This is a genomic window from Brevibacterium sp. CS2, assembly GCF_005280295.1.
Lineage (GTDB): Bacteria > Actinomycetota > Actinomycetes > Actinomycetales > Brevibacteriaceae > Brevibacterium > Brevibacterium pityocampae.
In genome coordinates this window covers 460,347-515,797 of sequence record NZ_CP040020.1, presented here as the reverse complement: position 1 = coordinate 515,797, position 55,451 = coordinate 460,347, and the positions used below count along the sequence as shown (strand labels likewise).

Here is a 55,451-nt window from a genome sequence, read left to right as displayed (position 1 = left end):
AGGTATGGGTGTTCTTCCTCGCCCCGCTCGCCGGTGCCGCGATCGCCGGCCTGACCTACGGCTTCCTGTTCCCCAACACCTCCGAGGTGCTCGAGGAGCGGCCGGAGCCGGTCGACCGGGTTCAGCGCCGGGACATCTGAGGCGGATCGGGCAGGCCTGCGGGACCAGAACCGGTGTCACGATGACCGTTCGAAGGCGCACAGGCCTCCTGCGGGGCCAGAACCGGTGTCACGATGACCGTTCGAAGGCGCACAGGCCTCCTGCGGGCTGCAGGGGCCGCCGGTGCCGTAACCGTGATCGTGCTCGCCGCGGGGTGCGCCTCGGGTGATGGTCCCGGATCCGGTGATGATCCCGGTTCCGGCGCGGGCACCTCGGTGTCCTCCGCCCCCGTCACGTCCCCCACCGGGGAGGTGACGGGGGCGTCGTCGTCCCCCGGGGTGGAGGGCGCGCCGCCCGGAGCCACGGTTCCTCCCACGGGAGCGAGCTTCCACATCCAGTACGAGGGCGCGGTCGACTTCGGGCTCCCCGTCGACGTCTACGACCTCGACGGCGACGACACCGCGGAGACGGACGTGCGCGGTCTGCGCGACCGCGGCGTCTATCCGATCTGCTACCTGAGCATCGGGACCGTCGAGGACTGGCGCGCTGATGCATCCGACTTCCCCGCCGAGGTCATCGGGGAGCCCTATGAGGAGTGGCCCGGTGAGCGGTGGCTCGACATCCGCCGGCACGAGGTGCTGCTGCCGATCATGTCGCGGCGGATCGAGAACTGCGCGGACAAGGGATTCCTCGCGATCGACCCCGACAGCATCGACGTGTTCAGCAACGATTCCGGCTTCGGTCTCACGGAGGAGGACGCAGTCGCCTACATGCGGGCGATCGCGGACATCGCCCACGAGCACGGGCTCGCGATCGGACTCAAGAATGCCGGGGAGATCGTGCCCGAGGTCGTCGACCTCGTCGACTTCGCGGTGCTCGAGCAGTGCCTCGATCTGGGCGAGTGCGACTGGTACGCCCCCGTCGCCGAGGCCGGGAAGGCGGTCTTCGACATCGAGTACGTCGGGCGGCTCGCGGACGTGTGCGCGGCCGCACCGGCCGGCTTCACCGTCGTCCGCTCCGACCTCCCACTGTCGGGTGCCATCGAACGCTGTGCGTGAAGGGCTCCGGCGCGGAGCGAGCGTGGGGACCCTCTGCGGGGGACGGCGTGCGCGGGGCCTCGCAGGCAGGATTCCGCGCAGGCCCCTCCGTTAGGGTGGGAGGACGTCCTGCGGACTCACCCTCGGCATCGCGCCGTGGGCCGAGCGCGGGAATCCGCCCCGACTCCAGGAGGTCCGACCGTGGCCGGCACTCAAGAGCTCGTCGTCCTCCTCGCCGACGACGGCACCCCGACCGGCACGGCGCCCAAGGCGACGGTCCACGACATCGACACCCCGCTCCACCTCGCGTTCTCGTGCTTCCTCCACAACGACGCCGGCGAGGTCCTCATGACGCGCCGCGCGCTGAGCAAGCGCACCTGGCCCGGAGTGTGGACGAACTCGTTCTGCGGGCACCCCGGCCCCGAGGAGCCCTTCGCCGCGGCCATCGAACGGCGGGCCCGGCAGGAGCTCGGCTGCGCGGTCACCGACATCACCGAGGTGCTGCCGGACTTCCGGTACCGGGCCGTGGACGCCTCGGGCGTGGTGGAGAACGAGATCTGCCCGGTGTTCACCGCCCGCCTCGTCGGCGAGGTGCGGCCGAGCGCCGACGAGGTCGCGGAGTTCGCATGGATCGACCCGGACGACCTCGGCCGCGCGCTCGCCGCCGCTCCCTTCGCCTTCAGTCCCTGGCTCGCCGAGGAGTGGGCCCAGCTCAGCGGCGAGTGATACGCCGGCTGCGACCGCCGGCTGCGACCCGACCGGAATGTGATCCGCGCCATACGCCCCGGCCGCGGGATCGATACTCTGATGCCATGGATTCCGACACCGCCGCCGTGACCGCCGTCCGCCTCGACCGCCCCGAGCCTGGGATCGCCCGCCTCACCTTCTGCCGCCCCGAGCGGATGAACGCCGCCGACATCGGGTTCATCGCCGAGGCGAAGCAGGCCCTCGCCGAGGTCGACGCCGACCTCGACATCCGCGCTCTCGTCCTCACCGGGGAGGGGCGGGCCTTCTGCGCCGGTCTCGACCTCACCGGCTACGGCGATGATGACCTCGTCGAAGCGCAGGGCACGGTGCCGCGGGCGATGGCCCGCCAGAAGGAGATCGCCGACCTCGTCGCACGGATCCGGGGCCTGCGGGTGCCCGTCATCGCCGCGGTCAACGGCGCCACCGCCGGCGTCGGCCTGTCGATGCTGTGCGCCTCGGACATCCGCTACGCGGTGCCGGGGGCGAACTTCGCCGTCGGCTACATCCGCGCCGGATTCTCCGCCTGCGACATGGGCCTGTCCTGGCTGCTGCCCCGGATCGTCGGCGCCGGCCGCGCGCAGGAGCTCATGCTCACCGGCCGGCGCTTCACCCCGGCGGAGGCCCAGCAGTTCGGGCTGCTCGCCGATGTCGTCGAGCCCGGAGCGCTCATGGACCGGGCACTCGAGACAGCCCGGCAGATCATGCTCAACGCCCCGATCTCGGTCGAGTTCACCAAGGAAGGACTGTGGAAGAGCCTCGAGATCCCGTCCTTCGAGGCCGCCGTCGAATTCGAGAACCGCCAGCAGATCTACACCGCGATGACCGAGGACCGCTCCGAGGCCACCGAGTCGTTCCTCGCCAAGCGCGCCCCGCAGTACCGCCGCCGCTGAACCTGCGAGCGTCGGGCGACGGCCCGGCAGATCTGCGGGGCGGGCTCCGGATCAGTGCTCATTCGGATCAGTGCTCGTTCGGATCGTTCTCCTGGTCCTGCTTGGTCGCGTGCACGGTTCCGCGCACGTGGTCGGCCGGGCCGTAGATCGCGTAGACCTTCATGGGCTCGTCACCGATGTTGACGACGTTGTGCCAGGTCCCCGCCGGGACGAAGATCGCCCAGTCGTCGGCGACCTCCTCCTCGAAGGTGACCTCGGTCTCGGATGGGCCCATGGTCACCCGGCCGCGGCCCTGCTCGAGGCGCAGGAACTGGTCGTTGTCCGGATGGACCTCGAGTCCGATGTCGTCACCGACGTCGATCGACATGACGGTCAGCTGCAGGTGCTCTCCGGTCCACAGCGTGGAACGGAAGTTGCCATTGGCCCGCGTGGCCTCCTCGATGTCGAGGGTGTAGGGGCGGGGGCCGTGATCGGTGAGGTCGGTCATGATCGCTCCTTTCCGGGGACGGGACATCTGCCCGGTCGACCCTGCTCCTCCCCGCGCGGTCCGAAACCTGCGCAGTGGGGGAGGAATGATTCGATTCTACGGCGGCGACAGGCCTCTCACCAGTAAGAATAGGCTCATCTCAGTGAGGTGAGCCTGGCCTGAGCACACGGCACCGGTCGGGCCATCACCTGCTGCTCCGGGGGTCGGCCCAGTGCGTATCTCCGCGTCGAAACGCACTGGAGAGACCCCGGTGACGAGCAGCTCGGACTCTCAGGTCCCGTCGATCCCCATGAGCCGGGCGCCGTTGTCCCACAGCACCGCGCGCAGCCAGTCGTCGCCGAACCCCTCGTCCGCACTGCCGAGCCGACACAGCGCCTGGAGCTGGTGGGAATAGGGGTAGGGGATGTTGGGGAAGTCCGAGCCGAGCACGATCCGCTCTCGCAGCCCGGGCAGCCGCGCCCGGTAGGCCGCGTCGAACGGCGTGGTGGCGTTCGTGAAGCCGGTGTTGAACATCGTCGTGTCGAGGTGGACCCCGGGGTGCTGCTCGGCGAGGTCGGCGAAGGCGTGGTACTCCGGCATCCCCATGTGCGCGATGACGAGGCGCAGCTCCGGGTGGTCGGCGAGCACCCGGGCGACCGCCTCGGGACCGGTGTGCCTCCCGGGCCGAGGTGCCGAGCCGGCATGGATGACCACCGGCAGCCGGGCGGCGGCGAGCGCCTCCCACGCGGGGTCGAGGAGCGGGTCGGCCGGTGAGAACGCCCCGACCTGGATGTGGACCTTGAACAGCCGGGCCCCGGAGCCGATCGCCCGCGCCACGTACTCGTCGACCCCGGGTTCCGGGTAGAGGGTGGCGCAGTGGAGGATGTCCGGAGCGGAGGCCGCGAACTCCGCATTCCAGTCGTTGAGCCATGCCGCCATGCCCGGCTTGTGCGGGTAGGTGAGCGCGGGGATGCGGGCGAGACCGAGCTCGCGGGCGATCCGCAGGCGGGTCGGGGTGTCGAAGCGGTACGTGATGGGCCAGGCGCGGCCGTACCCGGCGGCGGCTTGATCGAAGTAGTCCCACACCTTCGCGAGCATCCGCTCGGGGAGGAAGTGCACGTGGATGTCGGCGAGGCCGGGGATTCCGAGCTCGGCGAGGAACCGGGGGACGTCCGCGTCGTCGCGGGGTTCGGTGGTCATGGGCACCACTGTAGGCGTGCGGCGAGGGGTGAGGCCGAGTGAGCACGGTGCGCGACAATGGCTGCATGCACGAGCACGAGTCCCCGAGGGAGCACAGCGCCGTCCGCGATCCGTTCCCCATCACCCTGCCTGCCGGCACCCGGCCGGTGGGTGAGGGTCCGTTCGCCGCACCGGGCGACCTCGTCCGCTGGCGCTTCCGGCGCCTCGACTTCGATGCGGTCGGCGGCGAGGTGGTGCAGCCGATGCGCGTGGTCCGCGATGACCCGCGCGGCATGGTGCTGTGGCTCGCCGGCGGCACCGCGACGGCCGACCTGCGGGTGCGCGGCTTCGAGGATCTCAACCCGCACGAGGTCGATCACGCGGTGCGCTTCGTGCCCGTCGACCGCGCGCCGGGCCGCGTGCCGATCCTCCGGCGCTGGCACGGGCGCGGGGTGCTGCGGATCGTCCCGGCGGGCATGCCGTTCTCCGTCTGGGTGTTCCGCACCGCCGAGGGCCGCTTCCGCGGCTGGTACGTCAACCTCGAGCACCGCCACCGGCGCCTCGGCATCGCGGACCTCTTCACCAGCGACCACATCCTCGACCTCGTCATCGACCCGGACGGCACGGTGCGCCGCAAGGATGACGACGAGCTCGCGAGCGCCGTCCGCTACGGCATGTGGACGCCGGAGATCGCGCAGGTCATCGAGGACCACGCGCAGCTCGCGCTCGCGGAGTTCGCCGCCGGTCACTGGGCCTTCTCCGAGGAGTGGACCCGCTGGGATCCGGACCCCGCCTGGCCCGTCCCCGGACCCGAGGCGGTCGCCGGCTGGGTGCCGGCGGGCGCCTCGGCGGCGGGCGAGTCCGCGTTCGGTGCCACGGCGATGGACGTCTGAGCGGTGGGATGGGCGCCTCGGCGGCGGGCGCGCCGGCTGAGTGCCGGTGGGCGCCTCTGGCGCGGGGAGGGGTGCGCCGGATGCACGCGAGCGATGAGTGGCGCTCACCGGGCATTCTGGTCGTCGACCCATGGCCGAGCCGGAACCGGTCAGCATAGACTGGTGCGCAGGCCTCTCCTGCGGACTCCATGGCCGCGGGCGCCGTACCGAACAGAACGTTGTGAACAGAACCGCACCGAACACCACCAGCGCTGACCGGCAGACCTGCCGATCAGCCGCCGAACAGCAGCCGAAGGAGTTTGCATGTCCGAGACGAACCGCCGAATCCGCCTCGCCTCCCGCCCCGTGGGCGTCCCGCAGCCGGAGGACTTCACCCACGACGACGCCCCGATCGGATCCCCCGGTGAGGGTGAGGTGCTCCTCCGCACCCGCTACCTCTCCCTCGATCCGTACATGCGCGGACGCCTGTCCGACGCCAAGTCGTACGCGAAGCCGGTCGAGATCGGCGACGTCATCGTCGGCGCCACCGTGTCCGAGGTCGTCGAGTCGAACTCCCCGAAGTTCTCCGCCGGCCAGACCGTGCTGTCCTACGGCGGCTGGCAGTCGTACTCCGTCGAGCCAGCCGCCCAGCTGCGCCTCCTCGACCCCGAGGCCGCACCGGTCACCACCGCGCTCGGTGTGCTCGGGATGCCGGGCTTCACCGCCTACTCCGGCCTCCTCGAGATCGGCCGCCCGCAGGCCGGCGAGACCGTCGCGGTCGCCGCGGCCACCGGCCCCGTGGGCTCTGCCGTGGGGCAGATCGCGAAGATCAAGGGGTGCACCGCCGTGGGCATCGCGGGTGGGCCGGAGAAGGTCGCCTTCCTCGAGGAGCTCGGCTTCGACGTCGCGCTCGACCACCGCGGCGATGACTTGCGCGGGGCTCTCAAGCAGGCCGTGCCGCAGGGCATCGACGTGTACTTCGAGAACGTCAGCGGACCGGTGTGGGACGCGGTGCTGCCGCGGCTCAACACCTTCGCCCGCGTCCCGGTGTGCGGGCTGGCCGCCGGCTACAACGCGACCGAGGCGCCTTCCGGGCCGGACCGGTCCGCCGCACTCATGCGCAACATCCTCACCAAGAGCCTGCTGCTGCGCGGCTTCATCCAGACCGAGTTCGTCGAGTCGATGTTCTCCGACTTCCTGCGTGACATGGGCCAGTGGGTGCGCGAGGGGAAGGTGAAGTACCGCGAGGACATCACCGAGGGCCTCGACAACGCGCCGCAGACTTTCGTCGGCATGCTTGAGGGGAAGAACTTTGGCAAGACGATCATCCAGGTCGGCGAGTGAGCATCCGGATCGGGTGCTGAGCCGAGCCCAGGTGCTGAGCTGAGTCGAACTGGGCCCGAGGCCAGGCACCTAGCCGAGCCTGCGTGTGAAGAACGCGCAGCGCGCGCCCGGCGGTCGAACCGCACACCCGACGACGGCGGCCCCACGGAGATCCGGGGGCCGCCGTCGTGGTGTCGGGCTCGGGAGAGCTGGGCGTCAGTCCTCGTCGTCGGCGTCGATGTGCGGGGTGCCCTTGTCGCGGCGGCCCTTGACGACGAGCGCGGTCACCGCTGCACCCACGAGTGTGCTCGCCAGCGCGATGAGGAGGCCCGCACCCTCGTAGGGCGAGCGGTTCGGATTGTCCTTGGTCATGACGGACCCTTTCTGGCGGGCGGGGCGGATGATCGGTTCGCGGACGGCACAGATCGCGCTGCGACGGTGGAACGCCCCGGTGGGTGCAACACGCCCGTCGGTGAGCGCGTCCGGCGACGGGTGTCTACTACGGCAACAGTACGGCCTGCCGATCTGTTCCCTCTGGACATCGGACGGCCTGGGTGAGACTACGGGAGGCAAGGTGCCGTGTGGTGAGGTGCGGCGCGGTGGAGTGTGGTGAGGGCCGCCAGCGGCGAGGGAGGACGAGGCCAGTGGCGACCCGCCGGATTCGGAGAGACCTGCTGGTCCGGTCCGAACGCCCCCACGACCCCATCTGCTGTCCGACCGATCAGCGGAACGCGGCGAGCACCTCGGCGGGGTCGACCCCGCAGGCGAGCGCGAGGGTGAGTGCGATCCTCGCCTTCCGCGCATCGAGCAGGCCGGCCGGCAGCAGACCGCGGCTCAGCAGGTCGATCTCCGCACCCGGGTAGCCGTAGGTGTCCTCGAGCGTCGCCCCTGCCCCGGTGCGTGAGGCGAGGACCACCGGCATCCGCACAGCCAGCGCCTCGACGGCCTCCACCGCGCGAGCGGCCACGTGACCGCCGCCCACTCCGGCGAGGACTGCGCCCCAGTACCCGGCCTCGGGAAGCGTCGCGAGGAACTCGAGCCCGTCGTCGAAACCGACGTCGATGTGCGCCACGCGAGGGAAGTCGAGGTTCGGGGCGTGCGCGGTATCTGGGGCGGCGTCGGCCCCGGAACCGCGGGGCACCGCGAGTCCGACCGGCAGGGTGCGCGGGGCAGGAAGGTGCGGCAGCCGGACGCGGTCCTCGGCGACCCAGCCGAGCGCTCCCACGACCGGGCCCGAGGTGAACGGCGAGACATGGCTCGTATGCGCCTTGCGGACGAACAGCGGGTCGTGCACCTCGTCGGCGAATACGAGCGCGGCGCGCAGCCCGGCGGCCTCCGGGACGAGCGCGGTGAGCGCGGCCGCGCGGACATTGGCCGGGCCGTCCGCCCCGGGGAGCGTGGGATTGCGCATGGCGCCGGTGAGGACGATTGGGATGCCGGAGTCGTTGAGGAGCGAGAGCGCGAACGCGGAGTCCTCGAGCGTATCCGTGCCCTGCGTGAGCACGATGCCGTCGACGCCGCGCGCGGCCGCACGTCGCGCGGCGAGCACAGTGCTGAACAGGATGCCGAAGTCGATGCTCCCCGACCCCACCTGCGCGAGCTGCTCCGCGCTGACCTGCGGGGCGCCGCCGGGCAAGGTGTCGAGGCGGGCGGCGGCCGTGATCTCCTCGGCCGTCACCGTCGGTGCGACCCCGCGGGCCGGGGCAGTGGGTCCGGTGCGGTCGGTGCGGTCGGTGTTGCTGGCAGGGCCGGTGCTACTGGTAGGGCCGGTGCTGTCGGTGCGATCGGTGCTGCTGGTAGGGCCGGTACGGCCCGTGCTGTCGGTGCTGTCGGTCGGAGCCGGCGATGTGCTCGAGGCGATGGTGCCGCCCAGGGCGATGACGTGGAGAGTGCGCATGGGAGTCCTCGCGGGAGTCGGGTCGGGGTGGAGGAAGCGGGCGGGGGTGCCGAGCATTCAGGCGGGGTCGTTCCCTGCCCGGTCGCCGCCCGCCCGGAGCTCGGCTGCCCGGAGGAGGTCGAGGGTGATCTCGAGGTGCCCGAGGTGCTGGCACAGTTCCTCGAACACATGGAGCAGGACTCCGAACGTCGACTGCGACCACGGTCCGTACCCGGTCGCCGGGGCGACCGGTGGGCTGTTCCAGTCGGTGGCGGTGAGGTCGGCGAGGAAGGCGGCCCGCACCTCGGCGGCGGATACGAGGAGATCGGCGACCCGGCCGATGGCGCTGAACTCCGCCTCCCGGTCGCGGGGGACCCGGATGCCGAGGTTGACCGTCGACGACCAGCGCCGCATCATCCCCAGGCAGTGGGTGAGCAGGACGAAGGGGGAGTTCGCGCCGGGCGCGGGCGGAACAGCGTTGGCGGTGGCGTCGTCGAGGGCACCTACCGCATCGATGATCTCGTCGAGCTTGACCAGGGTGAAGCCGACGAGCGTCCGCACGTGCGGCGGCAGATCGCCACGGGTGTGCTGCGGGGCGACAGGGGCGTGCGGGGGTTCGGGGGTCTGCGGGGAATCCGGGGTCTGCAGAGGATCCGGGGTCTGCGGTGTGGGGTCGGCCACGGCGGGTCCTTCCTGCGCGGGGCCGGTCCGGCCCGATGACGCCTCGCCGGCCCGATTGCCGACGAATCCTGCTGCGGCCGACGATACCTGTTGAGGAATCGAGGGCTGCTGCAGGACCGGCGGACATCTCGGTTCGGCAGCCGATCGCGATCGACGATTCCGTGTACCCGGTCAGCGGGTGAGCAGGTATTCGCGGGTGTAGGGCATGGTGAAGCGGACCCATCCGCGGCCGGCGGGCTCGATGACGCCGCGGGTGATGAGGCGGGCCCGGTAGACGCTGCCGTACTTCGCCGTCACGCCCATCCGGCGGGCGACCTCGGCGGTCCGGGAGCGGTCGTCGTCGGCGGCCATCGCGAGGACGTAGCTGCGCTCCTGGTCGGTGAGTCCTTCGACGGTCGGCTCGTGGATCTGCCGGTGCATGGCCGTGCGCGCCCGGGCCACCGACTCCTCGACGTGCTCGACGGAGATGACGTCCTCGTCGCCTGCGGCTCTCCACGCGTGGTCGCCGATGAGCTGGATGAGGAACGGATAGTGCCCGCTCGCCCCGATCGCCAGCTCGAGGGCTTCGCGCGTGATCGTCTTGCCGGCCTGCGTGATCGGCGCCTCGAGCGCGATCCGGGTGTTCTCCGGGCTGAGGTTGCCGAGCGTCACCCGCTCGGCCCGCCGGAGGTAGGTGGAGACCTCGTCGTCGACGAGGCTCGTGATCGTCTGCGGCAGTCCGGCGGCGACGAACGCCACCGGTGCCTCCTGGCTGAAGGCGTAGGCGATCGCATCGGTGACGCGGCGAAGCTCGTCGAGCTGCGAGCGGTGCACCTCGTCGAGGGTGAGGACGAGGCCGGTGCCGTGGGCGGCGAGGATCTCGAGCGCTCGCATGAGGTGGTGGCGGAAGTCCGGAGTCAGGGGGTTGGTGGACTCCGTGCGGGTGGTGAGCCCGCCGGCGCCGAACGGCAGGGTGAACCCGACGACGGAGGATTCGACGGTGTCCGCGGCATCGAGGCGGGCGAGGAGCTCGGGCAGCCGCGCCTCGGTCAGGCTCGTGGAGAACCCGGGCGAGGCCTGCGCATGGACGGTCATCCATTGGCGGCTCGCCGCGACCTCGTGGAAGACGTGGAGGAGGACGCTCTTGCCGACGCCGCGCTGGCCGGTGATGAGCGTGGCCCGGCCGGTGGCGCCGGGGCCGCTGTCGAGCGCGTAGGCGAAGTCGTTGACCTCGCCCTGCCGGCCCACGAGGGCCGGTGGGATGACGCCGAAGGTCGGGGGTGAAGGGCGAGGGGGAGGCACCGGGTACGGGCGGCGGGGGATGGTGACGCTCATCGTCCGTGGTCCTCCGATCGCAGTCCGGTCGCGGTGGTTTGGATTTGTTTAGATTCTTGAGAATACCGTGGCCAGGCGTCGAGCGGTAGGTGGAAGGGGTGGTTGCTTAGCAGGGTGGTTTCTCTCCGGGCGGGGGCCGGGGCCGCCCGGGGTGGGTTTGGAGGTGTTTAGTCGGTTTGGATTTGACTTGCTGAGCTCGGAATCGAACGGCCGACGAGCGGAGTGTGAGTGAGTGAAAAAGTATTCGAACATTCTCAGCGCAAGCTGTTCCAATCGTTGCTTCGATCGATTAGTATTAGAACACGGCGAGAGGAACCGAGCAATGTCGGCCAAGCGAGCACCCACGGTGGACGAGCAGATCTTCGCTGCCTGTGCGGCGGCAGGCGCAGGTGGAGGTGCAGGTCCAGCGGACCCCGAATACACCGTCTCCACGGACCCAGCGCGCTTCTCAGCGCCCTCGACTCTCCTCGGCGTCTACAACATGCTCTCGGCAGAGGATGCAGAACGCGGTGTCGGTGCGTCCCCCTCTGACCTGAGTCTCCCTGTCGCCGGGAGTACCCGTGCTTCCGGACGTCCCCGGGGCGAACCGGTCGATCGCGGCACTGCGATGCTCGCGGAGGAGGAGATCCGGTTCGAGCGGCTCCATGAGCGGGTGCGAGCCGCTGCGCGTCAGCGGGATGTCGTGGCGCTCGAAGAACTCGTCGCACTCGCCCAGGCCGCTACCGGTTATCTGGCCACGATGCACAGCGCGGACGAGATCCGTGCCCTGTTCGAGCTCGAGGACGATCTCGCTGCGGAGCGAGTGCCACCGGCCGTCCCGTTCAGATATGCGGCGCGGGAGTCGCTGAGGGCGGGATTCGACATCACTCTGGCGCACCGGCTGTCGATGACGACGGCGCGTGCGACGAGTGCGGCCGCCGACAGTCTGCTCGCGTACTACGGGCTGCCACGTCTGAGGCACGCAGTGCTCACCGGGGAGGCGTCATGGACGAAGCTGCGGACCGTGATGAAGAAGACCCGCGACCTGTCGCTCACGGATGTCAGGAGGATCGACGAGTTCGCGTGTGCCCAACCGCACGATCTGACCCCGCACCGACTGGGAGTGCTCGTCGATCGGCAGGCGGCGCTCATCGCCGGCCGCGAGAACCTGGAGCACGCCCGCAATCGGCATCGAACGGTGCAGATCGAGCGCTGGCGGGACGGCACCGCGCGCCTGACGCTGACCGGTCCGACGACCGCGCTCGACGCGCTCCATCAGCGCACTCGTGCGATGGCACGGGCGATCACCCTGAATCACGCCGATGCGTTCGGCCTCGATCGCTCCCGCCAGGCAATCGTCGATCCGCGCAAGGTCAACGAGCTCATGTTCGACATCATCACCCGCGCCACCGGCCGGATCGACGTCACCGTCGCCGAGGTCGACGGCCCCGCGACCCCGAACAGCAGCTTCCAGCCCGGTCCCGAGCGCCCTGCGGGCACCGGCGCAGGAGCCGTGGTCCGGCAGAGTCCGGATCCAGGCGGTGAAGACACCACGGCCGCACCGGCAGGGTCCGACACCCGCACCGGCAGCGCACACGATCCACCACCCGATACGCCTCCACCGACTCACCGACACACCGGGTCGAGAACGCGGAGAATGCGGAAGCTCAGCGGCCTCAGCGAGGTCCCCGACCTGGGGGAGTCGGAGACAGCATACATCCACACCGTCACGCTCACTTGCCCCACCCACGACGATTGGCTGCGCCGCCAGGCCGCGGTCACCGTCACCGTACCCGCGATGTCGCTGCTCGATGTAAGATCCGGCGGTGCGGACATGCCCGGCGAGCTCCACGGCACGAGCCCCGTTCCCGCGGAGATCGCCCGCAGCATCGTGGCACTCGCACCGCACCTCGAACGGGTTCTCACCGATCCGGTCGACGGCACCGTCCTGCCGATCGCGGCGCAGAAGTACCCGATCCCGGACGCTCTGCGGCGAACAGCCGAATCGCAATGGCACACGTGTGCGGCACCGGGCTGCGACGTGCCTGCTCAGTACTGCGAGATCGACCATCTGATCCCCTTCGACCACGCCGACCCTCAGGCCGGTGGCCGGACGGAGCCGCGGAATCTCCACCCGCTGTGCAAACATCACCACGACTGCAAGACGCGCGGCGTCATCAGCGTCGTGAACGAGCACGAAACCACTGAATCTGAAGGCGGAGCCCGCATGGCCGGCACAGTATGGCGAGCCAGCTGCACCGACGCGATCATCACCCGTCCGATGCGCAACCCGATCCACACCGAGCACGCCGCCTGGCTCGCAGCGCATCAGCCGCGCGATCGGACCGATCGGTCAACGGGTGGTGACGAGGCCGGCATCGCGTGAAGCGCCGACTCCGAGATCAGCTTCCCATGCCCCCGGGACCGTCACTGCCCTCCGAGTCGGAGAGCGACCTCGAGCGCCGCTCGTTGTCCTCACTCGGAGCGCTTCGCCCCTACTCCATCCGGAGGAGCTTCACCCCAGCGCGACCCAGAGCATGAGCATGGTGACGAAGAAGCCGACGACGTAGTTGAGCCAGAGGAACACCGACCAGCCGCGGTGCGCCTCGGCCGAGGTGTCGTCGGTGATCGACCAGAACCGGGCGGAGTTCACCGCGTAGGGCAGCGCAAGCAGGCCGGCGAGCGGCACCGGCCAGGAGGTGAAGACGAGCAGGGTCCCGGCGAGCAGGTACACGGATGTCGTCAGACGCACCGTGGCCCGTGCGCCGAGCACGGTCCCCACCGAGGCGAGACCTCCCTCGCGGTCGGGCACGATGTCCTGCACAGCGCCGAAGGCCTGGCTCGCGATCCCCCAGAGGAAGAATGCGGCGAGCACGAGCCAGCCGTCCCGGCCCACCGGATCGCCGAGGAGCGCGAGGGCGAACCACGCGGGTGAGGAGAAGTGAGTGGACGAGGTGAGCGAATCGAGGACCGGGATCTCCTTGAAGCGCAGACCCCTGACCGAGTACGCGAGCACCGCGAACATGCTCAGTGCGAGCACGGCAGTGGACAGCACCGTGCCGAGGACGACGAACGCGATGAGGAACGGGACGCACGCCACCGCTGCCGCGATGAGGATCCGGCGGTGCTGCTCGGGCGAGGCGAGGTGCCCCTCGACGCCGCCCTTGCGCGGATTCCGCAGATCCGATTCGTAATCGAAGACGTCATTGATGCCGTACATTGCGAGGTTGTACGGCACGAGGAAGAACACGACGCCGAGCACGAACACGAGGTCGACCCGGCCGCCGCCCAGCAGATACGCCGCCCCGAACGGGAACGCCGTGTTCACCCACGAGATCGGGCGCGAGACGAGGAACAGCTCACGGAGCACGGTGATCACCTCCTCGGTCCGACTGCGGATCGTACTGAGTCGAATTCTGCTGGGCTGAAATCTGCTGGGTCGGATTATGGCGCGCCGGATCATGCAGTACCGGATCATGCTGTGCCGGGTCATGCTGGGCCGAATCGCTCGGTGCCGCGTCTACCCGTGCCTCGTCAATCCGTGCCGTGTCGACACGCACGGCAGCGCTCCCCACGGCATCGCTCCCCACGGCCCCGCTCCTCACTGCCGAGGTGCGTCGCCGTCCCAGCAGCTCCCACAGCGCCGGCAGAGCGAGGACGGCGAACACCGTGTAGGCGAGATCCTCGACCGGCATCGCACCGATCATGATCCCGGAGATCAGGTCCTCGGCATAGGTGAACAGGCCGACGCTGATCATGAGGTTGTCGAACACGATGGTGAGAGCGATCATCGCGATCGCAGTGAGCGCCAGCGCGGACCGGGAGACCCTGCCCGAGCGCCAACCGACCACCGCGAGCACGAGCGCCGGCACGAGGAACACGAGGTTGATGAGCGTATAGGTCACGGCCGCTCACCTGCCGGTCCGCCGTCGACGTCGGCACGTGCCCTGCCCGCACGTGCCCTGCCCGCCCGCGCCCGGAGGATCCGCGCCCCGCCGGTGTAGAGGTTCATCGTGAGCCAGCACAGGAACACGAGGAAGAACAACTCCTCGAGCGGCAGCTCGGGAGCCAGGTCGATCCCCGTCATGTACGGGCTGTCGCCGCGATGGAAGATCCCGGTGAGGATCCCCAGACCGTCCCACGCGAGGAACGCCGCCAGCCCGAGGCCGTGGACGATCGCCGCACGTCGCGCATCGGCGAACCAGAACAGCCGGTGCCGCAGGTCGAGGATCGCCATCCCGGCCAGGCTGAACAGCAGGCACGCGAGGTACGCCCAGCTCATCACAGCGATTCCAGCCAGCCGCCGGAGGTGTCGCCGCGCAGCTCCTTGACGACGTTCTCCGCGCTGATGAGGCACATCGGCAGCCCGACCCCGGGAGCGGTGAAGGCCCCCGCGTAGAGCAGATTGTCGAGCCGCGAAGCACGCAGTCCGGCAGGCCGCCGCGGCCCGCCGCGCAGGAACACGCTCTGCGCCAGGGTGTTCGCCGGGCCGAGCACGGTGCCCTGCCAGGCGTGGAAGTCGTCGACGTAGTCCCCGGGCCCGAGCGTCCGCCGTACGAGAATGTGCTCGTCGAGGTTCTCGGCGAAGTCCGCCTCGCCGGACCAGCGGGCGATCTGCTCGATGATCCGGTCGCAGTACGCCTCGAAGGCCGGCTGACCGGCGCGCAGGGACGGGTCGGCAGGGCAGGGGACGAGCACGAAGAGGTTCTCGCATCCGTCCGGGGCCACACCGGGGTCCGTGCGCGAAGGGGCGCACACGTAGACCGAGGCGGGGTCGGGCAGAGAGCGCTCCTCGCCGAACACCGCGGCGAAGTTCGCATCCCAGTCGGCGGTGAAGAAGAGATTGTGGTGGGCGAGCCGGTCGAGGCGCCGGTCGACGCCGAGCATGAGGATCGCGCCGCCCATCCCCGGATCGCGGTGCGCCCACGTCCGCTTCCCGGCGGTGCGGTAGGCCGGGTCGAGGAGCCGGGTCTCGAGGTGGTGGAGGTCGCAGGCGGCGACGACATGGTCGCACTCGAACACCTCGAGGCCGGACTCGGTGCGGGCGACGACCTCGGTGATGGTGCCGCGCCGGCCGGCCGGTGCGGTCGGGAGGGCGACCACCTCGGCCCCGGTCCGGATCTCCACCCCGGCGGCGCGGGCCTGCCGCTCGATCGCGTCGATGATCGTGTGCATGCCGCCGCGCGGATACTGCACCCCGTCGATGAGGTCGAGGCGGCTCATGAGGTGGTAGATGCCGGGTGCCCGCTCCGGGTACATCGCGAGGAACACCGCGGGGTAGCCGAGGATCTGCCGCAGCAGCGGGTGGGTCACGGTGGCGTCGATCCGATCGGCGAGCGAGCCGGTGAGCATGCCGGCCAGCGGTCCGAGCCGCCTGAGGATCGCGGGGTCGGCGAGCGCGGCCGGCGATCGGAAGGTGCTGTAGAGGAAGTGGCGCAGCGCCAGGTCGTAGGCATCGGATGCGGAGTCGAGATAGGTGTCGAGGCGCTCTCCGCTGCCGGGTTCGAGCGATTCGAACAGCTCCCTCACCCGGTCGCGGCCGTAGGGCACGTCGACGGTGAGCCCGTCCTCGGCGAACACCCGGTAGCCGGGATCGAGCGGGACGAGGTCGAGCTGCTCGGCGCTCGAGGTGCCGCACAGCCGGAAGAAGTGGTCGAACACCTCGGGCATGAGGTACCAGCTGGGCCCGGTGTCGAAGGTGAAGCCCGACTCGCGATGGATGCCGGCGCGGCCGCCCAGCCAGGAGTTGCGCTCGAGCACGGTGACCGCGTGACCGTCGCGGGCGAGCAGAGCGGCGGTGGCGAGGCCCGCGATCCCGGCTCCGATGACGACGGTGCGGGGCACCTCGGTCCGGGCAGTGGAGGGCGACGCGGCGGAGGGCGACGCGGTAGAGGACTGCGCGGTGGAGGACTGCGCGGTGCGGGTCATGCGACTCCTCGGGTCCGGACGCATGTCCGGGTGCGTGGTGAACGGCCGACGCGATTGCCTGAGCGCGGTCGGCCGGCGGCGGCGGCGGCGGCCAGTGCGAGCTTACGCGGATTCGACACCCGGATCCGTGTGGTGCTCACGCGGTGCGCCGGAGTGCGCGCGATGATCCGGGTGAGCTCGTCGAAGATCCCGTGCGCGGTCCACACCGCCGGCCGGACCCCGCGCGGCAGGTGTGGGATGCGCGTGGCGGCGAGGTCGAGGTCGCCGGTGATGTCGGCGACGATCGTGGTCTTCTGCTCCTCGGTGAGGGAGCGGGGGTCCACCCCGGGGAAGTAGGCGCGGTCGAGCGCGGCGTCCTCCCCGAGGTCGCGCAGGAAGTTGATCTTCTGGAACGCCGCCCCCAGGGCGCGCGCCCCCTCGGTGATCTCGTGCTCGCGGCTCGCGGGAAGCGGCGCGCCGTCGAAGAATCCGCGCACGCACATCTCGCCGACGACCTCGGCGGAGCCGTGCACGTAGGTCGCCAGGCCGTCCGCGTCGTGACCGTCGTGCTCGGTGTCGGAGCGCATCGAGGCGAAGAACGGCCGCCACAGGTCCGGGCCGATCCCGGTGTCGCGGGCAGTGCGGGCGAAGGCGTGCGCGATGAGATCGGAGGAGAATCCCTGCGCGACCGCGGCCTCGATCCGGTGCTCGAACCGATCGAGCTCGGCGCGCGCCTCGGCCGGGTCGGCGGTGTCCCAGGCGCCGTCGACGATCTCGTCGGCGACCCGGACCATGCCGTAGATGCTCGTGATGTGGGCGCGGACCGGGGGCGGCAGGGTGCGCACCGCGAGCGAGAACGAGGTCGAATAGCGGGTGAGCACCTGGTGGGCGGCCCGCTGGGCGGTGGCGGTGTAGAGGTCGGCGGGGCGCGGGGTCATGCGGGACCGCCGTCCGCGTCCGGAGCCGAGGGTCCGGCTTCGTCCGGGATCGTGGTGTCGGCCTCGCCGGTCGCCGAGGTGTCTGCCGCATCCGGTGCCGCGGGGCCGCGCTCGGCCTGGCCGGCGGCGACCTCCTCCTGTGCGTGCTGGACGGCGCGGGTGAGCATGACGATGAGGGCGTCGAACATCTCGATGTCGTCGGGGTGCACCCCGCGCATGACGCGCATCATGTGCTCGACGAGCGGGGCGAACATGTCCGCGCCCTGCTGCCGGGCCTTCTCCGTGGCGTGGAGGTTGACCGCCCGCTGATCCGCATCGGAGCGGTGGCGGGTGAGGTGTCCGTTGCGCACGAGCCGGTCGATGACTGCCGAGGTCGCCGGCCCGGACAGCACGAGGCGCCGGCGCAGGTCCGTCGGAGTGATCGGATAGCCGCGCCGGTCGGCTTCGATGACGGCGTTGACCGCGTGCACATCGGTGTGGCCCATATGCTCGGTGCGGCGGACCGTCTCGAAGTAGCGCTCCGATTCGACGGTGAACTTCTGGAGCAGGAACAGCGAGGAGAACCCGGTCTCGTGCCGGTGCGGGCTGCGACTGTCGGCAGGGGCGCCTGCCGCGGCGGTGTCGTCCGGCAGGTGTTCGACCACGGGTTCGGAAGCGGGATCGCCTATCGGAGCGCGAGCCGGATCGGCAGCGTGATCGGCCGAGTGATCCTCAGGGGTCATGGTTCCACGGTAGATGTTTCCGTGCGGTTCTGACTACTTGAAATCAGTGATGTTGTTGCACCGTGGAACTAATGGCCGCGCAGACGCCTCCGTCTCACCCGCCTCGCCGTGCGTCTGCCGGACCTAATGCCGCGGGAATCGCAGGCGCCCGGGGCGCGCGCGATCGAGGGGGAGCACGTGCCCGAAGGAGCTGCGGAACCGGGTGGCGCCATCGATCTCCACGTTCCCGCCGGCCCAGCGCGGGTCGGTGTCGGCGCCGGTCTGGGGGTCGCCGCCGGGGGTGGTGCCGGTGCGGGTGGGGCTGAGCGCACGGCGGATCGCCGAGGCGGTGTCGAGCCGCGGAGCATCGGAGAACCAGTCGTCGGCGCCCGGGTGGGTGCAGATCATGTCCTCGGCGACACTGTGCGCGAGCGCGGTGACGACCGGTGCGGGCAGGCCGGTGATGCGGGCGACGGCCGGGCCCACCGCCTCGGCGGGCACCGGACCGGCAGGCACGTGCGGCCGGTGGAGGCCCGCGACCGAGGCGTAGAGCCGGATGAAGTCGGGGTAGGTCATGACATCGGGCCCGCCGATGTCGATGAAACCGGTGCGCGTCGAACTGATCGCCCATGTCAGCGCCCGCAGCACATCCACGACAGCGATCGGCTGCACCCAGTGGTGCATCCAGCCGGGGACCGGGATCGCCGGCAGGCGCTCGGTGAGGCGCCGGACGAGCTCGAAGCTCGTCGACCCGGCGCCGACGATGATCGCAGCCCGCAGCGACAGCGCCGGGACCGCACCTGCGAGCAGGATCTGCTCGACCTCGAGGCGGGAGCGCACGTGCTCGGAGTGCCGGGTCGCGTTCCGCGCGCTCGCCCCGGTGAACAGGTCGGTGCGCACCTGCGGACGGTCGGCAGGGACGAGCCCCGACTGGTACACGATCCGGTCCAGCCCGGCTGCTTCGGCCGCCCGGGCGAACTCCGCTGCGGCCGTGGCATCGATCCGAGCGAAGTCGCGGTCGGCCATGGAGTGGACGAGGTACACCGCCGCATCGCACCCGGTCAGGGCCGCGGGCATGGTGTCCGGGCGGAGCACATCGAACTCGGCCGCGCGCACCAGCTGCGCCCACGGAAACTCCGCGAGCCGCTCCGGGGCGCGCGCCCCGGCGGTCACCTCGTGCCCGGCGGCCAGCAGGGCGGGGACGAGCCGGGAACCGAGGTAGCCGGTGGCTCCGGAGACGAAGACGCGCATGGGGCTCCTGTTCGCTGGGGTGACGGACGCGGGGATGAATCCCGCCGGGGTGCTTCCCCTAGTATCGACGGTGTGGCGCACGCGCAGCACCCGGAGGCCCCCGTCGACCGCCGCCCGCCGTGGGCGGCCGTCGCGGTCATCGCCCTGTGCCTGCTCATCGGCGCCGGGTTCCTCTACGGCACGTTCGTCGTCGGATATGATACCGCGCTCTTCTTCCAGTTCTCGTTCGTGCTCGCCGCCTGTTGGGTCGCGGTGTACATCGCCGGGCTCGCGATCCGAGACGGGCGCACTTCCGCGGAACGGGCCTCGCTCGGCCGCGCGATCGGGCTCGGTGCACTGGGCGGCTTCGCCGTCGGCATCGTGAGCATCATCGGCGCATGGGTGCTCTCGCTCCTGCCCTGGACCGCGGACCTCATCGTCGGCGTCCTCGGTCCGATCCGCGCCGAGAACTTCACTCCGGTCTTCATCACCGCGCTGCTCGTCGGGGCCACGGAGGAGCTCGCCTTCCGTGGGGGAGTGTTCGCCCTGTTCCGCCGTCGCCCCGTCCTGTGGTCGACGGTGATCTACGCGATCATCACCTGCGCCACGATCAACCCCGCCCTCGTCGTCGCCACCGTGGTGCTCGGCGTGCCCTTCGCGTGGCTGCGCGCCTGGACCGGTCGGGTGGTGGCGGCGGTGACCGCCCATGTCGTGTGGACGACGGTCACTCTCACCGTGCTCTCCGTGCTCGTCTGACGGTGTCGGTCCGGGCGCGGTGCCAGCCCGGCGCGGTGCGCACCCGGGCGCGGTGCGCACCCGGGCGCGGTGCGCACCCGGGTGCGGTGCTCGTCCGTCGGCGCTTCTCCGAGTGCGTTCGTCCGGGCACAGCGTTCGGTCGTCTTCGTCATCCGCCCGAGGCGAGGTGCAGGCCGGTGACGAGGGGAGATGCGGTGCATTCGGGATAACCCGCCGCTCCCCTCGGGTTTGCCGCCATTCGTGCCGCATGTGTGTGACACCTCCGTCGAGGCGGGAGAGAATGAGCGGAGTGCAATCCCACCAGGCCCGCGAGACCGAGAAGGTGACATGAGCATTCCCCCGCCTCCCAACCAGCAACCGTCCGATCCACAGTTCGGAGGGCCACAGTTCGGTGGGTCGTCCGCCGGAGGGCCGCCCCAGGGTGTTCCGCCTCAGAGCGCTCCGCCGCAGGGTGGGCAGGGTGCACCGCCTCCCGGACCCGGTGCCGGCAGCCCGGGAGCGAACCACTCCGGTGCCCCCGGACACGGCTACGGCCCGCAGCCGGGCCGGAAGATGAAGCGTTGGGGGCAGGGGCTGACCTGGACCGGCCTCGCGATCACCGTCGTCGGCATCATCGCGGCGATCGTCACCGGCGTGATCGGGTTCGGCAACGCGGTGCCGAGCGAGGACCGGATGACGACCATCGTGTCCAGCGGCACCGTGACCGCCGAGGCGGACGAGGACCTCTACCTCTACGTGCCCGACGGCGCGGCGCCGGCGGTGTGCACTGTATACCCGCCCGGCCAGGCCGAGGTGCACCCGATCGAGAACCCGATCAACACGAACTTCACCCACGAGGGCGCCCAGTATCAGTCGAACGGCGGCTTCACGACCACCGAGGCCGGCACCTATGAGCTCACCTGCTCGAACCCCGAGGTGCTCGTCGCACCCAGCGTGTCCGGCGGCGCAATCGCCGGCGGGGTGCTCGGAGTCGTCGGCGGTTCGATGGCGGCCGTGGTCGGCGGACTCATCCTCATCATCGGCATCATCCTCTGGATCGTCGGAGCGAACCGGATGAAGAAGTCCGGAGTGCGATGACCGCGAGTGGTGCGGAGGTGGAGTCCTCCGAGGATCGGTCTGCAGCGGCCCGGCCCGCAGCGGATCGATCTGCCGTGGATCGCGCGGATCGCAGCGTTCGGCCCGCTGCGCTCACCGTGCTCTTCGACGGCCACTGCGGGTTCTGCACCCGCTGCGTGAATGCCGTCGAGGCACGCGACACCCACGGACGGATCACGTTCCTCGCACACCAGGTGCCCGGGGTGCGGGAGCGCTGGGGCGTCACCCGCGCGCAGGCGGAGTACCAGCTGTGGGCCATCGGCCCCGGAGGCGAGCGGGCCGGAGGTGCGCAGGCCGTCGCCGCGATCCTCGACACACTCATCGGATCCAGAGCGGGCTTCGGATCCCGAACGGGCCTCGGGCCCGGTGCGCGCCTCGAATCCCGTGCGCGGCACGGATCCGGTGGGCCCCTCGGGCCCGGCCCGGACGACCGTGTCGATAGAGCCGGGAGGCGCGGCCCGCTCGAGCGGGTGGCCCGGACCCCCGGCGTCGAACAGCTGCTCGATCGCGCCTATCAGTGGGTCGCGCGCAACCGCGCCCGCTTCCCGGGCACGACCCCGTGGTGCGAAGCGCACACGGGGAATTGCCGCTGAGGATCATCATCCGACGATGCCCTGCCCGATGATGATCCTCGTTCCGAAGAAGACCCTCGTGCAGGCGGGATTCCGCTAGGGCGTGTCCGATCAATGGTGTAGCCACGCAATAGCCGCGTTGAGTACGACTGCTGCGCGGTAGACGATGGCGAGTTTGTCGTAGCGGGTGGCCAGGGCCCGCCACTGCTTCAGGCGGCTGCAGCCGCGCTCGATGACGTTCCTGCCCCGGTACTTCTCGGCGTCGAACTTCGGCGGCCTGCCGCCCTTGGAGCCGCGGCGCTTGCGGTGGCCCTGTTGATCTTTCGGCTCGGGGATGACTGCTTCAATCCGGCGGCTGCGCAGGTAGGCACGATTGGCCCGCGAGGAGTACGCCTTATCGCCCAGCAGTGCTGTCGGCCGGGTGCGGGCGCTACCGAGTCCGGGGCGCTGGACCCGCAGCTGATCCATGAGCGGGATGAGCATCGGGCAGTCGCCGTCCTGGCCGGCGGTGCACACGGTGACCAACGGCAGTCCGTGGCCGTCGACGAGCTGATGGGTCTTCGTCGACAGCCCACCCCGGGACCGGCCCAACGCGTGGTCAGGCGGCTCGACGTCCGGATTCGTGTAGTTCGACGAATCCCTTTTTTAGGCGCGTGATGTTCGTTGCGTGTTGATGAGCACGCGCGATCGTGGAGTCCACCGACAGCGACCAGTCGAGCTCGCCGGCAGCGTCAGCGTGAGCGGTCAAGCGGGCCAGCGCGGTGTCCCAGGTGCCGTCGCCGGCCATCCGGCGATGCCAGGTCCATACCGTCTGCCACTTGCCGAACGTCTCGGGCAGGTCCCGCCAGGCGATCCCGCATCGGTAGCGGTAGATGATGCCCTCGACCATCTGGCGGGCATCAGCGAAGGGCCGGCCCCTGCGGCCGGTCGGAGCAGGCAGCAAGTCAGCGATCAGAGACCATTGAGCATCCGTGAGCAGTTGGAATCTCGACATGCTCCCAGGCTCTCAGCCAGCGAACCACATCATTGTCAGACACGCCCTAGCAGCAACCACGAATAAGGTCGGCAGCCGAAGCGACCCTGCCCCGCACGTCTGCACGAGTCCGCGCCACTGTGAAGATTCTGCGAAGATCGGTCGTCAGGGGCTGTGCTCGCCCGCGGCGGATCACTAGCGTCGAACATGGACCGGGCATTTTTCCGGTACCGACGACTGGGAGAAGAAGGAGCACTCCGATGACGCACATCAGCTCGATGATCGAAACCCATCCCAACGGCACCACTGACCTCGACGTCCAAAAACTGGCCGACTGCATCGCCGCCTGTTTCGAATGCGCCCAGACCTGCACCGCCTGTGCCGACGACTGTCTGGCCGAAGACATGGTCGCAGACCTGCGCAACTGCATCCGTCTCAACCTCGACTGCGCCGATATCTGCGCAACCACGGGCAGCATCCTCAGCCGCCGTACCGGGCAAAACCTCGCCACCGTTAAAGCCGTCCTCGAATCCTGCCGGACAGCATGCGCAGCATGCGCAGCCGAGTGCGAGAAACACGCCGACATGCACGAGCACTGCCGGGTCTGCGCTGAAGCATGCCGCCGCTGCGAACAGGCCTGCGCTGACCTCCTGGCCGTCATCGGCTGATTGTCACCGCCATTGTTCGGTCGGACCTCACGGGAGTAGAAGGTAGACAGCTGCGATCCGACAGGCTCAAGAGGTGTAAGTGTGGGGATCCCGTCCGTGAGCGGCCCCGGACTGGTGCTCGGCATACGACAGCACCTCGGACAGCAGCCGGTGCACGTGCGCGTCACTGGCGGAGTAGTAGACGAACGTTCCTGCCCGTCGGGTCTGCACCAGGTTCGCGGCCCGCAGCTTCGCCAGATGCTGGCTGACCACCGTCGGCGACGCCTCGATCAGTTCGGCCAGTCTTGTGACGTTGCACTCCTCCTGCAGAAGCACCCACATGATCCGCACCCGTGTCGGATCGGCCAGAATCCGGAACGACTCGCTGGCCAGCCGGGCATGAGGACCATCGGGCACCTGCACCTGCGATCGGACATCCATGGCCTCAGCTTAACGTCCCCGCATAGTTGCGAAGATATGCAGGTATGCTGGCGGCATGTCTCCGCACGTTGACCCCGGGAGCGGCGGCCGGCAGAGCCACTCCCACACCCACACCGAGCCCGACGACAACCACGATCGCGAGCACCACCATGATCACGACCTAGCCGACGAAGATGCAGAACGGGTGGCCGGCGGGATCGGTGAAGATCACGATCGGCTCGTCCGGGTCGGCCCGGCCGTCCTCGATCTGCCGGGCACCGAGCTCGAGCGCCCGCGAGCGGTGCCGCTCGAGCTGCGCGGTGTCCTCGACGGTGAAGTCGAGGTGGAGCTGTTGGTGCACCTCGGTGCTCGGCCAGGTCGAGCGCGGCAGGTGCTCGGTCGGCTGGAACGCGAGCCGCTGACCGTCGGGCGAGACGAGGATGAGGAACTCCCCGTCGTGCTTCCCGCCCGGCTCGTCGCCCGGGCGGTACGGCCACCCCAGGAGCGCGCGGTAGAACTCCGCGAGTCCACGGTGGTCCTCGGCATCGAGCACGGTGGAGCGGAGGCGGGGGAACGTCTGCTCATCCATCCACCCAGCCTGCCACCGGGCCGCGGTCCTGTCAGCCCCGCGAGCCATCTCTCATTCCCCGGCGTTCGCCTCCCGCCCCGTGCTGAAACCTCGATTTCGGAAGGTCCCTGAGCGCCGATCCGCCGTTCTCTGCGGTTTCAGCGCGGGGTGCCTCGGTTCGAGGATTGACGGTCGGTGCGGGGCCGAACCCGCGGGCCGCTGCACCCCGAGTGCGAAGTCCAACCCGCGGGAGTTCTCATCCCCGATTCGCGGCCGACGCGATTCCCGATCCGTGACCGGTTCGCGTTCGATAGTCTGCTCGTGACTCGATCTCCAGCGAAAGGCCCGCCATGTCGGCCACCGCCCGCCCGAAGTCCAGCCTCCTCCCGATCGCCGCCCGGACCGCCGGGGCCCTCGCCGGTGTTCTCGCCCTCACCGCCGGCACCTACGTCCTCCGCAACACCACCCACGCCCGGCTCGACCGGGCACGCGCCGAACGCGCCGGCTTCACCCTCCGCACGACGATGATCAACGGACACGGGATCCGGTTCGCCGAGGGCCCCGACGCCGGCCCGGCTCTCGTGCTCCTGCCCGGCCAGGTGAGCGACCTGTGGAACTACGCCCGCGTCATGCGCGACCTCTCCCGCGACTTCCATGTCTACGTCGTCGACATCCCCGGCCACGGCGGGTCCGAGCACGACCCCGAGCTCTACTCCGGCGCGGTGCTCGGGGAGCTGTTCGCCGACTTCATCGCCGGGGTCGTCGGCGAGCAGGCCATCGTCTCCGGGCACTCCTCGGGCGGGCTCATCGCCGCCTGGCTCGCCGCGTCCCGGCCCGAGGTGGTCGCCGCGCTCGTGCTCGAGGACCCTCCGTTCTTCTCCTCGGTGCTGCCGGCCGCGGAGAAGACCGCGAACCACGTCGACCTGGCGACCACCGCCCACGCCTACCTCGCGCAGCACTCCCCGGGCTCCGGCCCGCCCGGTCCGCCTGCGGCAGATCCGTCCGCGGCAGACCAGCCCGCGGCAGACCCGTCCGAAGCAGGCCCGCGCGCCGCGGATTTCGTCGCCTTCTACGCCGAGCACACCCCCATGCTCGACATGTTCGGCGACCTCGGCCCGCGCATGCGCGCCCAGGCACTCGCCCAGCGAGCCGCCGACCCCGCGCGGCCCGTGCGCTGGGCGCTCATGCCGCCGGTGCTCAACGAGTACTTCCGCGGGATGGGCGACTACGACCCGCGGTTCGGACAGGCCTTCTTCGACGGCAGCTTCCACGACCATTTCGACCACGCGCTCACTCTCGCCGCGATCAGCACGCCCACCCTCCTCATCCACTGCAATTGGTTCCGCGACGAGGACGGCGTGCTCATGGCGGCGATGAGCGGCGAGGACGCGGAGCAGGCGCGCGACCTCATCCCCGACGTGCGATTCGAGCGGGTCGACTCCGGACACAGCTTCCACTTCGAGCACCCTCGCCGCTATGCCCGGCTGCTCCGCGGGTTCGCCGCCGACACCGTGGGCGAGGTCGACCTCCTCGACTGAGGCCGCCGGGCGCCGATGCCGCACTCGAACACCGTCCAGGTCGACCTCCTAGACTGGCCGGATGGACAGATCAGCGACCATGCGCCGACAGGCGCTGCGCACGCCCGGCCTCCGCTCGATCCGCCGCCCGATCGGCACCCGCGACCCGCGCTCGGCGGCGGGATCTCCGCTGTCCTCCCCACCACCCGCCGAGGCGCCAGCCGCCTCCTCGACCGGGCCCGAGTTCGAGCTCCACTACGTGCGCACCGGCCCGGACACCTATCGGAGGTCACCGGACCCGGTGGCGCCGGCCTCGGGCGCGGCGTCCTTCCCCCTCGTCATCCTCCCCGGCGGGCCCGGCCTCGCCTCGGCGCTGCCCTACGGTGAGGTGCGGAAGCAGGCGGCGGCGCGCGGCCTCGAGGTCATCATGATCGAGCACCGCGGAGTCGGGCTCTCCCGCCGCGACCTCGACGGAGACGACCTGCCCCGCGAGGCGCTTTCCGTCGCGCTCGCCGCTGAGGACATCGCTGCGGTGCTCGACGCCGAGCACATCGAGCGGGCGGTCATCGTGGGCTCGTCCTACGGCACCTACCTCGCCCAGGCCTTCGCCGTCGAGCACCCCGAACGGGTCGCGGGCCTCGTCCTCGACTCCCCGATGCTCGCCGCGACGGGCGAGAAGGTCGCCCGCGAGTACTCGCGCGACCTGCTGTTCCACGGCACCGCGGGGTCGCGGGAGACACGGCTGCTCGCGGCGAAGGTCCACGACCTCGTGACCTCCGGCGACGTCGACGAGCTCACGCTCGGCCGCGATGTGCGGATCATCTTCGAGTTCGCCGGGCCGCAGGTGCTCGACCGCTTCCTCAACCAGGTCAGGCTCGGCCGGGCGAAGCGCACGCTCGCGTTCCTCGACAAGGCCGGTTCCGGCGACATGGGCGACGGGCTGCCCTACTTCATGGAGTTCGACCTCGTCGGCGAGATCGCGTTCCGCGAGCTGAGCTTCTTCGCCGCCGGCGACGGCCGGATCTTCGACCAGACGCACGAGTTCGAGGCGATCCGGGCGCAGTACTCCGACTACGTCGGCGAGCCCTACGACCTGCCGGCGGCGCTGCCGGGCTTCGACTTCCCCGTCGTCGCGCTGTCCGGTGACCGCGACCTGCGCACACCCCGCCCCGTGGCCGAGGAGATCGTCCGCCTCGCACCGCAGGGTCGACTCGTCGCGCTGCCGGAGCACGGGCACAGCGCGCTCGACACCCACCTGCGCGCGCTGCTCATCGCGTCCGAGGCGGTTGCCACCGGGCGGGAGCCGGAGCTCGACTGGAACCCCGAGCGGTTCGCGCACCTCGACCACACCGGGGGGCCGTCCCGGTTCGTCGGTCCGCTGATCGATGCGAACCTCGCCCTTGACCGGATCCTCTCCCGCTGAGACCTCGATCTCGGAAGGTTCCTGAGAGCGTTTTCGCCGGAGTTTGCGATGTCAGCGCGTGCGACCTGGCGCGGTCCCCGAGACCTGACAGCAGACGCCCAGGCCCTGATGACCGGTGCCGATAGACTGACGACGTTCACGCCTACAAGGAGGTCTGCCGTGTCCGACCCCAGCACCTCTCGATCGAACTCCTCTCCATCGAACACTTCGCCATCGAGCTCCCCGTCCGCGGACGCCTCGTCACGAGGGGCCTCGTCCACCAGCGCCTCATCCACCGACACGTCGTCGCCGGGCTCCTCGGGCGCTGCCACCAGGGAGTTCCCCTCCGACGCCCCGCTGCAGGTCGAGATCCACGACGGGATCATGACGCTCACGCTGCGCCGCGCCGAACGGCGCAACGCAGTGAACCAGGAGCTCGCCGACGCGCTCGACCGGGCCTTCGCCATCGCCGAGGCGACCGCCTCCGTCCGCGTCATCGTCCTCACCGGGGCGGGCGGGTACTTCTCCGCCGGCACCGACCTCAGCGAGGGCACCTCGCCGAAGACCCCGGACGGCGGCTCCTACGGCTTCGTCCGGCGCCGGCGCAGCGTGCCCGTCATCGCCGCGGTGGAGGGATTCGCCCTCGGCGGCGGGTTCGAGATGGTGCTGGCCTGCGATCTCGTCGTCGCCGCCCGCGACGCCCGCTTCGGTCTGCCCGAGGTCAAGCGCGGCGTGGTGGCGAACTGCGGTGCGTTCTTCCGCACCCCCGCAAAACTGCCGGCCACTGCCGCCACCGAGATGCTCCTCACCGGCGACCCGATCTCCGCGCCGCGCGCCGTCGAGCTCGGCCTCGTCAACACGGTGACCGAGCCCGGGCACGCGCTCGCCGGGGCGCTCGAGCTCGCCGGACGCATCACCGCGAACTCCCCGGTCGCCGTCGCGGAGACCACCCGGGCGCTCATCGAGGCGCGCGACCTCGCCGAGGAGCCGCTGTGGCCGCTCACCGACCGCGCCTCGCAGACCCTGTGGGCTTCCCCCGACCGGGAAGAGGGGATCCGCGCGTTCTTCGAGAAGCGCGAGCCGCGCTGGACGGTGCGCTGACCCGCCGCCGAGGTGTGATCTGTGATCGGGTCCCGAGGTGGGACACGGTGCCGAGGTGGGACAGGGCGCCGAGGCGCCGGCCACCTCGACCCCGGCGCCACCCGCCTCGGGAGCGACGTCAACTGACGACCCCTCGCCTGACTACTCCTCACCCGGCGGCGCCGAGCACCTCTTCGATCGCGGCCACCGCGGCCGCCGCTCCGTCCTCCGCCGCGAACTCCGCCTGCACCCGGTCCGCCGCCTGCCGGTAGCGCGGGTCCGTGAGCAGCGCGCGGACCGCTTCGGTGAGCCTGCGGGTCCCGGCGGCCCGGCGGGGGAGCGCGATGGCATTGCCATCCCGAGCGCACACCGCGATGTTCCACGACTGCTCGGGCTGCATCCCCATCCCGACAAACGGCACCCCGGTGGCGCACGCCGTCTGCACCGTGCCCTGCCCGCCGTGGATCACCGCGGCGTCGACGAGCCCGCCCAGGCGGTGTGCCGGCAGCAGGTCGACCAGGTGCACGCGCTCCGGCAGCTCCGACTCGTCCCCGGGCTCGAGGAGGTGCCGGACGGGCGCGACGACCTCGACGTCGAGGCGGGCGAGCGATGCGACGGCGGCGAGCACGGTGCGGCGGTCTCCCGAGGAGCCGAGCGCCAGATATACGAGCGGGCGCGGGCCGGCGGCGAGCTCCCGGACCACTGGGGGCACCTCACCGGGCAGCTCGGCGAAGATCGGCCCCACCCGGCGGTACCCGGCCGGCAGGGAGTACCCGGCGAGCTCGGAACCCATGACGGTGAGGAGGTTGATGTCGTTCTCGAACAGCGCGGCCCCGGTGCGCAGGGGAGGGACCCCGACCTCCCGGGCGACGGCGGTGAAGGCGCGCGGCGCGATCGGCAGCCGGTCGTAGACGAGCCGGAAGGCGGCCGACCCCGCCGCATCGAGCGCACCGCGCACCGCACTGGACACCGCATCGAGGGCGCCCGGCACCGCATCGGGGACGCCGGGCTCTGCATCGACGGCGCCGGGCAGCGGACCGCTCCCGGGGGCGAGTCCCAACCGGGCCGTCTGCTCGACGTGCGGGCGGGTGAGCGCGAAGGGAACGGCGTAGAACAGCGGCACCGCCTCGGCCCGGGCGGAGATCAGCGAGGTGACGTTCGTGCCCATGACGACCGCCTCGGCCTCGGTCTGTCGGATGAGGCGCCGTTCGGCGGCGACGCGGGCGCGCACCAGCCGGGTGCTGAACGGGTGGCGGATCGAGCGGCCCTGGTCGAGCGCGAGCGCCTGCGCCTGCTGATCCGGTGTCAGCACGGGGGCGAGCCTGCGCACCTCGAACCCGGCGTCGCGGATGAGGTGCGTGTACGGGTCCTCGTAGACCTGGAAGATCGCGCGCCACTCGGGGCCGAGCGCCCGGGCGATGACGATCATCCGGGTGGTCTCGGCGAGATTGAACGTCACCGGCGCGAAGATCAGGGTCCGCATACGGTCAGCGTAGCGGGGCTGCTCGGGGCGGCAGGGGTGACAGGGGCGCGGGTTGCCGGGCCCAGCGCAGCAGGCGGCTCATTGCAGTGGGCGGCTCAGGGGTGTGGGCGGCTCAGGGGTGTGGGCGGCTCAGCGCAGCAGGCCACTCAGGGCAGTGGACTCGGCACTCGGGCGATGACCGGGAACCGGGGCCGGGCCTACACTCGGACCATGACGAACTGGCAGCCCGCCGAAGTCACGATCTGCGCCACCTGCGGCGTCGAGTTCTCCGCGCCCGTGCCCGAGGTGTGTCCCGTCTGCGCCGACGAGCGCCAGTTCGTACCGCGCTCGGGGCAGGAGTGGGCGCGCCGCTCCGAGCTCGAAGCCGCCGGCCACGCGGTGACGATCCGCGAGGTCGAACCCGGCCTGCACGCGCTGCGCGTGGTGCCGCGCCTGGGCATCGGCCAGACCTGCTACCTCGCCCGGACGGAACAGGGGAACCTGCTGTTCGACGTCCCGCCCTACCTCGACGCCGAGGCGGTCGCCGCAGTGGCCGAGCTCGGCGGGGTGGCGGCGATCGTCGCGAGCCACCCGCACATGTACGGCATGCAGCTCGAGTGGAGCGCGGCCTTCGACGACGCCCCGGTGTTCGTGTCCCGCGCGGACGCCGGCTGGGTGCAGCGCCGCACCCGGGCGGATGCGGGTGTCGGGGCGGGTACGGGCGCGCCGGGTGACACGGAGACTGCCGAGGCGGAGGGGCCGGCCGAGGCGGGTGCCGGCGCGAGTCCGCTCGTCGAGTACGACCGGCAGATCGAGCCGGTCCCGGGCGTGCTCGTGCGGCAGATCGGCGGGCATTTCTCCGGCAGCTCGATCGCGGTGTGGCGCTCGCCGGAGGACGGCGTCGGGGTGTTCCTCGGTGGCGACACCATCAGCCCGGTCGTGCGCAGCGGATGGGTGACCTTCATGCGGAGCTTCCCCAACTACCTGCCGCTGTCCGGCGCCGTCGTCCGGCGCATGGCCGACGCCGTGGCCGACCTCGACTTCGACCGGATGTACGGCAATTTCGGCCAGCAGCTCCGCTCGGGCGGGAAGGCCGCGGTCGAGGAGTCGGCACAGCGCTACATCGCCTGGGTGTCCGGGGAGTTCGACTACCTGACGTGAGGCTCCGGGCCCACCGGCGGCTGCTCGAGAGTGCAATCTCTGGAGGATCTCTTCCCAGAAACCATCAAAAATTGCACTCTCGGGTCAGAGGGTGCGGAGGAGCTCCGCGGTGGCGAGGGCGGCGGTCGCGGCCTCGTAGCCCTTGTCCTCGCGCGAATCCGGCAGGCCCGCACGGTCGAGCGCCTGCGCGTCCGTGTCGCAGGTGAGCAGCCCGAAGCCCACGGGGGTGCCGGTGTCGAAAGCGACCCGATTCAGCCCCTCGGTCGCGGCCGTGCACACGTAGTCGAAGTGCGGGGTGCCGCCGCGGATGACGACGCCGAGCGCCACCACCGCATCATGCGTCGCCGCGAGCCTCTGCGCCACGACCGGGAGCTCGAAGCTGCCCGGCACCCGCACGAGTCTCGCTTCGATCCCGGCCTCCGCGGCCGCCTTCTGCGCGCCGGCGATGAGTCCGTCCATGACCGTGTCGTGCCACGACGAGGCGACGATCGCCATCGTCAGTCCGCTGTCCGCGCTCGGTGCCAGATCCGGTGCTCCGTGGTGTGCCATCAGCCGGCTCTCCTCTGTTCGTCCATGTCGGTCCTCTCCATCTGTTCGAAGGGTTCTGTCTGTTCGGTGGGCACTGTGTGCTCGTCGGGTTCTGTTCGTTCGGTCGGCTCTGGCTGTTCGGCCGGCACTTCCTGGTCGAATGGCACTGCCTGGTCGAAGGGCCCTGTGCGTTCGGTGCTCGCCGCGCCCGCTGTGCCCGCTGCGCCCGCCGCGCCTATCGCCTCTCCCGCAGCCTCCGTCCCATCTGTGCCGGCGGTGAGCGAGTGGTGCATGCGCACCCGCTTGGTCTCCAGGTAGCGGGCATTCTCCACGCGCACGGGCACCTCGATCGGCTCGCGCGCCTCGACTGCGATGCCGTGGGCCGTGAGCGCGGCGATCTTCGCGGGATTGTTCGTCAGCAGCCGGACCCGGTCGAGACCGAGCGCGGCGAGGATCGCCGCAGCGGCCGCGTAGCTGCGGGCGTCGTCGGCGAAGCCGAGCTCCCGGTTCGCATCGACCGTGTCGATGCCCTGCTCCTGGAGCGCATAGGCGGCGAGCTTGTTCGCCAGCCCGATCCCGCGCCCCTCGTGGTCGCGCAGGTAGACGAGCGTTCCGCCCTCGGCCGCGATCCGTCGCAGTGCGACGTGGAGCTGCTCGCCGCAGTCGCACCGGTGCGAGCTGAACACGTCCCCGGTCAGGCACTCCGAGTGCAGGCGGACGAGCGGAACCGCACCGGCGGGCGTCTCCCCGCTGATGACGAGGTGCTCGACGCCGCCGACCGTCCACGCCTGAGCCCGCAGCCGACCGTGGGCGGAGGGGAGCGCGACGGGCGCGCCCGGGGCCGCCTCGGGAAGACTCGTTCCCGGCACTGGAGCTGTGGGCAGGGATGTTCCGGGCAGGTCCGGTGCGGGCAGGACCGGCGTGGGCAGAGCCGGCGCGGCCGGCCGTGCTCCGGCAGTCGAGGTGGACGCCGAGGCACCGGCACCGGCCGTGCTCCCGCCGTCCGCCTCCCCGTCGTCGTGCGCCTCGAGCCAGGCGACGAGGTCCTCGATCGACACGGTGACGAGCCCGTGCTCCCGCCCGAAGGCGAGCAGCGCATCGAGACGCATCATCGAGCCGTCGTCGTGGACGAGCTCGGCGATGACGGAGACCGGCTGCAGGCCGGCGAGCCGGGAGAGCTCGACGCCCGCCTCGGTGTGGCCGGGCCGTTCGCGCACCCCGCCGTCCTTCGCGATGAGCGGGAAGATGTGCCCGGGTCGGGAGAGCGCCTGCGGGCGCGGCCGGGCCTCGGCGAGCACGCGGACGGTCCGCGCGCGATCGGCGGCGCTGATGCCGGTGCTCGTGTGCTCGATCGCGTCGCAGGACACGGTGTAGGCGGTGCCCTTGGGATCCTCGTTGACCGCGGTCATCGGCGGCAGTTCGAGGGCGCTCGCCCGTGCCGCAGTCATCGGGGTGCAGATCACGCCTGAGGTGTGCCGGACGATGAACCCCATCCATGCGGGGTTCGCGAGCTCGGCGGCCATGATGAGGTCGCCCTCGTTCTCCCGGTCCTCGTCGTCGACGACGATGATCGGCCGGCCGGCGCGGACCTCGGCGATCGCGGCGTCGATGGTGTCGAGGGTGCGGGCCGGCCGGTGCCGTGGCTGCACCGGGTGCGCCTGGTCCTGGGCCCGCCCGTCCGGGGCGTGCGCTGCGGGGTGCGTGACGTGCAGCTGGGTGGTCATGACGGGTCTCCGATCGGGGCGAGGTCCGGGGTGGTGTGACCCCCGGTGGTGAATGAGAGGAGTCGGGCCGCGTACTTCGCGAGCACGTCGACCTCGACGTTGACCGTCCGGCCCACAGCCGCGGAGCCGAACACGGTGTGTTCGAGAGTGGCGGGGATGAGACCGACCTCCACCCAGGCGGGGGAGGCGCCCGGAGCGCTCACCGCGGTGAGCGTCAGGCTCGCCCCGTCGAGCGCGATCGAGCCCTTCTCCGCGGTGTACGGTGCGAGCTCGGCGGGCAGGTCGACGCGCATCCGCACCCAGCCGCCCTCGTCGTCGAACCGGCTGATGGTGCCGACGCCGTCGACGTGACCCTGCACCACATGCCCGTCGAAGCGGCCCCCGGCGGGCATGCAGCGCTCGAGGTCGACCCGGTCGCCGGCGCGCAGGGAGCCGAGGTTCGTGCGCGCGAGGGTCTCGCCGATGACCTCGGCGGAGAACACACCGGAGGGGTCCGTGCCGACCGGCCGGGTGCCGTGGGGTTCGTGGGTGTCGTGGGGATCGTGGTCCGCGCCCGTGCCCGGCACCGCGGTGAGGCACACCCCGTTGACGGCGAGCGATCCGCCGCGCGGGAGGTCGGCGACGATCTCCCCGGCGGCGATGGTGATGCGGGCGAAACCGCCGTCGGGGCGGACGTCGACGGCGGTGACGGTCCCGAGCGATTCGATGATTCCGGTGAACATGGTGGCTCCTTCAGTGACTCGACAGGTAGAGCGCCGAAAGGCGGGGCGGGTCGTGGGCGACGGCAGGGGGTGGGCGCGGGGGAGAGGGGCGGATCCCCGGTCCCCGCGATGACCGCCGGGGTGCGTGCTCCCTCGTCGCCGGTGCTCTGCTCGCCGTCGTGCGCAACGGCGGGGACGAGGCGGTGGAAGGTGTCGGGTCCGAGTCGCGCGGGTGCGGCGGGCCCGGCGGGGTCGGCGACGAAGCGGTGCGCCTCGGTCAGCGTCCCCACGCCCAGTCCGGCGAGGGCGGGCAGGCCGTCGCCGAGCAGGATCGGGGCGGTGTAGAGGTGGAGCTCGTCGACGAGTCCGGCGGCGAGGAACGCGCCGGCGATGTGCGCCCCGCCCTCGACGAGCACGTGCCCGACCCCGGCGCCGGCGAGTGCGCGCAGGGCGGTGAGCGGGTCGCGGGTGCGCAGGTGCAGGGTGCGCAAATCGCGGGCGAGGTGGGATCCGGCGGCGAGCTCGCGGAACCCCATGACCACCGGGCGCGGCTGCGCCCCGGCGGGGCGCCCGTCCCGGGTGCGGGCGGTGAGCCGCGGATCGTCGGCGAGCGCGGTGCCGGTGCCCACGAGGATCGCGTCGACCCGGGCGCGCAGGGTGTGGGCGTGGGCGCGGGACTCCGCCGAGGTGATCCACCGGCTCGTGCCGTCGGCGGCGGCGATCCGGCCGTCGAGGCTCTGCGCGAGCTTGAGCGTGACATAGGGACGCGCGGCGCGCTGGGCGGCGATCCAGCGGGCGTTGAGCCGCTCGGCCTCCTCCGCCCGGACGCCGGAGACGACCTCAACCCCGTGGGCGCGCAGATGGGCCGCACCGCCGGAGGCACGGGGGTTGGGGTCGTCGATCGCGTGGACCACGCGCCGGATCCCGGCGTCGAGGAGGAACTGAGAGCAGGGCCCGCTGCGCCCGGTGTGGTTGCAGGGCTCGAGGGTCACGACCATCGTCGCGGTGGAGAGGTCGATGCCGGCCGTGCGGGCGCGCTGCACCGCGTCGACCTCGGCGTGGGGCGTGCCGGCGCCGTGGTGCCAGCCGGTGACCACGGTGCCGTCCGCGGCGAGCACCGCCGCGCCGACGAGCGGGTTGGCCCCGCGCTCCCCGCGGGCCGCCGCCTCGAGCGCGGCGGACATCGCCCGCGCCTCCTGTGATGCCCGTGTCCCTGCATGTGACCGTGTCCCGGGGAACACCCGTGTCCCGGGGAACGCACGTGTCTCAGGGAATGCCTGTGTCTCCGGGAATGCCCCGGCCTCCGGGAACGCCTGTGTCTCCGGGAACGACGGAACCGTCCGGTCTGCGTCCACTGTCTCCTCCTGGTCTGCACCGGGAGGAGGGAGGATCGTCACCGAACGGTTCGATGAATGCAGGGGATGCGTTCGACTGCGAAGTCGAGACGGCACACCCGTGCGCGTCGAGTTCCTCCCATCCAGACTTTGACTGTCGGTCTCGGAATCTCACCGAGTCAACCGGATCTCCCTGCTGCTGCAGGTCGAGCGGCTCGCGGACTGTACCGCCGGTACGGAATCTCACCGTCCCCGGAACTTCGTGGGCCCAGCATACAGACGTTCGGCGGGGAGCGGCGCGATGGTCCCTCATGGTGAGACGGGTCACACGGACTGCGGTGCAGTCACACGGACTGCTGTGCGCAGTGATCTCGTCCGGCCGACTGTGCTGTCCCCGCCGTCCGATCGTGCGCCGCCCGCTTCACCCGCACCGCCTGTATCGCCCGCGCTGCCGTAACGCTTCCGTAACGGGTCGGGAGGTCTGCGGGGTGTGACGGGGATTACTTCATAGGGTGAGTGGTGACCGACGCACCCGGACACATCCGGCGCGATCCCAGTGATCGCACCGGGCTCCGGCCGCAACCGAATCCGGTCGCAACCGACACCGATCGCAACTGACACCGACGTCGACAGCGGACCGCATCATGCGCACTCGCACCACACTTCTCACCGCCGGACTGGCCTCGGCCGCACTCGTCCTCTCCGCCTGCGGAGGCGGCAGCGGCGGCAGCGGCGGAGGTGACGGATCCGCCGAGGGCGGCGGCGACCTCGGCACCGAATTCATCACCATCGCCACCGGCGGATCCTCCGGCGTCTACTACCAGGTCGGGGCCGGCATGTCCGAGCTGCTCGCCGACCAGCTCGGCTCCGCCACCTCGGTGTAGGCGACCGGCGCCTCGGTGGAGAACATCACCCTGCTCACCGAGGGCGGCGCAGAGGTCGCCTTCGCGATGGCCGATGCCACGACCCAGGCGCTCGAGGGCGCGGGCCCGTTCGAGGAGAACGGCGCGGTCGACTCCCTGCCGGCGATCGCGAGCCTCTACGACCAGTACCTCCAGCTCATCACCGTCGAGGGCAGCGGGATCGAATCCGTCGAGGACCTGGCCGGCAAGCGCGTCTCCGTGGGCGATATCAACTCCGGCGTCGAGCTCAACGCCCGCACCGTCGTCGACGCCTACGGCATGAGCTACGACGACTTCACCGCCGACTACCTGTCCTACGCCGAGGCGATCGACCAGATGAAGAACGGGCAGGTGCAGGCGGCGTTCGTCACCAGCGGGCTGCCGAACTCCGCGGTGACCGACCTGTCGACCACCGAGGACGTCGTGGTCGTGCCGATCACCGGTGAGGGGCGCGAGACCCTGCTCAACGACTACGACTACTTCGGGGAGGGCGAGGTGCCCGCCGATGTCTACGACACCGCCGAGGCCGCGGAGACCCTGACCATCCCGAACCTCCTGCTCGCCAGCCCCGAGCTCAGCGAGGACGCGGTCTACGACATCACCAAGGCGATCTTCGACAACATCGACCAGGTGCACGCCACGCACAACGCGGCGAAGGACATCACGCTCGAGAACGCGACCGATGTCACCGTCACCGACATCCACCCGGGTGCGCAGCGCTACTACGACGAAGCCGGCAGCTGATCCCATGAGCATGACGGCCGGCACCTCGGGGGCGCGATCGCGATGATCGCGCGCCGCGGGGTGCTGGCCGCCGCACTCGCACTGCCGCTCCTGACCTCGGCGACCCCGGTCACCGCGCTCGTGGTGCGGGAGCAGCGGCCCGGCAGGCGGGAGTTCGCCCGGATCCCGGTGGGCCAGGGCGACATCGTCGAGTTCTCCTGGATCCACTCCGTCGACGGCACCCCGTGGACGGAGTTCTACCGGGTGGCCGGACGAGAACTCGTCCTCGACTGCACCGAGATGAGCCTCACCGGCGCGGGGACCCCGTCGAGCGCGCCGGAGGTCAGCTACTCCGGGGACCAGACCCGGATGTGCGGTCTCGACCTCACCTTCGACGCAGTGCGCTGGATCCACTCCCACACCGTCGACCACCGCATCGTCGTCGGCGGCGCCCTGCTCATCGGTCCCGAAGCCGTCCCCCATCACTGCCGCGCCGAGCTGGCAGTCGTCTGAAAGCGAAGAGACCCATGAGCCACACCCCGCAGCCCCTGGCCGAGGCCGAGGTCGTCGACCAGGAGACGCTGGAGAAGTACGACCGCGAATCGCGCACGCGCAAGGTCGAGACGACCTTCCTCAAGTGGCCGGTGACGATCGTCGCGGTCGCCCTGTCGGTCTACCACGTGTGGACCGCGCTGCTCGGCGCGCCTCCCACCCTGGTCCACCGCAGCATCCACGTCGCCGCGATCCTCGTGCTCGCCTTCTCGATCTACCGGCCGTACCAGAAGGAGAAGCGCGACACCGTCCCCTGGTTCGACTACATCCTCATCGCCGCCTCGGCGTCGGTGGCGATCTACCTCGCGACGAACTACGAGACCATCGCCACCCGTGGTGGGCGCTTCGAGATGATCGACGTGGTCATGGGCGGAGTGCTCCTGTTCGTCGTCCTCGAAGGGGCCCGGCGGCTCACCGGCTGGATCCTGCCGGCGCTCGCGGTCCTCTTCATCGTCTACGACTACTACGGGCGGTCGATGCCCGGGCTGTTCCGGCACCGCGGCTACGACTTCGACACCATCCTCAACTTCATGCTCACCACCACCGAGGGCGTCTACTCCACCGCCGTCGGCGTGTCCTCGACCTACATCTTCCTGTTCATCCTGTTCGGCGCCTTCCTGCAGAAATCGGGGATGGGGCAGTTCTTCAACGACATCGCCCTCGCACTGGCCGGCCAGACGCGCGGCGGGCCCGCCAAGGTCGCCGTCATCGCCTCGGGATTCCTCGGATCGATCAACGGTTCGGCGATCGCCAACGTCGTCACCACCGGCGCCTTCACCATCCCGCTGATGAAGAAGATCGGGTACAAGCCGAACTTCGCCGGCGGCGTCGAGGCCTCCGCCTCGGTCGGCGGGCAGATCCTGCCCCCGATCATGGGTGCGGCCGCCTTCATCATGGCCGAGACGCTCGGCATCCCTTACCGCACGATCGCGCTCGTCGCGATCGTCCCCGCGCTGCTCTACTACATCGGCATCATCATGCAGGTGCACCTGCGGGCCACCCGGCTCGGCCTCAAGGGGATCTCGCGGGAGAACCTGCCGCTCGTCATGGACGTGCTCAAGGAGCGCGGCCACCTGCTCATCCCGCTCGCCTACCTGCTCTACATGCTGTTCTTCAGCGGCTTCACCATCCTCTTCGCCGCGGTCACCACGATCTTCGTCACCGTGATCGTCGCGATGATCCGGAAGACCACGCGCATGGGCCTCGGCGACATCATCGACGCCCTGCGCGACGGCGCGGTCACCGCGGTGTCCGTCGCGGTGGCGTGCGCCTGCGTGGGCATCATCGTCGGCGTCGCCACCCAGACCGGGTTCGGGGTCAAGCTCGCGAACGCGATCGTGACGATCGGCGGCGGGTTCCTGCTGCCGACGCTCATCATGACGGCGCTCGCCTGCATCATCCTCGGCATGGGGCTGCCGTCGATCCCGGCCTACATCATCACCGCGACGATGGCCGCCCCCGCGCTCACCCAGCTCGGGGTGGAGCCGCTCGCGGCGCACATGTTCGTGTTCTACTTCGGGCTCTTCGCCAACATCACCCCGCCCGTAGCGCTCGCGGCCTTCGCGGCAGCCGGGCTGTCCGGAGGCGATCCGATGCGCACCGGCTTCGCGGCGATGAAGCTCGCGCTCGCCGGGTACGTGGTGCCGTTCGTGTTCGTCTACAACCCGGTGCTCCTCATGCAGGACGTGCAGGTGCTCGAGGCGATCCAGGTGATCGTCACCGCGACCGTCGGAGTGCTCCTGCTGGCCGTCGCCGCGGAGGGCTTCCTCATGGTCGCCGTGCCCTGGGTGCTGCGGATCGCGCTGGTGGTGGGGTCCGTGCTGTTCCTCACCCCGGACGGCCTGCTCGACCTCATCGGGATCGGCGTGCTCGTGCTCTCTCTCGGTGCGATCGCCCTCATGGCGAAGAAGCGGAACGAGCTGTCGTGGAGGAACATCTGAGCCCACCGCTGTTCCCGGATCGGAACATGCTCACGGGGCAGGGACCGCGGTGCGTCGGCTACCCTGGAGTCGGCATCACCGCGACAGTCGGCCCATGCGAAAGGACTCACACCCATGCGCACACCCTCCTCCCTGCGGGCCCTCGTTCCCATGGCACTCGGCAGCACCCTGCTGCTCGTCGGGTGCTCCTCCGGCGGGGGTGAGCCGGCCGGTGGCGAGGAGAACCCCGCCCCCGGTCAGGAGGCTTCGGCGGAGCAGCCCGCCGAGGAGCCCGCTTCCGCCGTCGTGACCAATGCGCAGATCCGCACCGCGATCGAGGCGATCGACGTCGAGGGCGTCGACCTCACGGTCACCGATTCCGCGGCCACCGAGGGTGCGGACGAGGCGCTCGACGAGAACAAGGTCGAGCCGGCGGAGTGCCGGGCGGCGCTCGAGAACATGCCGGGCGTCGGCAGCTCGGAGAGCGCAGCCGTCTCCGGCATCGCGAACAACGGGATGATGTTCGGCGGCTCGGCCCTCGAGGATGCACAGACCGCCGAGGAGCTGCTCGCCGCCCAGGAGCAGATGCCGGAGCGGTGCGCGGAGTTCACGATGACGAACGCGGCGGGCGAGACCGGTGAGGTTGCCATCGCCCCGTACGACCAGGCACCGGAAGGGGCGACGGGATACACGATGACGACGCAGGCCGGCGGGGTCGCCATCGACGTGAACATCGTCTTCGGAACCGTGGGCAATGCCTTCGTCCTCGGCGCGTTCGTGCCGGAGATGGCTGTCGACGGGCAGCAGAAGCTCGACGAGGGATACGGGCAGCTCGTCGAGTCCCTCGAATCGCAGGCCGGCTGACGGGCAGGCTCCGCGGCAGACCGATGTCGCAGGCCGGCGACCGATCGGACGGGGACCGATCGGTCCGGGACCGGCCGATCGGCCGGGCCGGATCCACCGGCCGGGCCGGATCCACCGGCCGGGCCGGACGTGTCAGTCGGCGTCGGCGGTGAAGCGCTGCTCGGTGCCGGGGGAGTCATCCGAGCGGGTCCACGTGCACACGAGCTCGTCGCGGGAGCCGAAGCGCACGAGGTGCCGACCGACGACGCCCTCGAAGCGCTCGACGGAATCGGCGGTGGCCGTGAGCTCGATGTCGAGGGAGTCACCGCGGTCGGTGAGTGCGGCGAGCACGGACCCGTCTGCGAACTCGATCGTGCCCTTGCCGGTGTCGGCATCCCACACGCCCGGCACCTTGCGGCTCATGTGCGACACGAGCTGCTTGGCGTAGCGCGCGGGGCGGTCGGTGCGCACGTGCGCGGTCGAGATCACAGGGTGCTCGGAGGATTCGCTCATGCGATGGAGTCTACTGCCGGGATCGTGGTGCCCCTCTCCCGTGCCCGGGCATCTTCCGGGTCCGTGCCTCTCCCGTGTCCGTGCCCCGCCCTAGACTCGGGACCATGGACAGCAGCGAACTCCGGACCCAGGCCCTCAGCGCACTGCGCGAACTCACCGGACGACCCGACGCGGAGTTCCATCCCGGGCAGTTCGAGGCGATCGAGGCGCTCGTCGCCGGTCGCCGCCGCACCCTCGTCGTGCAGCGCACCGGTTGGGGCAAATCCGCCGTCTACTTCGTCGCCGCCCGGCTGCTCCGTGCCGCCGGCCGCGGCCCGTCCCTCATCATCTCCCCGCTGCTCGCCCTCATGCGCGACCAGGTGGGGGCCGCCGAACGCGCCGGGGTCCGCGCCGTCACCCTCAACTCCTCGAACGTCACGGAGTGGGACTCGGTGCTCGCCGCGCTCGGCGACGGTGCCGTCGACGTCCTCCTCATCTCCCCGGAGCGGCTCAACAACCCGAAGTTCCGCGACCACGTGCTCCAGAACCTCCTCACCGAGGTCGGCATGATCGTCGTCGACGAGGCGCACTGCATCTCCGACTGGGGGCACGACTTCCGGCCCGACTACCGGCGCATCGGCGCCCTGCTCGCCGAGCTCCCGGCGGACCTGCCTGTGCTCGCGACGACGGCGACGGCCAACGAGCGGGTGGTCGCCGATGTCGCCGAGCAGCTCGGCGCGGACACCCTGGTGATCCGCGGCCCCCTGTCGCGGGCCTCGCTGCGCCTCGGCGTCGCCCCGGTGCGCCAGCCGAGCGAGCGGATCGCCTGGCTCGGTGAGCGCCTGGGGGACTTCCCCGGATCAGGCATCATCTACACGTTGACCGTCGCCGCCGCCCAGGACACCGCCCGCGCCCTGCGATCCGCGGGCTGGGACGTCGCCGCCTACACCGGGGGCACCGACCCGGAGGAGCGCGAACGGCTCGAGGGCGACCTCAAGGCGAACCGGCTCAAGGCGCTCGTCGCCACCTCCGCGCTCGGCATGGGATTCGACAAACCCGACCTCGGATTCGTCGTCCACCTCGGTGCGCCGTCCTCCCCGGTGGCGTACTACCAGCAGGTCGGCCGTGCCGGCCGTGCCACGGAGTCCGCCGACGTCCTGCTTCTGCCCGGCGCGGAGGACTCCGACATCTGGGAGTACTTCGCGACCGCGTCGATGCCCGCGGAGGACGATGCCGCCGCAGTCCTCGCAGCCCTCACCGACGCCGGCGGGGAGCCGCTGTCCGTGCCGCGGCTGGAGACCCTCGTGGGCGTCAAGCGCGCCCGCCTCGACCTGCTCCTCAAGACCCTCCAGGTCGACGGTGCCGTGGATCGGTTGGCCGGCGGGTTCGTCTCCACCGGCCGCGGGTGGACCTACGATGCCGAGCGCTACGCCAACGTCGCCGCCGCGCGGAAGCGGGAGGCACAGGCGATGCTCGACTACGAGGCGACGGGCGGCTGCCGCATGCGGTTCCTCGCCGAGCAGCTCGACGACCCGGAGGCCGCCGACTGCGGACGGTGCGACACCTGCGCCGGCCAGTGGTGGTCCGACGAGGTCTCCGACTCCGGACGCTCCGCCGCCCGCTCGGTGCTCAGCGCGGTCGGGCTGCCGGTCGAACCCCGCGCCTCGTGGCCGTCCGGGCTCCCGTCGATCGGGGTCGACCTCAAGGGGAGGATCCCGGAATCGGAGCGCAGCGCCGTCGGCCGGGTCGTCGCGCGGCTCACCGACCTCGGCCCCGGGCAGCTGCTGCGCGGATTCCTGGCGCCCGGGGCGGAGGACCTGCCCGTCCCGCCGGAGATCGGCGCGCACTGCCTCCGCGTGCTCGCGGACTGGGACTGGGACGCCCGGCCCGAGGTCGTCGTCTCCGTGCCCAATGCGCGCCGCCCCACGACGGTCGCCTCGCTCGCCGCGGAGCTCGCCCGCGTGGGCCGGCTGCACGACGCCGGGCCGCTGACGGCCCGCCGGGAGACCGGCAGCCCCGACGTCAACAGTGCGTTCCGCGTGCGCGACGTCCACGACGCCTTCGCCGTCAGCCCCGAGCTCGGCGCCGCGGTCCAGGGCCGCACGGTGCTGCTCGTCGACGACGAGATCGTGTCCCGCTGGACCATGACGGCGGCCGCCCGGGAGCTCCGCCGCGCCGGCGCCGCGGCCGTGCTGCCCTTCGCGCTCGCCCTGCGCGCCTGAGGCACATCTGTGGGGGCGCGCCCGGTCCACGTCGCCGGGTGCGCGCCCGGACCACGTCGCCGGGTGCGCGCCTGGGCCGCGCTCGCCCGTGGACCGTGCGGCACACCGATCGTGGTCGTCGCCCATGCGCCCGGCGGTGCGGCGCGGACCGGCCTGCTCCACCAGGAGCCGCCGTTCACCGCCGGGACCACGGTGGGCGAGGAGCGCGAGCGCGCGGCCGCGCCCCCGCGCGCTGCGGCAGCCGCCGTCGACACCTCAGCGGCGGCCCTCGCTCAAGACCCCGAGGGTGCGCAGTCCGTCGCCGCGCTCGAACGCGCGCGGCGGCCCGACGCATGGTCGGTCGACGCGCACGTCGAGGCCACCTTCACCGGGCACGGCCTCGGCGGGATCGCCCGCGGTCGACGCACCGGCGAACTGTCCGGCGGCCAGGTGGCGCGGCTGTCGCTGGTCTGGCTCCTGCTCAGTCGGTCGGACGTGCTGCTGCTCGACGAGCTGACGAATCATCTCTCGCTGTTCCTCGTCACCCAGCTCGAGGATGCGCTGCCGGACTATCCGGGTGCCGTCGTCATCGCCTCGCACGATCGCCGGCTGCGCGCCGGGTGGACCGGTCGGCGTCTCGATCTCGGGGAGGAGAGCCTCAGAAGCGGTGGGTGACGCTGATCGCGGAGCCGAGCATCGACCCGGTGCGGTACTCGACCGGGGTGTCGCCGGACGCGGAGATGCGGGTATACGCGAGCAGCGGAGTACCGGGCTCGCACTCGAGCGCCGCGGCCTCCTCCGCATCGGCCGCGACCGCCCGGAGTGTCTCCCTGCCCCCGTCCACGCTGATGCCGCAGACCACGCTGAGCTCCCGGTACACGCTCGTATGGGTGAAGTCGAGATCGGTGAGCGGCTCGGCGTACCGCAGCGGGATCCAGCTGTGACCCAGCGAGATCGGCGGGCCGTCGGGGTGGTAGGTCCAGGCGAGGTGGAGGAGCGCGGTGTCGGATTCCACGCCGAGATGCGCCGCCGCCTCCTTGTTGAGCTCGGCCCGCTGGACCGTCGTGTGGGTCGTGCCCCGGGAGATGTCGCCCTCGAGTGGGGGCAGCAGGCTGTGGACCGGGCCGCTCGAGGTCCACGGGTCGGTGGTCTGGACCTGGGGCGCGCGGCCGCGGTGGGAGATGATGATGCCGGCCTCGCGCAGCGGGCGCAGTGCCTGGCGCACTGTCCCTCGGCTCACGCCGTACTCCTCGGCGAGCTGCACCTCACCGGGGAAGCCTTCGGTGAACTCGCCGGAGTAGATCCGGGAGCTGAGGTCGTCGTGGATGCGCTTCCATACGGGATTGGGGCGCGTGGTACCGCTTTCGGCACGGGAGAACAACGTCAGGACCTTTCGGTGGACAAAGCAGTGGGTCGGCCATTTGAGGACGGGGTGAGGCAACGCGCCGTGTTGATGACAGACGGAATCCGGCGGATTCCCGGTCACTGTACACCGGTTTGACTGAACATTCTGCCGTTCAATGACATTCCACCGAGATGGGATCGCTCCATGCGGCCCGCATGCAAGGCAGCGGCCGTCCGGGTTCATGGTGCGGAAGGGCGATCATGCGAGTGGTGCTCGAAACTGCGTATAGGAGATCCTACCTCCGCTCAGGCCACGGTGGGCCAGGCATTCGGCCGGCAGCCGTCGAGCCCCTTCGACTGCTGATGCATGAGAGGAGCGGGCTCCCCGTCACCGGGGCAGCTGACGTGACCGTGCCCGAGCGCGTGCCCGACCTCGTGGTTGACGAGATACTGGCGGTAGACCTCGAGCGACTCGAAATCCTCCGTGCCCTGCATCCAGCGCTTGGCGTTGAGGTTGACGTTCGGGCCGTTGCGGCACGAGAGCTCGCCGTCGGTGATGAGCGGTGCGCACATCCGGTCCACGGTGTCGGGGCTCGCGATGCTGATCACCGAGTCGGCCTCCGCGGTGTCGACGACGAGTTCGAAGGCGACGCCGTCGAGCGTCTGCCAGCCGCGTTCGTCCTGGAGAGTCGCGATGACGAACTCCGCGGCTTCATCCGCGTCGATAGGCATGTCGTCCTCGACCCGGATGGCGACGGCGAAGGGCCGGCCGTCCTCGGTCGACGGTTCCACCGGCTCATCGCTGCTCGCCCACTCGCCGCTGCCGGAGACCGGGACCTCGGTGGGTGTCGGAGTGCCCGGGGCGGCCTGCCCGGGTGCCGGGATCGATTCCGGGGCGACGGCCGCGGTCGGCGTGGCCCCGGCGTTCACCTGGTGTGCGGAGTCCGCCGGGGTGCAGGCGGAGACGGCGAGCACGAGGGACGCGGCGGCAAGCGGCAGCATCGGGCGCGGGGGATGCATGCTCGTCATCGTAGTCGACGCCCGGCGCCGCGACGGGACCCCGCACATCCGGTGCGGGGATCCGCAGGCCCGGTTCAGGGTTCCAATGCCAAGCTGTTCGAGCGCCTGCCGGGTTCAGCCGCGCAAGGAGCGCATGGCGCGCATGGCGCGCTGCTGGGCCACGGTGTCTACGGCGCGGAGCACGGCGATCCGCACGGGCCTGCGGGGTGTGCCGGCGCCTCGGCCCGGGGCCGGATCCGTGGAAGCCGGGAAAGCCGTGGACGAGGTCAGGCCTGGGCGTCCTTCGCCTGCTTGTTCGCCTTCGCGCCGGACCACACGGCGATGAGGACGACGAGGCCGAGGCTGATCCACAGCGCGTAGCGGTCGATGGTCTGGATGACGTCGACGGCCGCCTGGCCGAGCGAGTAGCCGAGCAGTGCGACACCGACGGTGAGGATGAGGCAGGCGAGGAAATCGGCGATGAGGAACACCCACAATCGCATCCCGCTCCAGCCGGCGACGAGCCATACGAGGGTCCCGGGGATGCCGGGCACGCGGCTGATGACGACGAGGAGGAAGAGGAGCCACGGGGGCATCCGGCGGAACTTCTCGACCTGCCGGCGCTGCCGGTCGGTGGAGGTGAAGATGTTGAGGATGCCGTCGCCCCAACGGCGGCCGGCGAGCCAGAACAGCCAGTCGAACTTCGTCATCCCGACGAAACCGGCGACGAGCACGAGCCAGAGCGGGAACTCGCCCACCCGCGCATAGGCGGCTGCGCCGACGATCGCGGTCTTCGCGCCGGTGAGGAACTCGAGGAGAATCGGCTGGTGCGCGATGAGGAACGGCCGGAACGGCATCATGCCCAGGTAGAACGCTGGGACGGCGAAGATCGCGAACAGTAGGAACTTGTCCGTCGGAGCCGCCGCGCCCTTCCACGGCTTGAGGTCGTCCCAGGACTGGGGCGGCTCCTTCTTCATGCCGCCGGCGGTGTCTGCGCTGTCCGCGGAAGCCGAGCCGTCAGCAGGAGCGGTGACCGTGGATGACGCCGTGTCCGCAGGTGATGCGGTGTCCTCGGCTTGGGTGCTGTCGCTCGCCGGGCCGGGTGCGCCCGGGGATTCGGGGCGCGGGGATGACGGTTCGGGGACCACGGTCTGTCCTTCGGTGTCGGGGTGGGCGCAGAGTGATCGAGCGGCGCGAGGAGCGCGGAGCCCGCCGGGGTCCGCAGGCGTTCGTGTCATGGTAGCCGGTGAAGCCGGGCGGGTGGTGCCGCCGCTCTCCCAGACGGCCTGCGGAGGGGGCGGCTCTCGGGTCACCCGCGGCGGCCGGCCACGACGATGAGGGCGATCCCGCCGCCGGCCATCAGCACGCTCACTCCGGCGACGAGGGAGGCGACCAGGCGGAAGTTCGCGGCGATATCGTCGAACGCCTCGGTGTTCCCGCCGCCGCCCAAGAGGAACAGGCCGAACGGCATGATGAAGATCAGCACCGCCGCGGCGATGCCGAGCAGACCGAGGACGAGGAGCGTCACGCCGGGGGCGATGAAGTGGCGCCTCTTCCGAGGCGCGCCCGGGGCTCCCCCGGGCTGCGGTGGCGCAGGCGGCGCGCCGGGTGGTGGAGGGGCGGGGCCTGACCCCGGCCCCCGCTGGGTGGGGGTGGCCGGTGGGGGTTCCGTGCTGGGCCGGTCATGGTGTGCTCCCGCTCATCCTCGTCGTGTGGTCCTCTCCGGACTCTCCCGCAGCGGCCGGTCTTGCGCAAGCCGGTGCGGAGAACGGCGCGCCTGCGGGCCGGGCAGACTCTACACTCATGATGAGGCCGGAGCGGTGCGGGCACCACCGTCGTGCCTGTCGAGGACGAGCAGGGAAGGGGCGCCCATGGAGATCGCGGAGCCGATCGGCCGGATGGCCCTCTTCGGTCCCGAGCACCTGACCGCGCTCGCCGGGATCGTCGTCGGGGCGGTCGTCCTCGTGGTCATGGCGCGGCGGAAGCGCGGCACCCGCACCGAGCTCCGGATCACCCGTGCGACCGGATGGGTGCTCCTCGTCGTGGCCGTGGGGTGGACGGTGTGGGGGATGCTGCCGAGCCACTGGGACATCGGCCAGTCGCTGCCCTTCCACTTCTCCGACGTGCTCCGCATCGTCACTGCGATCGCCCTCATCACCCGCGCGGGCTGGGCGATCGCCATCACCTACTACTGGGGGCTCACGCTCAACCTCCAGTCGGTCGTCACCCCCGACCTCAACTACATGCAGAACCCCGAGCTCGAGTTCACCGTGTACTGGATCCTCCACGCCCTCGCCCAGTGGGCGCCGATCGTCCTCGTCTGGGGGCTGGGCTACCGGCCCACCTGGCGCGGCTTCGGCGTCGCCTACGTGTCGGCGCTCGCCTGGGCCGTCCTCGCGGCGGCGGTCAACTGCGCCACCGGAGCGAACTACGGCTACCTGGCGCAGGCGCCGGCCGGTTTCTCCGTGCTCGACCTGCTCGGCGGGTGGCCGTGGTACATCGGTGTGGAGATCGCCGTCGTCGCCGTGGTCTGGATGCTCATGACCCTGCCGTGGTCGGAGCCCGAGCGGCTCACCCACGCCTCGGTCGTCGACCGCTGGCGCTGCGTGCGCCGCTGGGACGGAACGCCCGTGCGGCCGCGCGGGCGAGCGTCGGCCTAGCACTCGGAGCCCGGAGATCACCGGGTGGACCGGAGAAACCTCTCCGACGGCCGGAATAAAACCCCGCTGAGCAAAGTTGAGTCAGGTGTACGCAACTTTCGTGATCGTGGTTTGACACCGCGATCGCGGCGTTCAAGACTTGAGCCAATGGCGCTCAATGTGTTCGGGCGCGCGGTTCCGCTCCGGCTCCCCGGGCGGGGCCCGCTCCAGGGGCCACGGTCGGAAGTCCGGCCGCGGAGCCGTCCGGCCGAGCACATCGGGGCACCGGCTCGCACAACTACGAAAAGGAGTTCTACTCATGGCACGTGCAGTAGGCATCGACCTCGGCACCACCAACTCGGTCGTCGCCGTCCTCGAGGGCGGCGAGCCCAAGGTCATCGCGAACGCCGAGGGCGGGCGCACCACCCCCTCGGTCGTCGCGGTGAACAAGAACGGCGATTGGCTTGTCGGCGAGATCGCCAAGCGCCAGGCCGTCACCAACGTCAAGAACACCGTCGCCTCCGTCAAGCGCCACATGGGCACCGACTGGAGCACCGAGATCGGCGGCAAGACCCTGACCGCCCCGGAGATCTCCGCCCGCATCCTCCAGAAGCTCAAGCACGATGCCGAGGAGTACCTGCAGGAGGAGGTCACGGACGCCGTCGTGACCGTCCCGGCCTACTACAACGACGCCCAGCGTCAGGCCACCAAGGACGCCGGGCAGATCGCCGGCCTCAATGTCCTGCGCATCATCAACGAGCCCACCGCCGCCGCCCTGGCCTACGGCCTCGAGCGCGGCAAGGAGGACGAGCTCATCCTCGTCTTCGACCTCGGTGGAGGCACCTTCGACGTCTCCCTGCTCGAGGTCGGCAAGGACGAGGACGACTTCTCCACCATTCAGGTGCGCGCCACCTCCGGCGACAACAAGCTCGGCGGCGACGACTGGGACCAGCGGATCGTCGACTGGCTCGTGTCCGAGGTCAAGAACGGCTACGGCGTCGACCTGTCCAAGGACACCACTGCGATGCAGCGCCTCAAGGAGGCCGCTGAGCAGGCGAAGAAGGAGCTCTCCAGCGCGACGAGCACGAACATCTCGCTGCAGTACCTGTCGATGAGCGAGAACGGGCCCATCCACCTCGATGAGACCCTGACCCGCGCGAAGTTCGAGGACCTCACCAAGGATCTCCTCGAGCGCACCAAGAAGCCGTTCGAGGCGGTCATCGCCGACGCCGGCATCAAGCTCTCCGACATCGACCACGTCGTGCTCGTCGGCGGTTCGACCCGGATGCCGGCCGTGTCCGAGGTCGTCAAGAAGCTCACCGGCGGCAAGGACCCCAACAAGGGCGTCAACCCGGACGAGGTCGTCGCGATCGGCGCCGCCGTCCAGGCCGGTGTCCTCAAGGGCGAGCGCAAGGACGTGCTGCTCATCGACGTCACCCCGCTGTCCCTCGGTCTCGAGACCAAGGGTGGAGTGATGACGAAGCTCATCGAGCGCAACACCCCGATCCCGACCAAGAAGTCGGAGACCTTCACCACCGCCGAGGACAACCAGCCGAGCGTGTCGATCCAGGTCTTCCAGGGCGAGCGGGAGTTCACTCGCGACAACAAGGCGCTCGGAACCTTCGAGCTCACCGGCATCGCGCCGGCCCCGCGCGGCCTGCCGCAGATCGAGGTGTCCTTCGACATCGACGCCAACGGCATCGTGCACGTGTCCGCCAAGGACAAGGGCACCGGTCAGGAGCAGTCGATGACGATCACCGGCGGGTCCGCGATCCCGCAGGAGGACATCGACCGGATGGTCCGCGAGGCCGAGGAGCACGCCGACGAGGACAAGCAGCGCCGCGAGGCGGCGGACAACCGCAACCTCGCCGAGAACCTCGCTTACTCGACGGAGAAGCTCATCTCCGACAACAAGGACAAGCTGCCCGAGGACGTCAAGTCCGAGGTCAGCGCGGACGTCGAGGCCGTCAAGGAAGCGCTCAAGGGCGATGACGACGACGCCGTCAAGGCCGCCGTCGACAAGCTCTCGCAGAGCCAGACCAAGCTCGGTGAGGCGCTCTACGCGCAGCCCGACGAGTCCGCCGGTGCGCCCGAGGGCGATGCCGCAGGCGGATCCGCCGACACCGAGGACGAGGTCGTCGACGCCGAGGTCGTGGACGACGAGGACGAGGAGAAGAAGTAATGACTGCCGAGGATCCCGACAACGGCGCAGCCGAGCAGGGCTTCTCGTTCAGCGACAAGCGCCGCATCGACCCGGAGACCGGGGAGGTCCGGAACCCCGCTGATCCGTCGGCCCAGGCAGCTGCCGGGTCGGGCGGGGACCCGGCGCCGGACCCGCAGGCCGCAGCGCCTGCGGACCCCGGCGCGGAGCCCGCCGAACCCGGCGTCGAGGTCCCGGACGACATCTCCGGCATCGACGACACCGCGGCCCCGGTCGAGGGCGGCGTCGAGGACGAGCAGTCCGCCGACGCCCGCCTCGCGGCCGAACGGCTCGCCGACCTGCAGCGGATCAACGCGGAGTACGCGGCGTTCCGGATGCGCGCCAAGCGCGAGCAGGACCGGGCCCGGGAAGCCGGCGTCCAGTCCGTCGTCGAGGCGCTCTACCCGGTGCTCGACGAGCTCCGGCTCGCCCAGGAGAACGGCGACCTCACCGGTCCCTTCGAGACGCACGCGAAGAAGCTCATCGCGTCGCTCGAGAAGGTCGGGGTCGTCCAGTTCGGGGAGCCGGGCGAGGAGTTCGACCCGAGCATCCACGAGGCGCTCATGCAGCAGCCGTCCGACGAGGTCGAGACCGCCACGGTCTTCCTCGTCATGCAGCCGGGCTACCGGCTGGGCGAACGCGTCATCCGGGCCGCCCGCGTGGGTGTGCAGGCGCCGGCCGAATGATCCGCTCCCGAGGCGCCCGCCGGCACCCGGCCCACCCCACCGGTGGGAGATTGGGCATCCCGGCGGGGCGCCTCGGGCACGGGCCCGGCGAGCAGGACGCGCCCATCCGACCGCCTGCCGCTCGGCACGTGAGGAAGACAGCAGCACACATGACACATGAGAATCAGCAGATCGATGCGAGCGTGAGCTCACAGGAAGGAGGTGCCAGGTGAATACGGGACCTCAGAACGAATGGTTCGACAAGGACTACTACACAACCCTCGGCGTCTCCAAGGACGCCACGGACGCGGAGATCAAGAAGGCCTACCGCAAGCTGGCCCGCAAGTACCACCCGGACACGAACCCCGGCGACAAGGCCGCCGAGGAGAAGTTCAAGCAGATCAGCCAGGCCAATCAGGTGCTCTCCGACAAGGAGACCCGCGAGCAGTACGACCAGGTCCGCGCCATGGGCCGCGGCGCCCGCTTCTCCGCCGGCTCCGGCGGCGGAACCGGTGCGGGCGGATCCGGCGGCGGGTTCGAGGACATCTTCTCCGGCCTGTTCAACACCGGCGCGGGCAGGAGCCAGTACCCGCGCTACACCACGCGCGGCGGCGGCAGCCCTTACGGCGGCTACGGTGACGTGCCGCCCGACCTGTCGGACCTGTTCGGCGGTCAGCCCTACGGCGGCAGCCCCTACGGCGGAGGGTTCTCCACCGGCCCGCAGAAGGGCGGGGACATCAAGGCGAGCACCTCGCTGTCCTTCACCGAAGCGGCGAAGGGTGCCACCGTCAAGCTCACGATGCCCTCGGGCAAGCCGCTGAGCGTGCGCACCCCGGTGGGCGTCAAGGACGGCCAGAAGATCCGCGTCAAGGGCAAGGGCAAGCCGAGCCCCAACGGCGGGGAGAACGGCGACGTCGTGCTCACCATCAACGTCGAGAAGCACCCGGTGTTCAGCCGCGACGGCGACAACCTGAGGATGAAGCTGCCGGTGAGCTTCGACGAGGCAGCGCTCGGCGCCGAGGTCGAGGTGCCTACCCTGTCCGGCATGCCCGTGCGGATGAAGGTGCCCGCCGGCACTCCGTCGGGTCGCGTGCTGCGGATCCGCGGCAAGGGCATCGAGGGCAAGAATCACACCGGTGACCTGCTCGTCACCATCGAGGTCGCCGTGCCGCGGAACCTCAGCCCGGACGCCAGAAAGGCCGTCGAAGCCTACCGGAAGGCGACCGAGGGTGAGGACCCGCGTGCCGAGCTGTACTCCAAGGCGAAGGCGAGCTGAGCGCGCACCGGCTGGATCCGGGCCGGACTCGATTCCCGCGGCCGGACGACGATGGGGAGCCCTGAGTATCGGGGCGCAGCGCAGGAGACCACAGCAAGTAGAGCGACGACCGAGCGAAGGAGGTGGAGAGCACGATGCAGATCGACAAGGACGCCGCGGTCTACGTGATCTCGGTGGCCGCCGAGCTCGCCGGGATGCACCCGCAGACCCTGCGGCAGTACGACCGGCTCGGTCTCGTGGTGCCCCAGCGCACCGCCGGCCGCGGCCGGCGCTACTCCGCCGACGACATCTCCCGGCTCCAGCTCATCCAGCGCCTCTCCCAGGAGGAGGGAATCAACCTCGCCGGGATCAAGCGGATCCTCGAGCTGCAGCGCGAGGTCGAGACGCTCGGGGCGCATACCCGGACCCTCGCCCAGCGCCTCGAGAAGGTGATGCGCAGCGGCGGCGGCCGCGTGTTCGCCGCCGGCGCCGCGGGTGACGTCGTCTCGATCGTCCACGGCACCCGGCCCGAGCTCCGGATCGCCGGGGCGCTGGCACCCGGAGCGACCGCGCGCGCCGGCGGACGGCGCAGCGGTGAGCTCACGCTCTACCGCCGCCGCTCCGGCTGAGGCGCAGCGCAAGCGGCGCGCCCGGCTCCACCGGATCCGGATACGCCCGTCACCGGCACCAGTTCCCGGTACCCACCGCCGGCACCCCGCGCAACTGTAGGACTTTCGGCCGAGCGTGGTGCCGTTGATGGCCCTACACTCCTCTGAAAGTCCCACACTCCCGGGCGCATACCGCGCCGGCGGCTCAGAGCCAGTTCGGGGGCGCCGGGAGGTCCTGCGGCGTGGTGCTGCCGGCGCCGCCCTTGTCCGTATCCCCCGACACCGAGGCCGGCCAACCGCGGCCGGTGAGGTAGGACAGCACCTCGGCGGCTTCGCCGGTGACCTCGATCGGCTCGGCGGGCGTGGTGCCCTCGGTGCCGTGGCGGATCACCCGCTCCGAGCGGTCGTCGCGGTCGGTGAGCCGGACCCGGTAGTGCACGGGCTCGTCGCGGGCACCCCAGGCCGTATCGACGTCATCGAGCAGCCGGTCGACGACCTCGGCCGGGAAATCCCGGGCGGTCATGCCGATCCCCAGGTCGAGGCTGTGCATCCACACCTCGCGGGCCCGCAGCCAGGGGATCTCCGCGGCGAGGATGTCCGCACCGCGCCCGGACACCACCTGTGCGCCCCAGTCGCCGGCCGACATCGAGTCGAGCTCGGCGGTGAGGTCGTCGGCCACCTCGTGCGCGAGCGTGATCGTGTCCGCGCCCGAGGTGTGCGCCACCCCGTCGGCGATCTGCTGGTCGCGCCATTCCCGCGAGGGGTACATCGGGTTCTCCTCGCCCGTCTTCGCCCATTCGAGCAGCCGGAGGAAGCCCTCGGCGTTGTAGAGCACGTGGAGGGCCACGTGCTTGCGCGTCCAGTCGGGGACGAGGGACGGCTCGTCGAGGCCGTTGACGGAGAGCTGATCGAGGGCCTGGAGATAGAAGGTCTCGCCGAGCAGCCGGAAGCCGAGGTCGCGCTCGAGCGCGTTCGTGTCGATGTCCATGGTGGTCACTCTAGTTCTCCTGGGCGACGGTGGGGGAGGTCAGGCGTGACCGGGCGACGGTCCGGCATGCACTTCGGGCGAGAATGCCGCCGGCGCCCTGACCGGAGGGTCCGGACAGCACAGCGCCCGCGGGAGCTCGGGGCTTCCGCGGGCGCTGTGCGACCGGGTGGTGCGATGGTTCACCGGAGGGCGAGGGTCACTCGCGGGTCTCCTTGACCGTCTGACCGGAGGACTGGGCCTCGGTCTTGAGGTGGTCGGCCTCGGACTGGGCGTCGGACTTCACGCGCTCGGCGCCGGACTGGGCCTGCGACTTCACGCTCTCCGCAGCCTCCTTCGCCGGCTCCTGCAGATTCTGCCCCATGTCCTTGGCGACGCTCTGGGCCTCCTGGACGAGCGGCTGCGCGGCGTCCTTCGCCTGACCGGCGAGCTGCTGCTCCTTCTGCGAGGCAGGGATCAACGAGCCGATGAGCCAGCCGGCGCCGAGCGCGATCACGCCGGCGGCCAGCGGGTTGCCGCGGGTGCCCTGCTTGATACGGCCGGGCACCTGGGAGGCGGCGTCTCGGGCCTGGTACGCGGCGTCGCGAGCCTGGTCGGCCGCACCGTGGGCGGAGTCGGCGAGCTGCTGGCGCTGGTGGTTGAGCTGCGCGTTGGCGTCGTCGGCGGAGCCCATGATGGATTCCTTCCAGTGGTTCAGGCGATCGGCGACCTTGTTCTTGCGGCGCTCGACGACCTTGGCCGGGGAGACCTTCTCCGCCATCGCGTCGACGTCGTAGCCGAGGTTGCGGCGCGTCTGCTCGATCTCCGCGCGGATCTGCTCGGGGGACTTGTTCGAGTTGTCCGTCGGGTAGTCTGCGGTGCCGTAGCCGGCGTTGCCGTGGGTCGCGACGGGACGGTTGGGGTCGGCCTGGTAGCCGTGATCATGGGTGTAGGTCATGGCGTTTCCTTTGCGGGATTCATGGTGGGCGGGATGTCCTTGGCAGTGTCCACGGTCTCGGGGATGCCCTTGACCTGCTGGAGCTTGCTCTTGCCGACGAGGCCGAGCACGGTGGCGACGATCGCCCAGATGACTCCGACGACGAGCGCCCCCCAGCCCAGTCCGATGAGGTTGGCGAGCGCCATCCACAGGGCATTGGACAGGAAGAGCAGGAAGAACAGCGCGGCGATCGCGGCCCCGGCGAGCATGCCGGCACCTGCGCCCGCGCGCTTCGCCGACTGGGTCGCCTCGGCCTTGGCGAGGGCGATCTCCTGCTGGATGAGCTGGGTGGTGTTCCGGCTCAGCGAGGAGAACATCTCGCCGATCGACTGGCTCTCGGCGCGCACCTCGGCCTGGGCCTCGGCGTAGGCCTCGCGGTCGTAGCCGCGGTCCCAGCCGTGCCCGGCGGCGTTCGCCGGGTACTCCTCACCGGGTCGGGGCGGCTCCTGCGCCACGTAGGCGGTCTGCGGATTGGGCCCGGGCGGGACCACGCCGGGCTGGCCCGGATGCGGCTGGCCGGGGTGGACCGGCTGGCCCGCGTGCGGGACCTGCTGGCCCGGGTACCCGCCGCCCGGGTGCTGGCCGGGGTGCTGCCCCGGGTGCGCGCCCTGGTTGGGGTCGTAGCTCATCGGTTGGTCTCCCCGGTGCCGTAGCCCTGCTGGCCGTCGTCGTACTGGCCGGCCTCATAGCCCTGGCCCGCGCCGTACTGGCCTGCGGACTGCTGCCCGGCGGCGTAGCCCTGCTGGCCGTACTGACCGCTCGCATCGCTGTACTGCCCGGCGGAGTACTGGCCTCCGGTCGGGTAGCCCTGCTGCGCGTATCCCTGTGCGCCGTAGCCCTGCTGGCCGTAGCCCTGGGCCGGGTAGCCGGTGGTCGGGTACCCGCCCTGGACGGGGTAGCCGTACTCGTCGATGCCCGTTCCCGAGGTGCCTCCGCCGTTCGAGTCGTTGTTGGCGTCGGCGAGACCGC

At 70.8% G+C, this 55,451-nt stretch carries 56 protein-coding genes, 1 pseudogene and 1 riboswitch (2 of these 58 cut by a window edge); of the genes and pseudogenes, 27 read left to right on the top strand and 30 right to left on the bottom strand.

Annotation, left to right across the window (positions count from 1 at the left end):
- The 4 genes from aqpZ to FDF13_RS02255 all read left to right on the top strand — a co-directional run.
- Window positions 1–140 carry the end of an aquaporin Z gene (gene aqpZ / locus FDF13_RS02270; RefSeq protein ID WP_137318275.1) on the top strand. Its footprint begins 643 nt before the window's first position, so 140 of the gene's 783 nt are visible here — the last part of the coding sequence; the start codon falls outside the window, past its left edge; it ends in the stop codon at window positions 138–140.
- A 153-nt stretch (window positions 141–293) separates the two neighbouring features.
- On the top strand, window positions 294–1,157 hold the full coding sequence (locus FDF13_RS02265) for an endo alpha-1,4 polygalactosaminidase (RefSeq protein ID WP_175406816.1): 864 nt from the start codon (window positions 294–296) through the stop codon (window positions 1,155–1,157).
- A 180-nt stretch (window positions 1,158–1,337) separates the two neighbouring features.
- A complete protein-coding gene (gene idi, locus FDF13_RS02260; protein WP_137318273.1) occupies window positions 1,338–1,862 on the top strand; it encodes an isopentenyl-diphosphate Delta-isomerase in 525 nt (174 codons plus the stop codon).
- Window positions 1,863–1,948: 86 nt separating this feature from the next.
- On the top strand, window positions 1,949–2,773 hold the full coding sequence (locus FDF13_RS02255) for an enoyl-CoA hydratase/isomerase family protein (RefSeq protein WP_137318272.1): 825 nt from the start codon (window positions 1,949–1,951) through the stop codon (window positions 2,771–2,773).
- A gap of 67 nt (window positions 2,774–2,840) precedes the next feature.
- Here FDF13_RS02255 and FDF13_RS02250 read toward each other — a convergent pair whose 3' ends face one another.
- Together FDF13_RS02250 and FDF13_RS02245 are read right to left on the bottom strand one after the other, a co-directional pair.
- Complete coding sequence (locus FDF13_RS02250; RefSeq protein ID WP_137318271.1) at window positions 2,841–3,260, bottom strand: cupin domain-containing protein; 420 nt, start codon at window positions 3,258–3,260, stop codon at window positions 2,841–2,843.
- Between the two features lie 270 nt (window positions 3,261–3,530).
- On the bottom strand, window positions 3,531–4,439 hold the full coding sequence (locus tag FDF13_RS02245) for an amidohydrolase family protein (protein WP_137318270.1): 909 nt from the start codon (window positions 4,437–4,439) through the stop codon (window positions 3,531–3,533).
- A gap of 65 nt (window positions 4,440–4,504) precedes the next feature.
- Between FDF13_RS02245 and FDF13_RS02240 the strand changes: the two genes are divergently transcribed.
- Entirely contained in the window at window positions 4,505–5,311 is an 807-nt protein-coding gene (locus FDF13_RS02240; RefSeq protein WP_254668865.1) for a DUF402 domain-containing protein, read from the top strand.
- A gap of 303 nt (window positions 5,312–5,614) precedes the next feature.
- Complete coding sequence (locus FDF13_RS02235) at window positions 5,615–6,634, top strand: NADP-dependent oxidoreductase (protein WP_137318269.1); 1,020 nt, start codon at window positions 5,615–5,617, stop codon at window positions 6,632–6,634.
- A 195-nt stretch (window positions 6,635–6,829) separates the two neighbouring features.
- Here FDF13_RS02235 and FDF13_RS14620 read toward each other — a convergent pair whose 3' ends face one another.
- From FDF13_RS14620 to FDF13_RS02220, 4 genes are all read right to left on the bottom strand, one after another.
- A complete protein-coding gene (locus FDF13_RS14620; RefSeq protein ID WP_175406815.1) occupies window positions 6,830–6,985 on the bottom strand; it encodes a hypothetical protein in 156 nt (51 codons plus the stop codon).
- 349 nt (window positions 6,986–7,334) lie between these two features.
- Window positions 7,335–8,510: an asparaginase domain-containing protein gene (locus FDF13_RS02230; protein ID WP_137318268.1), complete on the bottom strand. Its 1,176-nt coding sequence runs from the start codon at window positions 8,508–8,510 to the stop codon at window positions 7,335–7,337.
- 57 nt (window positions 8,511–8,567) lie between these two features.
- Entirely contained in the window at window positions 8,568–9,170 is a 603-nt protein-coding gene (locus FDF13_RS02225; protein ID WP_254668864.1) for a DinB family protein, read from the bottom strand.
- Window positions 9,171–9,341: 171 nt separating this feature from the next.
- Window positions 9,342–10,484, bottom strand: coding sequence for an ATP-binding protein (locus FDF13_RS02220; protein WP_137318267.1), 1,143 nt, complete (start codon window positions 10,482–10,484; stop codon window positions 9,342–9,344).
- Window positions 10,485–11,091: 607 nt separating this feature from the next.
- On the opposite strand from FDF13_RS02220, the gene FDF13_RS02215 reads away from it, so the two are divergent.
- Window positions 11,092–12,849, top strand: a complete 1,758-nt coding sequence (locus FDF13_RS02215) for an HNH endonuclease signature motif containing protein (protein ID WP_137318266.1) — start codon at window positions 11,092–11,094, stop codon at window positions 12,847–12,849.
- Window positions 12,850–12,978: 129 nt separating this feature from the next.
- Here the strand turns inward: FDF13_RS02215 and FDF13_RS02210 are convergent, their stop codons facing one another.
- From FDF13_RS02210 to FDF13_RS02180, 7 genes are all read right to left on the bottom strand, one after another.
- The gene (locus FDF13_RS02210; protein ID WP_254668951.1) at window positions 12,979–13,833 is read right to left on the bottom strand and encodes a prenyltransferase; all 855 of its coding nucleotides are present in this window, start codon (window positions 13,831–13,833) and stop codon (window positions 12,979–12,981) included.
- A complete protein-coding gene (locus tag FDF13_RS02205) occupies window positions 13,823–14,368 on the bottom strand; it encodes a lycopene cyclase domain-containing protein (RefSeq protein ID WP_137318264.1) in 546 nt (181 codons plus the stop codon). Before FDF13_RS02205 ends, FDF13_RS02210 begins: the two co-directional genes overlap by 11 nt.
- Complete coding sequence (locus FDF13_RS02200; protein WP_137318263.1) at window positions 14,365–14,745, bottom strand: lycopene cyclase domain-containing protein; 381 nt, start codon at window positions 14,743–14,745, stop codon at window positions 14,365–14,367. Before FDF13_RS02200 ends, FDF13_RS02205 begins: the two co-directional genes overlap by 4 nt.
- Window positions 14,745–16,391 (bottom strand): phytoene desaturase family protein, encoded by a 1,647-nt coding sequence (gene crtI, locus FDF13_RS02195; protein WP_254668863.1) that lies wholly within the window; start codon window positions 16,389–16,391, stop codon window positions 14,745–14,747. Before crtI ends, FDF13_RS02200 begins: the two co-directional genes overlap by 1 nt.
- Window positions 16,388–17,308: a phytoene/squalene synthase family protein gene (locus FDF13_RS02190; RefSeq protein WP_137318262.1), complete on the bottom strand. Its 921-nt coding sequence runs from the start codon at window positions 17,306–17,308 to the stop codon at window positions 16,388–16,390. The genes crtI and FDF13_RS02190 overlap by 4 nt, the downstream gene beginning before the upstream one ends.
- Window positions 17,305–17,952, bottom strand: coding sequence for a MarR family winged helix-turn-helix transcriptional regulator (locus tag FDF13_RS02185; protein ID WP_175406814.1), 648 nt, complete (start codon window positions 17,950–17,952; stop codon window positions 17,305–17,307). Before FDF13_RS02185 ends, FDF13_RS02190 begins: the two co-directional genes overlap by 4 nt.
- Before the next feature lie 201 nt (window positions 17,953–18,153).
- Entirely contained in the window at window positions 18,154–19,260 is a 1,107-nt protein-coding gene (locus tag FDF13_RS02180) for an NAD(P)H-binding protein (protein WP_137318260.1), read from the bottom strand.
- A 72-nt stretch (window positions 19,261–19,332) separates the two neighbouring features.
- On the opposite strand from FDF13_RS02180, the gene FDF13_RS02175 reads away from it, so the two are divergent.
- The 3 genes from FDF13_RS02175 to FDF13_RS02165 all read left to right on the top strand — a co-directional run bounded on the left by FDF13_RS02175 (window position 19,333) and on the right by FDF13_RS02165 (window position 21,683).
- The gene (locus FDF13_RS02175) at window positions 19,333–19,995 is read left to right on the top strand and encodes a CPBP family intramembrane glutamic endopeptidase (RefSeq protein ID WP_175406813.1); all 663 of its coding nucleotides are present in this window, start codon (window positions 19,333–19,335) and stop codon (window positions 19,993–19,995) included.
- Window positions 19,996–20,547: 552 nt separating this feature from the next.
- Complete coding sequence (locus tag FDF13_RS02170; RefSeq protein WP_137318258.1) at window positions 20,548–21,072, top strand: hypothetical protein; 525 nt, start codon at window positions 20,548–20,550, stop codon at window positions 21,070–21,072.
- A 74-nt stretch (window positions 21,073–21,146) separates the two neighbouring features.
- Window positions 21,147–21,683 (top strand): thiol-disulfide oxidoreductase DCC family protein, encoded by a 537-nt coding sequence (locus FDF13_RS02165; RefSeq protein ID WP_175406812.1) that lies wholly within the window; start codon window positions 21,147–21,149, stop codon window positions 21,681–21,683.
- A gap of 90 nt (window positions 21,684–21,773) precedes the next feature.
- Here FDF13_RS02165 and FDF13_RS02160 read toward each other — a convergent pair.
- A protein-coding gene (locus FDF13_RS02160; RefSeq protein WP_175406811.1) for an IS5 family transposase occupies window positions 21,774–22,656 on the bottom strand; the annotation gives its coding sequence in 2 pieces (ribosomal slippage) (window positions 21,774–22,298 and window positions 22,300–22,656; 882 coding nt in all).
- Window positions 22,657–22,895: 239 nt separating this feature from the next.
- Here FDF13_RS02160 and FDF13_RS02155 point away from each other — a divergent pair.
- Window positions 22,896–23,303, top strand: a complete 408-nt coding sequence (locus FDF13_RS02155) for a four-helix bundle copper-binding protein (RefSeq protein WP_137318256.1) — start codon at window positions 22,896–22,898, stop codon at window positions 23,301–23,303.
- Between the two features lie 66 nt (window positions 23,304–23,369).
- Here the strand turns inward: FDF13_RS02155 and FDF13_RS02150 are convergent, their stop codons facing one another.
- Window positions 23,370–23,723, bottom strand: a complete 354-nt coding sequence (locus FDF13_RS02150) for a metalloregulator ArsR/SmtB family transcription factor (protein ID WP_137318255.1) — start codon at window positions 23,721–23,723, stop codon at window positions 23,370–23,372.
- A gap of 160 nt (window positions 23,724–23,883) precedes the next feature.
- On the bottom strand, window positions 23,884–24,291 hold the full coding sequence (locus FDF13_RS02145) for a VOC family protein (protein WP_137318254.1): 408 nt from the start codon (window positions 24,289–24,291) through the stop codon (window positions 23,884–23,886).
- Window positions 24,292–24,620: 329 nt separating this feature from the next.
- Here FDF13_RS02145 and FDF13_RS02140 point away from each other — a divergent pair, with 329 nt between their 5' ends.
- The 3 genes from FDF13_RS02140 to FDF13_RS02130 all read left to right on the top strand — a co-directional run bounded on the left by FDF13_RS02140 (window position 24,621) and on the right by FDF13_RS02130 (window position 28,290).
- Complete coding sequence (locus tag FDF13_RS02140; RefSeq protein WP_137318253.1) at window positions 24,621–25,808, top strand: alpha/beta fold hydrolase; 1,188 nt, start codon at window positions 24,621–24,623, stop codon at window positions 25,806–25,808.
- Window positions 25,809–25,869: 61 nt separating this feature from the next.
- Window positions 25,870–27,210 carry an alpha/beta fold hydrolase gene (locus FDF13_RS02135; RefSeq protein WP_137318252.1) on the top strand — a complete coding sequence of 447 codons (1,341 nt, stop codon included), beginning with the start codon at window positions 25,870–25,872 and terminating at the stop codon, window positions 27,208–27,210.
- A 363-nt stretch (window positions 27,211–27,573) separates the two neighbouring features.
- Window positions 27,574–28,290 carry an enoyl-CoA hydratase-related protein gene (locus FDF13_RS02130; protein ID WP_217494883.1) on the top strand — a complete coding sequence of 239 codons (717 nt, stop codon included), beginning with the start codon at window positions 27,574–27,576 and terminating at the stop codon, window positions 28,288–28,290.
- A 148-nt stretch (window positions 28,291–28,438) separates the two neighbouring features.
- Here FDF13_RS02130 and FDF13_RS02125 read toward each other — a convergent pair whose 3' ends face one another.
- Complete coding sequence (locus tag FDF13_RS02125; protein WP_137318250.1) at window positions 28,439–29,752, bottom strand: glycosyltransferase; 1,314 nt, start codon at window positions 29,750–29,752, stop codon at window positions 28,439–28,441.
- 210 nt (window positions 29,753–29,962) lie between these two features.
- On the opposite strand from FDF13_RS02125, the gene FDF13_RS02120 reads away from it, so the two are divergent.
- Window positions 29,963–30,892 (top strand): hydrolase, encoded by a 930-nt coding sequence (locus tag FDF13_RS02120; protein ID WP_137318249.1) that lies wholly within the window; start codon window positions 29,963–29,965, stop codon window positions 30,890–30,892.
- 84 nt (window positions 30,893–30,976) lie between these two features.
- On the opposite strand, the gene ribH is transcribed toward FDF13_RS02120, so the two are convergent.
- From ribH to ribD, 4 genes and pseudogenes are all read right to left on the bottom strand, one after another.
- Window positions 30,977–31,441: a 6,7-dimethyl-8-ribityllumazine synthase gene (ribH, locus tag FDF13_RS02115; RefSeq protein WP_137318248.1), complete on the bottom strand. Its 465-nt coding sequence runs from the start codon at window positions 31,439–31,441 to the stop codon at window positions 30,977–30,979.
- Entirely contained in the window at window positions 31,441–33,144 is a 1,704-nt protein-coding gene (gene ribB / locus FDF13_RS02110) for a 3,4-dihydroxy-2-butanone-4-phosphate synthase (protein ID WP_137318247.1), read from the bottom strand. Before ribB ends, ribH begins: the two co-directional genes overlap by 1 nt.
- Window positions 33,141–33,866 (bottom strand): riboflavin synthase, encoded by a 726-nt coding sequence (locus FDF13_RS02105; RefSeq protein ID WP_137318246.1) that lies wholly within the window; start codon window positions 33,864–33,866, stop codon window positions 33,141–33,143. The genes ribB and FDF13_RS02105 overlap by 4 nt, the downstream gene beginning before the upstream one ends.
- Window positions 33,867–34,165: 299 nt before the next feature.
- Window positions 34,166–35,029: pseudogene (gene ribD, locus FDF13_RS02100) on the bottom strand (bifunctional diaminohydroxyphosphoribosylaminopyrimidine deaminase/5-amino-6-(5-phosphoribosylamino)uracil reductase RibD); the annotation flags it as partial.
- Between the two features lie 277 nt (window positions 35,030–35,306).
- Window positions 35,307–35,443, bottom strand: a riboswitch (FMN riboswitch).
- Between the two features lie 380 nt (window positions 35,444–35,823).
- Here ribD and FDF13_RS14940 point away from each other — a divergent pair.
- From FDF13_RS14940 to FDF13_RS02080, 5 genes are all read left to right on the top strand, one after another.
- On the top strand, window positions 35,824–36,063 hold the full coding sequence (locus tag FDF13_RS14940) for a hypothetical protein (protein WP_217494882.1): 240 nt from the start codon (window positions 35,824–35,826) through the stop codon (window positions 36,061–36,063).
- 15 nt (window positions 36,064–36,078) lie between these two features.
- Window positions 36,079–36,825 carry a TAXI family TRAP transporter solute-binding subunit gene (locus FDF13_RS02095; protein ID WP_217494881.1) on the top strand — a complete coding sequence of 249 codons (747 nt, stop codon included), beginning with the start codon at window positions 36,079–36,081 and terminating at the stop codon, window positions 36,823–36,825.
- 42 nt (window positions 36,826–36,867) lie between these two features.
- Window positions 36,868–37,317 carry a DUF1850 domain-containing protein gene (locus FDF13_RS02090; RefSeq protein ID WP_137318245.1) on the top strand — a complete coding sequence of 150 codons (450 nt, stop codon included), beginning with the start codon at window positions 36,868–36,870 and terminating at the stop codon, window positions 37,315–37,317.
- 14 nt (window positions 37,318–37,331) lie between these two features.
- Window positions 37,332–39,296, top strand: coding sequence for a TRAP transporter permease (locus FDF13_RS02085; RefSeq protein ID WP_137318244.1), 1,965 nt, complete (start codon window positions 37,332–37,334; stop codon window positions 39,294–39,296).
- 114 nt (window positions 39,297–39,410) lie between these two features.
- Entirely contained in the window at window positions 39,411–40,139 is a 729-nt protein-coding gene (locus tag FDF13_RS02080; protein WP_137318243.1) for a hypothetical protein, read from the top strand.
- Between the two features lie 132 nt (window positions 40,140–40,271).
- Here FDF13_RS02080 and FDF13_RS02075 read toward each other — a convergent pair whose 3' ends face one another.
- Window positions 40,272–40,631, bottom strand: coding sequence for a DUF2218 domain-containing protein (locus tag FDF13_RS02075; RefSeq protein WP_137318242.1), 360 nt, complete (start codon window positions 40,629–40,631; stop codon window positions 40,272–40,274).
- A 104-nt stretch (window positions 40,632–40,735) separates the two neighbouring features.
- Between FDF13_RS02075 and FDF13_RS02070 the strand changes: the two genes are divergently transcribed.
- Together FDF13_RS02070 and FDF13_RS02065 are read left to right on the top strand one after the other, a co-directional pair.
- The gene (locus FDF13_RS02070) at window positions 40,736–42,832 is read left to right on the top strand and encodes a RecQ family ATP-dependent DNA helicase (protein ID WP_137318241.1); all 2,097 of its coding nucleotides are present in this window, start codon (window positions 40,736–40,738) and stop codon (window positions 42,830–42,832) included.
- A gap of 63 nt (window positions 42,833–42,895) precedes the next feature.
- Complete coding sequence (locus tag FDF13_RS02065) at window positions 42,896–43,486, top strand: ATP-binding cassette domain-containing protein (RefSeq protein ID WP_217494880.1); 591 nt, start codon at window positions 42,896–42,898, stop codon at window positions 43,484–43,486.
- Here FDF13_RS02065 and FDF13_RS02060 read toward each other — a convergent pair.
- From FDF13_RS02060 to FDF13_RS02045, 4 genes are all read right to left on the bottom strand, one after another.
- The gene (locus FDF13_RS02060) at window positions 43,470–44,192 is read right to left on the bottom strand and encodes a GntR family transcriptional regulator (RefSeq protein ID WP_175406810.1); all 723 of its coding nucleotides are present in this window, start codon (window positions 44,190–44,192) and stop codon (window positions 43,470–43,472) included. The two genes, FDF13_RS02065 and FDF13_RS02060, sit on opposite strands and share 17 nt — an antisense overlap.
- A gap of 269 nt (window positions 44,193–44,461) precedes the next feature.
- Window positions 44,462–45,175: a DUF3152 domain-containing protein gene (locus tag FDF13_RS02055; RefSeq protein WP_247618206.1), complete on the bottom strand. Its 714-nt coding sequence runs from the start codon at window positions 45,173–45,175 to the stop codon at window positions 44,462–44,464.
- A gap of 266 nt (window positions 45,176–45,441) precedes the next feature.
- Window positions 45,442–46,302: a DedA family protein gene (locus FDF13_RS02050; protein ID WP_137318237.1), complete on the bottom strand. Its 861-nt coding sequence runs from the start codon at window positions 46,300–46,302 to the stop codon at window positions 45,442–45,444.
- 161 nt (window positions 46,303–46,463) lie between these two features.
- Complete coding sequence (locus FDF13_RS02045; RefSeq protein WP_137318236.1) at window positions 46,464–46,682, bottom strand: hypothetical protein; 219 nt, start codon at window positions 46,680–46,682, stop codon at window positions 46,464–46,466.
- 343 nt (window positions 46,683–47,025) lie between these two features.
- Between FDF13_RS02045 and FDF13_RS02040 the strand changes: the two genes are divergently transcribed.
- From FDF13_RS02040 to FDF13_RS02020, 5 genes are all read left to right on the top strand, one after another.
- On the top strand, window positions 47,026–47,814 hold the full coding sequence (locus FDF13_RS02040) for a TIGR02206 family membrane protein (protein ID WP_137318235.1): 789 nt from the start codon (window positions 47,026–47,028) through the stop codon (window positions 47,812–47,814).
- 298 nt (window positions 47,815–48,112) lie between these two features.
- A complete protein-coding gene (gene dnaK / locus FDF13_RS02035; protein WP_137318234.1) occupies window positions 48,113–49,975 on the top strand; it encodes a molecular chaperone DnaK in 1,863 nt (620 codons plus the stop codon).
- Window positions 49,975–50,679 carry a nucleotide exchange factor GrpE gene (locus FDF13_RS02030; protein WP_137318233.1) on the top strand — a complete coding sequence of 235 codons (705 nt, stop codon included), beginning with the start codon at window positions 49,975–49,977 and terminating at the stop codon, window positions 50,677–50,679. The genes dnaK and FDF13_RS02030 overlap by 1 nt, the downstream gene beginning before the upstream one ends.
- Window positions 50,680–50,887: 208 nt before the next feature.
- Window positions 50,888–51,934: a DnaJ C-terminal domain-containing protein gene (locus tag FDF13_RS02025; protein ID WP_137318232.1), complete on the top strand. Its 1,047-nt coding sequence runs from the start codon at window positions 50,888–50,890 to the stop codon at window positions 51,932–51,934.
- A 134-nt stretch (window positions 51,935–52,068) separates the two neighbouring features.
- Window positions 52,069–52,542 (top strand): helix-turn-helix transcriptional regulator, encoded by a 474-nt coding sequence (locus tag FDF13_RS02020; protein WP_137318231.1) that lies wholly within the window; start codon window positions 52,069–52,071, stop codon window positions 52,540–52,542.
- 184 nt (window positions 52,543–52,726) lie between these two features.
- Here FDF13_RS02020 and FDF13_RS02015 read toward each other — a convergent pair whose 3' ends face one another.
- The 4 genes from FDF13_RS02015 to FDF13_RS02000 all read right to left on the bottom strand — a co-directional run.
- On the bottom strand, window positions 52,727–53,509 hold the full coding sequence (locus FDF13_RS02015) for a maleylpyruvate isomerase family mycothiol-dependent enzyme (protein ID WP_137318230.1): 783 nt from the start codon (window positions 53,507–53,509) through the stop codon (window positions 52,727–52,729).
- 196 nt (window positions 53,510–53,705) lie between these two features.
- Window positions 53,706–54,443 (bottom strand): DUF3618 domain-containing protein, encoded by a 738-nt coding sequence (locus FDF13_RS02010; protein WP_137318229.1) that lies wholly within the window; start codon window positions 54,441–54,443, stop codon window positions 53,706–53,708.
- Window positions 54,440–55,111 carry a phage holin family protein gene (locus FDF13_RS15525; protein ID WP_345030420.1) on the bottom strand — a complete coding sequence of 224 codons (672 nt, stop codon included), beginning with the start codon at window positions 55,109–55,111 and terminating at the stop codon, window positions 54,440–54,442. Before FDF13_RS15525 ends, FDF13_RS02010 begins: the two co-directional genes overlap by 4 nt.
- A protein-coding gene (locus FDF13_RS02000; RefSeq protein ID WP_137318228.1) for a hypothetical protein crosses the window boundary here: on the bottom strand, window positions 55,108–55,451 show its 3' end. It continues 610 nt past the right edge of the window; only the last 344 of its 954 coding nucleotides appear in the window; its start codon lies off the right edge, out of view; the stop codon is at window positions 55,108–55,110. The genes FDF13_RS15525 and FDF13_RS02000 overlap by 4 nt, the downstream gene beginning before the upstream one ends.

Coding starts and splice junctions, on each gene's coding strand:
- FDF13_RS02255 (WP_137318272.1), top strand. CDS start 1,949: ATGGATTCCGACACCGCCGCCGTGACCGCCGTCCGCCTCGACCGCCCC.
- FDF13_RS02250 (WP_137318271.1), bottom strand. CDS start 3,260: ATGACCGACCTCACCGATCACGGCCCCCGCCCCTACACCCTCGACATC.
- FDF13_RS02245 (WP_137318270.1), bottom strand. CDS start 4,439: ATGACCACCGAACCCCGCGACGACGCGGACGTCCCCCGGTTCCTCGCC.
- FDF13_RS02240 (WP_254668865.1), top strand. CDS start 4,505: ATGCACGAGCACGAGTCCCCGAGGGAGCACAGCGCCGTCCGCGATCCG.
- FDF13_RS02235 (WP_137318269.1), top strand. CDS start 5,615: ATGTCCGAGACGAACCGCCGAATCCGCCTCGCCTCCCGCCCCGTGGGC.
- FDF13_RS14620 (WP_175406815.1), bottom strand. CDS start 6,985: ATGACCAAGGACAATCCGAACCGCTCGCCCTACGAGGGTGCGGGCCTC.
- FDF13_RS02230 (WP_137318268.1), bottom strand. CDS start 8,510: ATGCGCACTCTCCACGTCATCGCCCTGGGCGGCACCATCGCCTCGAGC.
- FDF13_RS02220 (WP_137318267.1), bottom strand. CDS start 10,484: ATGAGCGTCACCATCCCCCGCCGCCCGTACCCGGTGCCTCCCCCTCGC.
- FDF13_RS02215 (WP_137318266.1), top strand. CDS start 11,092: ATGCTCGCGGAGGAGGAGATCCGGTTCGAGCGGCTCCATGAGCGGGTG.
- FDF13_RS02200 (WP_137318263.1), bottom strand. CDS start 14,745: ATGAGCTGGGCGTACCTCGCGTGCCTGCTGTTCAGCCTGGCCGGGATG.
- crtI (WP_254668863.1), bottom strand. CDS start 16,391: ATGACCCGCACCGCGCAGTCCTCCACCGCGCAGTCCTCTACCGCGTCG.
- FDF13_RS02190 (WP_137318262.1), bottom strand. CDS start 17,308: ATGACCCCGCGCCCCGCCGACCTCTACACCGCCACCGCCCAGCGGGCC.
- FDF13_RS02180 (WP_137318260.1), bottom strand. CDS start 19,260: ATGCGCGTCTTCGTCTCCGGAGCCACCGGCTACCTCGGTTCCCGGCTC.
- FDF13_RS02170 (WP_137318258.1), top strand. CDS start 20,548: ATGAAGCGTTGGGGGCAGGGGCTGACCTGGACCGGCCTCGCGATCACC.
- FDF13_RS02155 (WP_137318256.1), top strand. CDS start 22,896: ATGACGCACATCAGCTCGATGATCGAAACCCATCCCAACGGCACCACT.
- FDF13_RS02150 (WP_137318255.1), bottom strand. CDS start 23,723: ATGGATGTCCGATCGCAGGTGCAGGTGCCCGATGGTCCTCATGCCCGG.
- FDF13_RS02145 (WP_137318254.1), bottom strand. CDS start 24,291: ATGGATGAGCAGACGTTCCCCCGCCTCCGCTCCACCGTGCTCGATGCC.
- FDF13_RS02140 (WP_137318253.1), top strand. CDS start 24,621: ATGTCGGCCACCGCCCGCCCGAAGTCCAGCCTCCTCCCGATCGCCGCC.
- FDF13_RS02135 (WP_137318252.1), top strand. CDS start 25,870: ATGGACAGATCAGCGACCATGCGCCGACAGGCGCTGCGCACGCCCGGC.
- FDF13_RS02130 (WP_217494883.1), top strand. CDS start 27,574: ATGACGCTCACGCTGCGCCGCGCCGAACGGCGCAACGCAGTGAACCAG.
- FDF13_RS02125 (WP_137318250.1), bottom strand. CDS start 29,752: ATGCGGACCCTGATCTTCGCGCCGGTGACGTTCAATCTCGCCGAGACC.
- FDF13_RS02120 (WP_137318249.1), top strand. CDS start 29,963: ATGACGAACTGGCAGCCCGCCGAAGTCACGATCTGCGCCACCTGCGGC.
- ribH (WP_137318248.1), bottom strand. CDS start 31,441: ATGGCACACCACGGAGCACCGGATCTGGCACCGAGCGCGGACAGCGGA.
- ribB (WP_137318247.1), bottom strand. CDS start 33,144: ATGACCACCCAGCTGCACGTCACGCACCCCGCAGCGCACGCCCCGGAC.
- FDF13_RS02105 (WP_137318246.1), bottom strand. CDS start 33,866: ATGTTCACCGGAATCATCGAATCGCTCGGGACCGTCACCGCCGTCGAC.
- FDF13_RS14940 (WP_217494882.1), top strand. CDS start 35,824: ATGCGCACTCGCACCACACTTCTCACCGCCGGACTGGCCTCGGCCGCA.
- FDF13_RS02090 (WP_137318245.1), top strand. CDS start 36,868: ATGATCGCGCGCCGCGGGGTGCTGGCCGCCGCACTCGCACTGCCGCTC.
- FDF13_RS02085 (WP_137318244.1), top strand. CDS start 37,332: ATGAGCCACACCCCGCAGCCCCTGGCCGAGGCCGAGGTCGTCGACCAG.
- FDF13_RS02080 (WP_137318243.1), top strand. CDS start 39,411: ATGCGCACACCCTCCTCCCTGCGGGCCCTCGTTCCCATGGCACTCGGC.
- FDF13_RS02075 (WP_137318242.1), bottom strand. CDS start 40,631: ATGAGCGAATCCTCCGAGCACCCTGTGATCTCGACCGCGCACGTGCGC.
- FDF13_RS02070 (WP_137318241.1), top strand. CDS start 40,736: ATGGACAGCAGCGAACTCCGGACCCAGGCCCTCAGCGCACTGCGCGAA.
- FDF13_RS02055 (WP_247618206.1), bottom strand. CDS start 45,175: ATGCATCCCCCGCGCCCGATGCTGCCGCTTGCCGCCGCGTCCCTCGTG.
- FDF13_RS02040 (WP_137318235.1), top strand. CDS start 47,026: ATGGAGATCGCGGAGCCGATCGGCCGGATGGCCCTCTTCGGTCCCGAG.
- dnaK (WP_137318234.1), top strand. CDS start 48,113: ATGGCACGTGCAGTAGGCATCGACCTCGGCACCACCAACTCGGTCGTC.
- FDF13_RS02030 (WP_137318233.1), top strand. CDS start 49,975: ATGACTGCCGAGGATCCCGACAACGGCGCAGCCGAGCAGGGCTTCTCG.
- FDF13_RS02020 (WP_137318231.1), top strand. CDS start 52,069: ATGCAGATCGACAAGGACGCCGCGGTCTACGTGATCTCGGTGGCCGCC.
- FDF13_RS02015 (WP_137318230.1), bottom strand. CDS start 53,509: ATGGACATCGACACGAACGCGCTCGAGCGCGACCTCGGCTTCCGGCTG.
- FDF13_RS02010 (WP_137318229.1), bottom strand. CDS start 54,443: ATGACCTACACCCATGATCACGGCTACCAGGCCGACCCCAACCGTCCC.
- FDF13_RS15525 (WP_345030420.1), bottom strand. CDS start 55,111: ATGAGCTACGACCCCAACCAGGGCGCGCACCCGGGGCAGCACCCCGGC.